The following is a 57,671-nucleotide window of genomic DNA, read 5'->3' on the forward strand; positions in this document are numbered from 1 at the left end:
GGTTGTCAGGTTTCCCGTATTGCTCAATGCCACAAACCCAGGTAGCATGGTTATTTGGTGTTGGTTGGATAAAAAGTATGCCTCGCAATTGGCATTGGTTTTTTTGAAATCCACGTTGGCCTTGCCAAAGTTGTTATCGGTGATGATCAGTTCCCTGCTGTCCTTGAACGCTACGTCCAATCCTTCGGATTTTAAAAACTCACTAATAATGAAGGATGACAGCAATTCGCCATAGCTTACAATCTTATCGGAGAGTTTTGGGGTAAGTTCTCCGATTAAAAAAGCGCCTTCCAGCAAGGTTTCCAGTATGTTGAGTTCACTCTTTACTTTGCTGAGCGCGGCACTTTGGCTTTTAACGGGAATCAATTCCCTGATGGCGGAAATATGCCTGTCCTCAACTTCCTTGAGACTGTTTTTATAACTTAAATCTTGTTCCGACGCCAAACGGGAAGCATTGAGCAGTAGGTCGGTAACACCTCCAAATGCCGATACCACAACGGCAATTTGCTCGTTGTTTTGGTTGCTGAGGATGGATTTGACCTTATTTATATTTTCTGGATTGGCAACGGAAGTGCCTCCAAACTTTAAGACTTTCATGATGAAATGTTGTTGAAAAAAATTGAAAATAGATTAAAAAACGGACGGAATTATATATAGCAGACTTACCCCAAAGGGGTGGTGGTAGTAATAGTGAAAATAGATGAAAAGGTTTCCATCAAATTAAGGTTAATATCCGTTTGTTTTAACTCCATTGCTCGTTAATGAGGTGATAAATGTAGTACTTTTGAATACTTCATCAAATCGTTGGTGTTGTTTTTTACGAAATCTTTACAAATAGTCATTTTTTTTTGCTGAATGAAAATTTTTACCGCCCATCAAATCTATGAAGCTGATAAATCCACAATCAAAAAAGAACAGATAAAGAGTGATGAACTTATGGAAAGGGCAGCAACCCAGCTGTTTGAGTGGATACATTCCCGTTTACGCGGAACCCAGGTCAATATTCAACTGTTCTGTGGCATTGGAAACAATGGGGGAGATGGTATGGTACTGGCCAGAAAACTGCAGGAGCATGGTTATTCCATTAAGGTGTATGTGGTAAACTATAGTGATAAACGTTCAAAGGATTTTCTGTTGAACTTGGAACGGTTAAAGGAGAATAAAGTTTGGCCGGATTTTATCAATAAAGAAAGCGACTTGCCCCAAATATCGCCCAATGATATTGTGGTGGATGCCATTTTTGGTATTGGATTGAATCGAGCGCCAGATGCTTGGGTCGGAAATTTGATTCAGCATATTAACGGCTCACGAGCTTTTGTGTTATCTGTGGATGTGCCCTCAGGATTGCCTGTGGATAGAAATCCTTGGAATAAGGAGTATGTGATACAGTCCAGTTATGTGTTGAGCTTTCAACTACCCAAATTGGTCTTCTTTTTGCCGGAAACAGGTGTTTATGTGAACCAATGGGAGATAGTGGATATTGGTTTGAATCCTGATTTTATTGCTAAAACGGATGCCGATTTTGAACTTATAGGCAGACCGGAAGTACTGCCTATGTATCGGCCACGACTTAAGTTCTCGCATAAAGGAACTTATGGCCATTCCGTTATTATTGGTGGTAGTTATGGAAAGATTGGTGCTGTACAATTGGCCACTAATGCCTGTTTGAGTGTTGGAAGTGGACTGGTTACCGCTTTTGTTCCCAAATGTGGGTATGATTCTTTGCAAACCGCAGTTCCCGAAGTAATGGTGTTGACTGGATCTCGGGAGAAGGGTATTTCGGAAATAGAGATTCCTTTTGAACCAACAGTAGTGGGAATCGGGGTAGGAATCGGGCTGGATGGAGATACTGTTTCGGCCTTTGGCAATTTTTTGAAAAAGGTCAATTCTCCCATGGTCATTGATGCCGATGGGTTGAATATTTTATCCCAAAACCCTGAAATGTTGACCGATGTTCCCGGATTATCCGTGCTGACTCCACACCCAAAGGAGCTGCAACGTTTGATAGGTAATTGGACTTCGGATTTTGATAAGCTGGAAAAAGCCAAGGCATTTGCATCCAAATATAATATTGTACTTGTGATCAAAGGAGCACATACGATTACTATATATAAAGGTAAGGGCTATGTAAATACTACAGGAAACCCTGGTATGGCAACAGCGGGCAGTGGCGATGTTTTAACAGGGATGATTGCTGGGCTTATGGCGCAGGGATATCCATCTGTAGAAGCAGCAATATTTGGTGTGTACTTGCACGGTTTGGCAGGAGATTTAGGCGTATCTTCTAAAGGTTATGAAGCGTTGAAAGCATCAAGCCTAATAGAGAATATAGGGAGTGCATATTCAGAACTGTTCCGTCAACCGGAAATGGAACAGAAGGATAATACCCAGTAGTTAGGCACTGTTTCTTCCTTTTTTTGGTTTTATTCTTTTTTGCACCCAATCCAAAGCGTTGTCAAACTCTATAAAAAATTCCATAGGTTTTTTATAGAACATCTTTTCAATATTGAAATTGTGCATGTCTATTTCCTTTTTGGAAACAATGGCGAAGGCCTTTAAGTTGTCCAGGCCTCTGAGGTAATTGTATACAGTAGGGTCTATCGCATAGGAATTCTTTCTAAGGCTGATATAGCCAAAGTCTTTGTCTCTAAAGTGTATTTCCGAAATTCCAATGATTTGATAGGTCCTTTCTAATGTTATAGTGGCACCTTCATCAAAAGAAGCGACCATGTAATCGTCAAAAACCTGTACGGTACCGACTTCCAGCTGGTACTCGCGCACCACTATGGTCTTCTTATTAGAAGTTATTTTCATCCCCAATGTAATTATAGTGTCTCGCTCACGAAATTATACGGGAAAGTGAATCAAAGGAAAAATAATAGATTAAACGCTAAAATATCTTATGTATGGTAATTATAGGGTATAAAAAAAGCTGACCGAAGTCAGCTTTTAAAAACAAATTATTTTAAAAAAATTACTTTTCAGCTTCGGGTGATTTTTCAGCTTTTTTTATTTTGATGGTGAGTTCTTCTTTTTTCTCATCCAAGTCCATAAAAATACTGTCGCCCTCTTCCAATTTGGAGTTTACGATTTCCTCGGCCAGTGTATCTTCTATATATTTTTGGATAGCTCTTTTAAGAGGTCGTGCCCCATATTGCTTATCGAAACCTTTATCGGCAATGTAATCTTTTGCTTTATCAGAAAGATTTAAGTCGTACCCGATGTCCTTGATCCTCTCGTACAATTTGTTCAATTCGATATCGATGATTTTGTGGATGTCCTCTCTTTCCAGTGCATTGAATACCACTACATCGTCTATCCTGTTTAAAAATTCTGGAGCAAACGCCTTTTTCAATGCATTTTCGATGACACTTTTTTGATGTGTATCGGCCTGTGCTTTTTTGGCTGCCGTACCAAAACCTACGCCTTGTCCAAAATCTTTCAATTGTCTTGCACCGATATTGGAGGTCATGATGATTATGGTGTTCCTAAAATCGATTTTACGCCCAAGGCTATCGGTAAGGAATCCATCATCCAGCACCTGTAACAACATATTGAATACATCTGGATGCGCTTTTTCCACTTCGTCCAACAATATTACGGAATATGGTTTACGGCGTACTTTTTCGGTCAACTGCCCGCCTTCTTCATAACCCACATATCCGGGAGGTGCACCTACCAATCTCGAAATGGCGAATTTTTCCATGTATTCGCTCATATCTATGCGGATAAGGGCATCTTCGGAATCAAAAAGTTCCTTAGCCAATATTTTGGCCAATTGGGTCTTACCGACTCCGGTTTGTCCCAAGAATATAAATGAACCAATAGGTTTGTTTGGATCCTTGAGTCCGGCACGGTTTCGTTGTATGGCCCTTGCCACTTTGGACACGGCTTCATCTTGACCAATTACAAAACCTTTAATGAGGTTTGGCAGCTCGGCCAATTTATTGCTTTCGGTCTGTGCTATTCTGTTTACGGGAATGCCGCTCATCATGGAAACTACATCGGCAACATTATCTTCGCTAACGGTTTCCCTGTGCAGTTTGCTTTCTTCTTCCCAGCGTTCTTGAGCGGATGCCAAATCCTTTTCCAGACGTTTTTCGTCGTCCCTAAGTTTGGCGGCCTCTTCGTATTTCTGCTTTTTAACAACGCTGTTCTTTAGTTCTCGAACATCTTCCAGCTGGCTTTCCAGCTCCAAAATTTGTTTGGGAACGTCCATGTTGACGATGTGTACCCTAGACCCTGCTTCGTCCAGTGCATCAATGGCCTTGTCGGGAAGGAAGCGGTCCGTCATGTAACGGTTGGTCAACTTTACACATGCTAAAATAGCTTCGTCGGTATAGTTTACGTTATGATGCTCTTCGTACTTTCCTTTGATGTTCATTAAAATTTCGATGGTTTCTTCCACGGTGGTAGGTTCTACCATTACCTTTTGGAAGCGACGCTCCAAGGCACCATCTTTTTCTATGTATTGTCTGTACTCATCAAGCGTTGTTGCACCGATACATTGAATTTCTCCTCTAGCCAGCGCAGGTTTGAACATATTGGAAGCATCCAAACTGCCCGTAGCTCCACCGGCACCAACAATAGTGTGTATCTCATCAATGAACAAGATGATATCGTCATTCTTCTCCAACTCGTTCATTACGGCCTTCATCCGCTCCTCAAATTGGCCACGGTATTTTGTACCTGCGACCAAAGAGGCCAAATCTAAGGTTACCACGCGTTTGTTGTAAAGAATACGTGATACCTTCTTATTGATGATACGCAGCGCCAATCCTTCGGCGATGGCACTTTTACCTACACCGGGCTCACCAATAAGCAGTGGATTGTTCTTTTTTCTACGGCTCAATATTTGGGAAACACGCTCAATTTCCTTTTCTCTGCCCACTACGGGGTCCAATTTGTTGTCTTCGGCCAGTTTGGTCAGGTCGCGTCCAAAATTGTCCAAAACAGGTGTTTTGGACTTTTTGCTTCCTTTTTGGGAAGCACTGGAACCGAAAGAGCTTTCTTTGCTATCTCCCATATCATCTGTGTCCCCGGGGAAGGATTCCGCTTGCGGGGTATCTATATAATCGTCATCACTAGTGATCATGGATTTAAACTGTTCTTTGACATTGTCGTAATCCACTTTCAGTTTGTGCAATAGTTTAGTTGTTGGATCATTCTCGTTCCTCAAAATACAGAGCAGCAAATGTGCTGTGTTGATGGAAGAACTTTGGAAGAGCTTTGCTTCCAAAAAAGTAGTCTTCAGGGCCCGTTCTGCTTGGCGGGTCAAATGAAGATTCTTTTTGTCCTTCTGTATTGTTCCTGTATTCGGATTTGCGGGACTCAGGATTTCCACCTTTCTACGCAGGTGGTCCAAATCCACATCGAGTGCATCCAATATATTTATGGCTTTGCCATTTCCGTCTCTTAAAAGACCTAGCATAAGGTGTTCCGTGCCAATAAAATCATGGCCCAGTCTCAGGGCTTCTTCCTTGCTGTATGCTATAACGTCCTTTACGCGGGGGGAAAAATTATCGTCCATACGTTTCTTTTTCAGCAATTAAAATTAATAAAAGTATTGTTACGGTGGTCAAATACCGTACCCTTATTCGATAAAGTAGTGGTAAATGTCGGAATAATTGCCATTTTTTACTGATTTAACAAAGGTTTATTATCACATTTATAATTATGTCCGCACTGTTGATAATTTTTTTAATAAAGTAATCGCAAAGCGTTATAAAAGCTGCTATTTTCTGTATATTGCCATGATAATTTAACCACAAAAATCAATAATAAATAAGCATGGCGGAAGGAGAAAAGTTAATTCCTATTAATATAGAGGATGAGATGAAATCTGCCTACATTGATTATTCAATGTCGGTCATTGTGTCACGTGCCCTGCCAGATGTTCGTGATGGTTTAAAGCCTGTACATAGAAGAGTGCTCTACGGAATGCACGATTTGGGAGTAAGGTCCAATAGTTCGCATAAAAAGTCTGCCCGTATTGTTGGGGAGGTTTTGGGTAAATATCACCCACATGGCGATTCTTCAGTTTATGATACCATGGTACGTATGGCCCAGGAATGGAGCCTTAGGTACATGTTGGTCGATGGCCAGGGTAACTTTGGTTCCGTTGATGGGGACAGCCCTGCGGCCATGCGATATACCGAGGCCAAAATGCGCAAGATCGCAGAGGAGATGTTGGCCGATATCGATAAGGACACCGTGGATCATCAGCTCAATTTTGATGATACCATAATGGAACCTACCGTATTGCCCACCCGTATTCCCAACTTGTTGGTGAACGGGGCTTCTGGTATTGCAGTTGGTATGGCCACAAATATGCCACCGCACAATTTGTCGGAAGTGGTGGACGGTACTATAGCTTATATAGATAACCACGATATTGAAATAGATGAGCTCATTACGCACATTAAAGCTCCCGATTTTCCAACTGGGGGGCTCATTTATGGGTACGACGGCGTAAAGGAAGCTTTCCACACAGGTAGAGGACGTGTGGTAATGCGGGCCAAGGCGACCATCGAAGAAGTTCAAGGGAAAGAAAGTATAGTTGTTACCGAAATCCCTTATCAGGTCAACAAGGCGGATATGATCAAAAAGACCGCCGATTTGGTCAATGAAAAGAAAATAGAGGGAATATCCAACATTAGGGATGAGTCCGATAGAAACGGAATGCGTATCGTATATATTTTGAAACGAGATGCCATTCCGAACATCGTACTTAATATGTTGTACAAGTACACGGCGCTTCAATCATCTTTTAGTGTCAACAATATTGCACTGGTAAAAGGTAGACCGGAGCTTTTGAACCTAAAGGAGATCATCCATCACTTTGTGGAGCACAGACACGAGGTTGTGGTTCGAAGAACAAGATTTGAGCTGAAAAAAGCCGAAGACCGTGCGCACATATTGGAAGGACTTATTATTGCTTCTGATAATATTGACGAGGTAATTGCCATTATTAGGGGATCTTCCAATGTTGAAGAAGCACGGAATAGTTTGATCGAGCGTTTTAAATTGACCGAGGTTCAGGCCAAGGCCATTGTGGAAATGCGCTTGCGTCAGCTTACCGGTCTGGAGCAAGATAAATTGCGTGAAGAACATGCGGAACTTTTAAACACCATTGAGGATTTAAAAGATATTCTTGAAAAGAAAGAACGCAGAATGCAGATCATCAAAGATGAGCTTCTTGAAGTTAAGGAGAAGTATGGTGATGAAAGAAGGTCCGAAATCAACTACGCCGGAGGGGATCTGAGCATCGAGGATATGATTCCGGACGAGCAGGTCGTCATTACCATTTCCCATGCTGGCTATGTCAAAAGAACACCACTTACAGAGTATAAGACCCAAAATAGGGGAGGAGTTGGCCAAAAGGCATCCTCTACCCGAAACGAGGATTTCTTGGAACATTTGTTTGTGGGCACCAACCACCAGTACATGTTGTTCTTTACCCAAAAGGGAAAATGTTTCTGGATGCGCGTCTACGAAATTCCTGAGGGCAGTAGGACATCCAAAGGAAGGGCCATTCAAAACTTGATCAATATAGAGCAAGATGACAAGGTAAAGGCCTTTATCTGTACCCAAGACCTCAAGGACGAGGAATACGTGAACAGTCACTTTGTGATTATGGCCACCAAAAAAGGTACCGTTAAAAAGACTTCCTTGGAACAATATTCCAGACCGCGTCAAAATGGTATCAATGCCATCACCATTCGCGAGGATGATGAACTATTGGAAGCTAAACTGACAACGGGTACCAGCCAAATATTCCTAGGTCTTAAATCAGGAAAAGCTATTCGTTTTGAAGAATCCAAGACAAGACCGATGGGTAGAAATGCATCTGGTGTACGAGGTATCAGATTGGCTGATGATAACGATGAGGTTGTAGGAATGGTGTCTGTCCACAATTTTGAGGACGATATTCTGGTAGTTTCGGAAAGAGGCTATGGAAAACGTTCCAATATAGAAGACTACAGGATTACCAACAGGGGTGGAAAAGGTGTCAAAACCATTTCCATTACAAAGAAAACAGGGGATCTTGTCGCTATCAAAAATGTTACGGACACGGATGATTTGATGATTATTAACAAATCCGGAATTGCCATCCGAATGGGTGTCGAGGACCTTAGGGTTATGGGAAGGGCAACACAAGGGGTTCGCTTGATCAATCTTAAGGATAGTGACTCCATTGCGGCTGTTGCCAAAGTAATGAAAGAAGATGATCCCGTAGAGGAAGTCGATATCATGGATATTGAAGTCAAAGGGGAGGATGGCACGGCTATTGATGATAATACCGACGAAAAAGAATAAGCAATAATCGATTAACACTAAATAATTACAATTTTTTAACATGAGAACAAGAATATTAATACTATTGGCCATAGGAATATCCACAATGGGGTTTGCCCAAAAGGATGAGATGAAGGCTGCGGAAAAGGCACTTAAAGATGGTGATGCCGCAGCGGCAAAAGCTGCGTTGACCAGTGCTGCTTCCACTATTGATTCGGCCAAGGAGAAAGACCAGGCCGAGTACTATGCGCTTTTAGGAAATGCAAACTACGAATTGGCCAAAAAAGGAGATGTAGCTTCTTTTCAGTCTGCTTTGGATGCATACAACAAGGTAATCGCGGTAGAAGAAGCCAGCGGCAAATCTAAATACACCCCTGTTGCCCAAGAGAAAATGGGACAAATGACCGCTGATTTGGTCAATTCCGCAGTTGAGGACAACAACAACAAAAAGTTTAGTGAAGCTGCTGAGAAGTTGTATATGAGCTACAAGCTAAGCCCAAAAGATACGGTATACCTTTATTACGCAGCAAGTAGTGCGGTAAACGGACAAGACTACGAAGAGGCCTTAAAATATTACAAGGAGCTTAAAGATGTAGGTTACAATGGAGAATCTGTAACCTATACTGCGGTTAATGTAGAGACAGGAGAGACAGAAAGTATGGACAAGGCCACTCGTGATCTTTATGTAAAAGCGGGAACGCACAAGGATCCAAAGGAAGAGGTGAGCCCATCTAAAAAACCGGAAATCGTAAAGAATATTGCACTGATTTATCAGCAAATGGGAGAGAATGAAAAAGCTATCGAAGCTTATGCCGATGCAAGGGCTGAAAACCCGGACGATGTAAATTTGGTTTTGGGAGAAGCGAACTTGTACTATGCCATCGGTGACAAAGAAAAATTCAAGGAATTAATGGGACAGGCTTCTGCTATGGCTCCGGACAATGCCGATTTGCTTTACAATATTGGTGTTATCAACATGGAGCAAGGAAACTTGGAAGATGCAAGGGATGCTTATAAAAAAGCGTTGGCGATTGATCCAGGTTATATCAATGCCTTGTTGAACCTATCTACAACGTATGTGAATGAAGGTAACGGTCTTATTGATGAAATGAACGAATTGGGAACTTCAAAAGAGGATATTGCCAAGTACGATGAGCTTAAGGAGAAAAAAGACAGCCTTTTTAGAGAAGGGGCTGCAGTTTTGGAAGATGCACTCCAGTCCAATCCGGACAACGAAAGCATCTTGACCCAGTTGAAAAATATCTATGGAGCTTTGGGTGATAACGAAAACTTCATGAGAATCAAAAAACTTTTGGGAGAGTAATCACAATTCTTCCTAAAAAAGAGAGCCCCGTTTATTCGGGGCTTTTATTTTTATATCACTTTTTTAATGACCCTAAGTTGATGGGTATACCGTTTTTCTTCTGAATTGAAGATGCCGGTATGGTCTATCCTATCTATCCGAACGAGACCATTTACGTGTATGATATAGTTGTCTTTTAAAATAATACCGACATGGTCTATGATACCTTCGTTGTCATCAAAAAAGGCCAAGTCGCCAGGTTCGCTCTCTTCAATAAAGCTCAGGGCTTCACCTTGCTTGGATTGCCCTTCTGCCGTTCGTTCCAAAGAATACCCATTTATTTTATAGACCATTTGGGCAAACCCGGAACAATCGATTCCAAACGGAGTTTTTCCGCCTGCAAGAAAAGGGGCTTTTAAATACATAATGGCCGTATCAACCAAACTATCCTTCGGGTTTTTACCGCTATGGATACTGCCCTCAAAAGTGTGGTTCAATAATTCCGGAGCGTTGATCATAGATCCTATGAGGATAGGCAATAGCATACCATCATTGGTGTAGATATGGGATATAACATCGGAACATATCTTTTTTGGTTCCAGCGCTTCTAGGTTATTATATACTTCCTCGGCAATAAGTTTGAGTTGGTTGTTGGGTATCCAACCCTCAAAATTGTCATAAGCTGCCCGAATTCTGCTCCATTTTTTTCTGCTCTCCAAAACCTTGAAATGCTCGCCATATAATAATTGGGATGACATTTCGGCACAATCGTCCGGGTTTGTTCTAATGGGAACAATACTTAGAGGACAAATTCCATATTGCATTTACTGTACAGATTGAATCCCTCATTGAGGGTTTTATTCCCCGACGTTCTTTGTCGAAATGAATTAATTATTTTCGTTTGAATACCTCATGGGACCGCCCCGAGGTAGTTGGGTCACTAATTTCTTTCCAAAACAATCGATGAAGCTCCACCGCCACCGTTGCAAATGGCAGCAGCTCCCAGTTTGGCATTGTTTTGTTCCAATATATTCAACAATGTTATGGTAATTCTTGCTCCCGAGCAACCCAAAGGATGTCCCAGCGATACCGCCCCACCGTTTACATTTACATTGGAATCATTCAGTCCAAGGATTTTCATGTTGGCCAATCCAACCACCGCAAACGCTTCATTGAACTCAAAATAATCAATATCCTCAATGGAGACCCCCGCACGATCCAGAGCCTTGGGTAAGGCCTTTGCAGGTGCGGTTGTAAACCACTCGGGTTCATGGGCGGCATCAGCATACCCTTTAATGGTGGCCAAAGGTGTTAAACCAAGTTCCTTGGCCTTTTCTTCACTCATCAAAACAACCGCGGCAGCACCATCGTTAATTGTTGATGCATTGGCTGCGGTAACTGTTCCATCTTTGGTAAAAGCAGGCCTTAGCGACGGTACTTTTTCCAATTTCACATTTTTGAATTCTTCGTCTTCACTTACAACAATAGGTTCTCCTCTTCGTTGAGGCACTTCAACGGGAACCACTTCGTTATCGAACTTTCCGCTTTTCCAAGCTTCGGCCGATCGCTTGTAGGATTGTATGGCATAGGTGTCTTGGTCTTCTCGACTAAATTTATATTCCGTCGCACAGGCATCGGCACAAACGCCCATGGCATTTTGGTCGTAGGCATCTACAAGGCCATCCTTCTGCATTCCGTCCATTAGGGTTGCTGGACCAAACTTGGTTCCTTTTCTCATGTAAGCATAGTGGGGTATAAGGCTCATGTTCTCCATGCCTCCGGCCACGACAATGGAATTTTCGCCCAAAGCAATGGACTGAGCGCCTTGCATAATGGCTTTCATACCCGAAGAGCATACTTTATTTACGGTTGTGCAGGGCACGGTATTGGGGATGCCGGCAAAAATAGCAGCTTGTCTGGCAGGTGCCTGTCCGGTACCTGCTTGTACCACGTTACCCATCAAAACTTCTTCAACAAGTTCGGGTTTTAGACCTATTTTGTCCAAAGCCCCTTTTATGGCCACAGCTCCCAATTTTGGGGCAGGAACGCTGGATAGTGCTCCCATAAAACTTCCAATTGGGGTCCTTGCAGCGGAAACGATTACTACTTTTTTCATATGTGCATTTTTACTCTTGCGAAAATACTAAATTTAAATGCAAACCGATAAGGAGCTCGGGCAACGGACTTCTTATATATATTTTCTATTTTTGAAGCTAACAGTTTTAGGGAATGGGAAAAACTTTGGATAATGTATATAAACACCAATCGCTGGTCTACAAATATTTCCTGTATGTAGTTTCGATTGCCCTGATTGTATTCTTTTTCCCAAAAGGGGGGAAATTTAAGTACGAGTTTCAAAAGGGCAAACCGTGGCAATATGAAAACCTGTATGCCCCTATTGATTTTTCCATAAAAAAGACCCAAAAGGAGATAGAAGAGGAAAAATCCTCGATCAGGGCCAATAAAACCGACTATTACACCTATAATGCTTCTGTGGTTTCTGATGTTAGAGCAGAAGTTGCTGCAGAGTTGAATACACTTTTTCAATCGGGCAACTTTTCTTCACAACAACGACAGTCTTTGAGGAGTCTTTTTGAAGAAGTTCTTGAAGACATTTATACTGATGGAATTTTTCAAACTTTACCGGAATCCGAATCCACTGTAGTGGTAAAAAATAATGAAGCACAACCTGTTTCTCCAAGTGATTATTTAGTTCTTGAGCAAGCTAAAAGAGAAATATCGAGCCGTTTTTCAGGGGCCAACATGGTTGGGGCTCCTCGTTTGACCGGAATATTAAGAAATAGTCTAAAAGCAAATCTTTTTTATGATGAAGCCCTAACTGAAAGTGCTTTAAGTGATGAGCTTTCAAAGATTTCGTACACTCGTGGCGAAGTGGACCAAGGAAAATTGATCATTGCCAAAGGGGAAATTGTGGAGTCGGAGGACTTTAAAATATTGAACTCCCTTAAAGATGAGTATGAGTCGAAGCTCTGGATGGGAAGCAATTATTATTTTATTTTACTTGGGTATACCGTATTGGTAGCGTTGGTGCTCATTATGTTGTTCCTGTTTTTAAAACGATACAGGAACGAGATTTTCCAGAACAATAACAAGGTGACTTTTATTTTCTTCAACATTTTGTTGATGGTACTTGCCACCACATTGATGACGAAGCACTACGAGAACTATATCTATATGGTTCCCCTGTGTATTTTACCATTGGTGTTGAAAAACTTTTTTGATGCCAGGTTAGGGCTGTTCGTTCATGTGTTGACTGTTTTGATTCTCGGTTTTGTTGTACCCAACAGTTTTGAATATATCTTTTTACAGACGATTGCTGGTATTGTTACCATTTTAACGGCCTCAGAGCTATATAAAAGAGCCAATCTGTTTATATCGGTAGGTCAGATTACCTTGATCTACATAGTTGGTTATTTTGCCTTCCATGCCATTCATGAAGGTAATTTGCAAAATATTGAATGGATATTGTTTGGTGTTTTTGTGCTGAATGGTCTTTTGACGCTTTTTGCCCAACCGCTGATCTATATGTTCGAGAAAGTGTTCGGACTTGTATCCGATGTGTCGTTGTTGGAACTTTCCGACACCAATTCTAAATTGCTCAAGGAATTATCGGACAAAGCGCCAGGCACCTTTCATCATTCTTTACAAGTAGCGAATCTTGCAGAGGCCGCGGCCAACGAAATAGGTGCCAATGCCATGTTGGTTAGGGTAGGGGCGCTTTACCACGATATTGGTAAGATGGAGCGTCCGACCTATTTTACCGAAAATCAGATTACCAACGTTAATCCGCATGATGATTTACCGCCCAAGGAGAGTGCCAAGATTATTGTAGACCATGTAATCAATGGGATAGAAATAGCCCGAAAAAGCAATCTGCCAGACCGTGTTATTGATTTCATCAGAACCCACCATGGAACAACTGTGGTCTACTATTTCTATAAAAAACAACAAGAATTGGATCAAGAGGTGGATGAGGAAGATTTTAAATACCCTGGACCAATACCTTTCTCCAAGGAAACTGCAATTTTAATGATGTCGGATGCTGTAGAAGCTGCCTCTAAAAGTTTGAAGGACCCCACCTTTACCATTATTGATGAATTTGTAGAGAAAATAGTGAAGGGACAGATGCAGGCCAACCAGTACTTGAATGCCAATATTACCCTCAAGGAAATTGAAATGGTAAAGAAGGTGCTCAAACAAAAGCTTACAAACATCTATCATTTAAGGGTGGAATATCCTGAATAGCAGAGAGCTGATAAAAGTTCCATTAAAAAAATGGAAAAATAGTTGCGATCTTACATCTGAAAAGGTACATTTGCATCCGCATTTTCAGAGTGCACGTTCATAATAAATTAATTGGAGAGGTGCCGGAGTGGTAACGGAGCAGATTGCTAATCTGTCAGCGCGTAAGTGCTGCCCGGGTTCGAGTCCCGGTCTCTCCGCTTTTTCCAACACACCTCGGGGTGTAGCACCTCGACATTGCTCGGTATAAACTCCGCCCGAGCGGGCTACTTCAAAAAGTGGTTTGTAATTTGGAGTTTGAAAAATTGAAATTTTCAGTCATCACGACTGTCTTCGGGGTGTAGCGTAGCCCGGTTATCGCGCCTGCTTTGGGAGCAGGAGGTCGCAGGTTCGAATCCTGCCACCCCGACAGAAATGGTTTAATTGACAACAATTAAAACCATAATTAATTGAAAGCCAGAAAATTAATATTTTCTGGCTTTTTTTGTTTTGGTCTGAAATCAAGGGTGAGGATGTCCTATATGATGTCCTATTTTTGTCGGGGAAAATTTATTAACTTGTACTTCCCGATTTGATTTTTCGTGTGATTTGACTTTCGCTCAACGGATTGTTCCACTTAAGGCGAAAACACATGAACAGCTCTAATTCATTCAGTATCAGCTTTTGGCTAAAAAAAACGGCCAAAAAAAAAGATGGGCGGATTCCCATTTATGCCCGGATAAGATTTGAGGGCCGTTATTCCGACCTCAGTGTCCACAGATCGACTTTTGAAGAACGATGGTGTCCTATTTTGGGCAAAATCGATCATCGTGCCAATGAAGCGAACAGTATCAACCGATATCTAGACGATGTCCACGCCAAACTCTTGGAGTGCCATCGCCAGTTAATAGCGGAGGGAGCGGTGATCAATGCGAAGATCATCAAATTGCGCTACCTTGGAAAGGACAGGGTGGTCAGGACATTAAAGGACATCATCGAATTCCACCGTGACCATGAAATGCCAAAATTGGCAATGGGCACGATCAAGAACTACTCGGCCACGGAAACCTATCTCTTACGGTTTGTCAAAAAAAAGTTCAACTCGCAAGACATAAAACTGTCCTTTATAGATTATGCCTTTTTGGTCGAGTTCGAGAGCTTCCTTAGAAATGGTACCCCGATTAACAAGGCACAGCCTTTGACCAACAATGGTATTATGAAACATATGGAACGCTTCAAGAAATTGGTGGGCACTGCCTTTAAGTTTGGGGCTATCCCTCAAAACCCCTTCAACTTTTACCATATGAAGTTCGAAGAGTACGAAAGTGATTTTTTGGAGGAAGAGGAAATACAAAGATTGTTTTCAATGCACATTGACGAAGGCGGCATCGCCATTGTAAGGGATATTTTTCTTTTTGCGTGTTATACAGGCCTAAGCTATATTGAGGTCAAGCTCTTAAAGAGAGGTGATATTGTAACAGGAATAGATGGAGAAGAGTGGATCAATGTCAAACGGAAGAAGACCAAGACACCTGTGAGGGTTCCCCTGCTGTATCATGCCAAGGCCATATTGGACAAGTATTCCGATCATCCCAATGTCGATAATGACCATACGTTATTGCCTGTATTTTCCAATCAAAAGGTAAACAAATACCTAAAGGTGATTGCCACCAAGGCACAAATCGATAAGCACCTGACCTTTCATGTGGCCAGGCACACTTTTGCGACCACTATCACCCTGATGAACAATGTGCCCTTGGAAACGGTATCCAAGCTATTGGGGCACACCAAACTATCGACCACCCAAAAATATGCAAGGGTGGTGGAGAAAAAAATCAGCAAGGATATGGCCCAGTTGAAAGCGGTTCTCGAAAAAAGTCCCGAAAAGGAAGTAGTGAATGGCCAGAAACCTGAGGCCAACCTGCGAATCATAAGATAAAATTTAATAGCTTAACCAATATCATCGAAAGCTAAGCCCGCAAAAGTTTGTCGGACAAGGGACGGCATAAAGCCGCTCCTTTGTCCCTTTTTATTCCGTTTCCTTGCCGCTCCAAAATTTTGTCTACCACTTGTTCCATGCTCAAATATTGTTTAATTAAAAATTCATTTAACATGGAAACAAAAACAAAAGAGACCGGAACCAAGAAAACGGTAACAAGGCAAAAAGCATCCAACAAGGATGTCAAGGACCAATTGACCAAGGAAGCCACGTCAAGCATCAATGGGGCCGAAAAGCCCAAAGAAGGTAAGGCACCGGTGGTGGTTCCCAAAATCAGCATCGACAGCCGGATCCAGAAGTTTGAAAAGTTGAGAGGCTTGGCGACCAACAGGGAACGCCTGAACCAGACCCTTGGAGAACTCACCAAGTTCAACTACAACCAGGACGGTTCCAGTTCGTTTTACATCAGGGATTCCCATGGTCTGGAGTTCAAGACCACCAACAGCAATCTCATCAATTTGGTTACCACCCAATTACAGAAGACTTTGGAACAACGAAAGTCGGAGTTTGAGCAGGAGATTCTTGCATTCGAACTGTAATAGGTCCAAAAACCTTAAAGCCCATCCGATTATTCGGATGGGCTATTTTTTTTGGTACAATTGATTTAATGATATAGTCCAGCAATAAGGTGATGTTTTTTTTTGAATTACAAATATGATTGCTTTCACGAAACACTTCTCAAAACCATTATTTGCAATACAGTTGCACCTAAATCTTTTTATCTTTGCCTCGTGAAATTTTTGGCAATCATATTATCCTTTTACTTTTTGGCGCTTAATACTGTGCCTTGTGGTGATACAGCGAATGGTTCCAATGATTCCCAAGTTGTTACGGTAATCGATATTGATACAGACCATGACCAAGATTGTGGGCTGTGTTCACCATTCTGCCAATGTCATTGTTGCCATGTCCACACCATAGATTTCGGACTTGTCACATTCGAACCGCTTCAGCCTGAAATCCCACACGAATTCTTTGCCCATTTTGATGACCTCGGCAAGGATATCCCACATTCTATTTTACAGCCCCCTCGGGCATGATCCAGTTTTTGTAGGATAAAACTATCCTGTTTTGATGTGTCTTTTTCATGGATACGTTCATATCGTGCGTTGCTTTTTGTCAATGTACCCGACGAGAATTTAAACTGAATCAATACCCTTATACATGATCAACAGAATCATTGATTTTTCAATCAATAATAAATTTATTATTGGTCTGCTCACCCTCGCATTGATCGGTGCGGGCGTTTATAGCATGACCCGAGTTCCGATCGATGCCGTGCCGGATATCACCAATAATCAAGTGCAGGTCATTACACAGTCGCCCAATCTGGGAACGGAGGATATAGAGCAATTTGTTACCTATCCCGTTGAGGTTGCCATGAGCAATCTGCCCAACGTCAAGGAAATCCGTTCTGTTTCCCGTTTTGGACTTTCCGTTGTTACCATTGTATTTGATGACGATGTGGGCACCTATTTACCCAGACAGCTCGTCGCCGAAAAACTGCCCGAGGTTCAGGAACAGATCCCTTCGGGCTTTGGCAAACCCGTTATGGGACCGATTTCAACGGGATTGGGCGAAATCTACCAATATATCCTTGAAGTCGATGATGGACATCAAGGCGAATATTCGTCAACGGAACTGCGAACGATCCAGGACTGGATTGTACGGAGACAGATGGCCATGGTCCCCGGGGTGGTCGAGGTAAACGCCTTTGGTGGCAATAAGAAGCAATACGAAGTGGCGGTTGATCCGGACGAACTCCGTGCCATTGGCATTACCATTACTGAAGTGTTCTCGGCCCTCGAAAACAACAATCAGAATACCGGTGGTGCCTATATCGAGCGTAACCACCAAGCCAACTTTATCCGAGGCGAGGGGCTGGCCAGGACCATTTCGGATATCGAAAACATGGTGGTCAAGACCGTTAATGGCATTCCCATCAAAGTGAAGGATATAGGAATGGTAAGTATGGGGAGTGCGGTACGCTACGGTGCGCTCACCAAAGATGGAAAGGGCGAAGCCGTGGGCGGAATGATCTTGATGCTCAAAGGGGCTAATTCCAACGAGGTGATCGAAAACGTGACCCAACGGGTGGAACAGATACAACAGTCCCTTCCTGAAGGTGTTTCCATTAAGCCTTTCCTTGACCGTAGTGAATTGATTGCCGAGACAACAGGTACTGTAACGGGGAACCTTCTGGAAGGTGGCCTTATCGTGATCTTCGTGTTGGTCTTGTTGTTGGGGAATTGGCGTGGAGGACTTATTGTGGCTTCGACCATACCCTTATCCTTATTGTTTGCCTTCATCCTGATGAATGTTTTTGACGTATGGGCAAACTTGATGAGCTTGGGGGCAATCGATTTTGGAATCATTGTAGATGGTGCGGTGATCATCGTAGAGGGTACCGTTTTCTTAATGTACTCCTATGTGGTCAAAAAGAAAGCCGTAAGCAAAGAAAAACGGGACGACATCGCCGCTAAGGCCTCCAAAAAAATGATGAATGCCGCCTTCTTTGGCCAGCTGATCATTTTGATCGTATTCCTGCCCATTTTGGCTTTGGAGGGTGTTGAAGGGAAAATGTTCCAGCCCATGGCCCTGACCTTCATTTTTGCGATGATCGGGGCAATGCTATTGTGCCTTACCTATGTGCCGATGGTTTCGGCCTTGTTCCTACGACCGCCAAAATCCGAAAAACAATCCTATGGCGATAGGTTCGTGCATTGGATCGAGCGGAAATATGAACCACTGTTGACCAAGTCACTTTCCAAGGCCAAAGTGGTCGTAAGCATTGCCATTGCCCTTTTTGCGGTTGCCATTTTCGTCTTTACGAGAATGGGCGGCGAGTTTATACCACAATTGGACGAAGGCGATATTGCCTTCCACGCTATCCTGAAACCCGGCAGTTCCCTGTCGGAAACCATCGAAACCACCACAAAGATTGAGCGCATCGTGAAGGCCGAATTTCCAGAGGCGGAAACCGTTCTCAGTCGTATCGGTGTCGCCGATGTACCTACCGACCCGATGCCCATGGATATCGCCGATGTATTCGTCATCCTCAAACCAACGGATGAATGGACATCTGCGGATAGCAAGGACGAACTGGTGGAAAAAATGAAGGAGGCCATCAGTATCGTTCCAGGTGTGAACTTTGAATTTACCCAGCCTATCGAAATGCGCTTCAACGAACTGCTTACGGGGGTCCGAGAGGATGTGGCCATTAAATTGTTCGGGGAAGACCTTGACGTATTGGCAAGCAAGGCCGAGGAAATGGGGGAAATCATTGCCACCGTTCCCGGTGTGGCCGATATGAAAGTAGAGGCCACGGACGGCCTGCCCCAAATCACCATCGACTACAACCGCGATAAATTGGCACAGTACGGTCTTAAGATCAACCAACTCAATAAAGTGGTACAGGCAGCCTTTGCGGGTGGAAAGGCTGGCGTGATCTTCGAGGGCGAAAAAAGGTTTGACCTAGTGGTAAGGCTTCAAAAGGAAAACAGGCAAAGCATCGAGGACATCCAAAACCTGTTCATCAACCTGCCCAATGGCTCCCAAATCCCATTACGGGAAATTGCCGATGTAAGTTATGAACCCGGTCCGATGCAGATAAGCCGTGACAATACAAATAGACGGACCTATGTAGGTATCAATATTCGCGACCGTGATGTAAAATCGGTGGTAGAGGATATCCAGGCAAAATTGGACGCCCAGTTCGACCTGCCCGCAGGATATTACATTCGGTATGGTGGAGCTTTCGAAAATCTGGAACGCGCCAGCAATAGATTGCAAACTGTTGTCCCTATTGCCTTGTTCCTGATTTTCATATTGATCTATTTTGCGCTAAAGTCCTTTCCACAGACCTTGATGATCTATCTCGCCATCCCAATGGCCACCATTGGTGGTGTATTCGCCCTGTGGTTAAGGGATATGCCCTTCAGTATTTCCGCAGGCGTCGGCTTTATCGTGTTGTTTGGTGTGGCCGTTCTGAACGGGCTGGTCATGATCAGTGGTCTGAATGAACTGAAAGAAGAAGGGGTAACCGATCTTAAAGATAGAATTATAGAAGGCACCAAGCGAAGGATACGTCCCATTATGCTGACGGCCTTTACCGATATTTTAGGTTTCCTGCCCATGGCCATTTCCGCATCGGCAGGGGCAGAAGTACAACGCCCTTTGGCCACCGTTGTCATTGGCGGCTTGCTAACTTCGACCCTCTTGACGCTCTTTATCCTTCCCATCTTTTACCAATGGGTCGAGGGACGTTCGGAACGGAAGAGGCCCAACCCAAAATGGATTACCCCTACGGTCATGATCTGTCTTTTGTTCACTACCGTTTGCGCAAAAGCACAAGAAGTTCAACCGCAAGATTCTCTGCCTACTATTTCATTGGAAGATGCCGTGGAAATTTCCAAGAAAAACTATCCGTTGTTGAAAACAAAACAATGGGAAGTCCAAAAACAAACCGCCCTTAAAGGAACGGCCTACGACCTTGGCAATACCCAAGTCTTCACAGGTGGCGAAGAAATTGTGGATGGAAAAGGAATTTATACCTTGGTAGGGGTTGGACAACAGAATATCGACCTTTTGGGCATCAGTGCAAAAAAGCGTTTGCAGAAACAACGCATCGCTTTGGCCGAGACAGCTCTTGACCTTTCCGGACTGCAAGTAGAACAGGAAGTGAAAAAAGCGTGGTCGGAAGCCTATCGACAACGACAGAAATTTGAACTGTACCATGAACTGGATTCCATTTATTCACAGTTTAAAAAAGCAATAGAGCTCAACTTCAAGGTGGAAGCCATTTCCAGATTGGAATATTCATCGGCTACAAATCAGGCCTTGCAAATCAGCAATAAACTGCAACAGGCGGAAAGCGATTATGCCATCGCCCTGCAAAAGCTCAATCTATGGTTGGTTTCGGATATCTTCTATTCAGTGCCAGCAAAACTTAATGAAAGCGCGGTAACGGTTTTGGAATTGGATGGGGATTTGGGAAAACATCCAGAGCTGGAACTTTCACAAAGGCGCATCGAGGAGGCCGGGGCCACCTATGATGCGGCACGTGCCGATCTCCTGCCTAAGTTCAACCTTCAGGGCGGACTGCAACAGATCAATGGCGATAGCGGGTTCTACAACTATCAAGCCGGTATTTCGGTTCCTTTGTTTTCGGGTACCGAGCGCAGTCGGGCCAAGGCCGCTAAAATTGAAAGTGAAATCGCAAAGACCAATGCGGATTATGCCAAACGCCAGCTGCAATCCGAATATCGGCAGGCCGTGCAAGCCTATCTGAAATGGAGGGCATCGTGGCAATTTTATAGGGACAAGGCCTTGCCACTTGCCCAAGAGCAGCGCAAGGGTGCATTGTTGGCCTACAGGGAAGGTGCGGTGGACTATGCAGCGTTCACACAAATTGTTCGGGATGCCATAAACACGGAAATGGATGCCCTTGACGCCCTTGACAACTATCTAGAATCAGTATTTGAACTACAATATTTTAAACAATAGACAAATGAACAATCTTTTTAAATATAGCCTTATTGGGCTCGTGACGATGCTCTTGGCACTTACTTCCTGTGGGAATTCCAGAGCCGATACCGAGGAGGCAATGCAAAAAAATCCTGAAGTGGGCGAAATGCAGAAAGAAGGTGAAGTCAAGGAAGCCATGCTAACGGAAGCGCAATACCGCAACCTTAACATGAAAATTGATACACTTGCCCAACGTGTCATGAAGCAGTATGTGGAGGCCAATGGGCAACTGGAGGTCCCACCACAGAACGAAGCGACCATTACTACCGTCGTAGGTGCCAATGTGGTGTCCATAGAGGTCATTGAAGGCGACAAAGTAAGCAAAGGACAAACGGTTGCCTATCTGTCCCACCCCAACATCATCCAGAAACAGACCGATTACCTGAACGCCTACAGCAACAGCCAGTTTCTTATGAAGGAATTTGAAAGACAAAAAACCTTGTATGATGCGGGGGTGGGCAGTGGGGCGAATTTTCAAAAGGCCGAAGCGGAATACCGGGCATCCCAAAGCCTGGCAAAGGGATTGGAAGCACAGTTGCTACAATTGAACATTGCCGCATCCGGGGTGAGAAACGGGACTATTTATCAACAGGTTCCATTGCGAAGTCCCATTGAGGGATTTGTCCAAAAAGTAGCGATCAAGACCGGGCAGTACGTAGAACCGCAGACCGACCTATTTGAAATCGTTGATACCCATCACGTCCATGCCGATTTAATGGTGTTTGAAAAGGATGTGTACAAAGTAAATGTAGGGCAGCAAGTATCCTTTAATGTTCAATCCATTCCCGGGAAGGAACTTACCGCGAAAATTTATTCCGTTGGGAAAACTTTCGAGCAAAATCCCAAAGCGATACACGTCCATGCTGAAATCGAGAACAAGGAAGGGCAGCTGATCCCCGGGATGTATGTTGAAGGACGTATAGAAATCCAAAATTTCGAAACCATTGCGGTCCCTGAAAGTGCAATCAGTTCGAACGAAGGAAAAAAATATATTTTTAGGGCGGACCGGGAAGGCAATGACTGGAGCTTTAAACCCGTAGAAATTACCACAGGCCCCCATGAGGGGGATTGGGTCGCCATCAGTTTTGTAGACTCCGTTGGACCAAACACTACATTTGCATACAACAATGCCTACTATTTGATGGCCCAAATGAAAAAAGGGGATGCGGGCCATAGCCATTGATAAAATAACATTACGATGACAGAAATTGAAAAAACATTGGAAAACAAAGGTGTCCGCCCCACGGCGATGCGTATCTTGATCTATAAATATATGGCTGAAAAGGAAGTGGCCATTGCCCTGACCGATATAGAGAACGCTTTCTCGAAAGCCGACAGAACCACCTTGTACCGGACCCTGAAAACCTTTGAGGAAAAACGCATTGTGCACCAAATAGATGATGGCACCAATATTTCAAAATATGCCCTGTGCGAGCCAGGTTGCAATTGTGAAATGGAACAAGATCTGCACCTGCACTTTCATTGCGGTAACTGTGATGAAACGGTGTGTCTCACTGAGCATAAGATCCCCCATATCAATCTGCCCGATGGGTATGTGGCCGAAAATGCCAATTTGGTCATTAAGGGAATCTGCGACAAGTGCAGCGGACAATAAATGCACTTCCGTTGCACCAAACATATAACGACCTTTCGATCATTATGAAAAAGAAAAAAGTAAAACTACGTGACCTGGGTTCAAAAGAACACCAGGGCGAAAACGGACACGAAAGTGGCCATAACCCTAGCGGTCCTAAAGGTGTATCTAAATTCAAGCCTTATTTACCGGCCATTTTCAGCTTTATAATGCTCATTATCGGCATTGCTGTGGACTATTTTGATACTTTGCCTTTTTTCAAGGGTTGGATAAGGGTAGCATGGTACACCCTTGCTTATTTACCTGTTGGTTTTCCTGTCATCAAGGAGGGTTGGAACAGTATCAAACATGGTGATTTCTTTACTGAATTTTTCCTGATGTCCATTGCCACTTTGGGGGCCTTTGCCATAGGCGAATACCCTGAAGGCGTAGCCGTAATGCTATTCTATGCCGTGGGCGAACTGTTTCAAAGTGCAGCTGTAAACCGGGCAAAGGGGAACATCAAGGCCCTTTTGGATGCACGACCGGACGAAGCTCTGGTATTTCGCAAAGGGGGCTTTGTTGCCGTAAATCCCGAAACCGTCGAAGTTGGCGAAAAGATTCAGGTGCGCGTGGGCGAGAAAATTCCCTTGGACGGTATTCTGTTATCCGAAAGAGCTTCCCTCAATACGGCTGCCATCACTGGCGAAAGTAAACCTGATACCATAAACAAGGATGAAAAGGTCTTTGCCGGAAGTATTAACCTCGACAGTGTTGTCGAAGTGGAAACGACTAAGGAATTCAAGGACAGTTCCATTGCCCGGATTTTGGATATGGTGCAAAACGCGACAGCCCGGAAATCAAAGACCGAACTTTTCATTAGAAAATTTGCAAGGATCTATACGCCCATTGTGGTCTTTCTTGCTATCGGATTAACGTTCCTTCCCTACTTTTTTGTGGATGGTTACGTATTTAGGGATTGGCTTTACCGAGCCTTGATATTCCTTGTAGTTTCCTGTCCCTGTGCCTTGGTCATTTCCATTCCGCTCGGTTATTTTGGTGGTCTGGGTGCGGCATCCCGAAACGGGATCCTTTTCAAGGGCGCATCTTTTTTGGATGCAATGACCAAAGTGAACACGGTCGTAATGGACAAAACAGGGACCGTTACCAAAGGGGTTTTTAAAATCAAGGACATCAGGTCCACCCAATTTGAGGAGGCCGAGTTTATGAATTATTTGATGGCCATGGAAGAACAATCCACCCATCCCATAGCCAAGGCGGTTTTGGAATACAAGGCTGAGGGTACGGGTTTAGGGGCAACCGATGTATCGGAAGTTGCCGGAAAGGGGTTAAAAGGAACGGTCAACGGGAAAACGGTACTGGTGGGCAACAAAGCCTTGATGACCGCAAACCACATAGAGGTCCCTTTGAAAACCGATGCCATTGTGGAATCCATTGTCATGGTTGCCATTGACGGAAAATTTGCAGGCTATGTGACCATTGCGGATGAACTCAAGGAAGATGCACATCAAGCCATCAAGCAAATCAGGGGTGCCGGGATTTCGAAAATCATCATGCTCTCTGGTGATAAAGATTCCATAACGCAACAAGTTGCGAAAGAACTGAACATGGATTGGGCCAAGGGCGGCTTATTGCCCGAGGATAAGCTCAGCGAAGTGGAAGAACTTAAAAAACAACCCGGCACCAAAGTGGCCTTTATGGGGGATGGCATCAATGATGCACCCGTTCTGGCCGCCAGTGATGTGGGTATTGCCATGGGGGGTTTGGGCAGTGATGTGGCCATTGAAACTGCTGATGTCATCATCCAAACCGACCACCCGAGTAAGATGGCACGAGCGGTAAAAATCGGGCTCTCCACCCGTAGGATCGTATGGCAGAACATTGGTTTGGCATTTGGGGTGAAGCTAATCGTCCTTATTCTGGGCGCGGGTGGTTTGGCTACAATGTGGGAAGCGGTGTTTGCCGATGTGGGCGTGGCGCTTTTGGCAATATTGAATGCAATACGGTTACAGAAAATGAAATGGGAATAGGTCATTTAGTCAAGGGACCTTTTTAAATACAGTCCATTTTACTAAAAGAATGAAACCAAAAAAAGAGATACTCAAAAAGGTCAAATAAAAGACTTATTCCGCAACACTTTCAATTTTTAGCGGTTGGCTTTAAGGTGCAATGTTTGGGCCCTTTATTTTTTCAATTTCTCGGCGCATAGTAAATTATGCAGACACCCAATAAAGCAATCAAAGCACCGACAATATCGTACTTGTCCGGGGTGTAATTATCAAACTTCATTGACCATAGGATCGACATCACAATGAATATTCCTCCGTAAGTTGCATAGACCCTTGCAAAATTGGATGTCTGCCACGTTGCCACAACACCATAAAAAGCAAGTGCAAGTCCCCCCAAAAGCCCGAACCACCAAGGTTTATCCTCTCGCAACCATAGCCAAATGAGATAACCGCCCCCTATTTCGCAAAGCCCTGCAAGAATGAAAACAGGGATCGATCTAATCACTTCCATTACAGTCCGAGTTCTGATTGGACAAAGTCTTTGGCACCTTCCGGTCCAGTCAGTTCCAACCAAGCTTCGCTTTTGTCCCCACTGATGGAAAGGCCAAAAATGAAAAAAGTACAGCACGCCCTTTCTGTTTTAATGAACTCGGAGAGTTGGTCAAGTACCTTGTCGGTACCCGGAAACTGGAAAGCGTAGCCATCTTCCAATTCTTTTTTAATGAGCACTTGTTCCTTCAAGTCCTTCAGTACGGTTTCCTTTCGTTGAAGGAGTTCGGGTGTGGTCAGTTTACAGGAAAGATCGTTCGTTCTGTTCTTTGCTTTGATTTTTTTCATGTCGATTGATTTATTTTCCCTGTCGGCAATTGCCGATGGATTTAGGGCCGATGTTTTTTCTGTATTGTTGCAACCTACCAAAGTCAGGGTCGCTGAAAGCAGTAGCAAGGGTATTCGTTTCATTCCTATTTTTTTTAAGTTATCTTTTCAAAGATAGACCGTGGAGAATGGTCAACGATCAAACGAAATGTGAATTTTATCTTTAGAATAATATGCAAATTGGCCAGTTGTCCAAGAAAACAGGGTGGAAAAGACGAATGGACAGAACCTCCAAAAACGGATTTTTTCAGCCACAGCCAATTTTGTCTCAGAAGTTTGTTTTTCAAATAATTGCCAACGTTTTTGCTATGCTCAATTTTTTCTGGCAATGGTGGTGGTATACTTTGTCCGTCTTTTCCAGTTAACTACAACAATCTCCTTTCTGTTGAACGGGTGGACAAGCTACCGTGCCATAGGAGCAGAACACACAACAATCGCCCTCTTTTGGCCTTAAAACTTCCTTGCAATTTTCACAATCGTAAAAGAACTGGCAAGCCGTGGTCGGCATCAGTTCTTTTTTGCGGTGTCCGCATTTGGGACACGTAATGGTAGATGCTAACACAGTTTCCATTATTCGATGATCTTATATCCGGTTTTTTCAATGGCAGATGCTATTTCATTGGCACTTACTTTACTGTTATCAAACTTTACAACAGCCCGGGATGTCCCATAATTTGCATCTACTTCCAAAATGCCCTCTAGTTTGTTGACCTCGTTTTCAATATGGGCTTCGCAACCCGCACATGTCATTCCCTCTATGGAATAGGTCAATTCACTTACGTTACTTTCAGACACATAGACTATTTGCCTCTCAGCATTTGAGTCAGGGTAAAATATTTTAGAATAGTAGGGAAATGCCAACATTGTACCTGCAAAAATGGTAATCAAAAACAGGAAAGTCTTGGATTGTATAAACTTAGGTTTGTCATCCTCACAAGCGCAATCAATATCCTGTGGACGTGGTTTTAATTTTTGATACCACGCAAATCCAAGAATCAAAACGGTCACACCCATTAAAATAGGTCTGTACGGCTCTATCCAAGAAAATGTGGAAGCAATTCCAGTAGTGCCGGAAAGCAGAGCCAAGACAGGGGTGATACAGCACAGTGAGGCCACGAAAGCTGAAAATAATCCAGTAAATGCCGTTCGGTTGGATGTCCTCGTTTTTTTCATGTTATGCAATTTTTCTTTCAGAGGCCACATTGCTCAAAATAGCAGCCAAGAACGCTTCGTTCTCCTTGGAAATACGATATAATATCGTTTGTCCTGCTCTACGGGCAGAAATGACATTTGCATCCTTCATCTTACGTAAATGTTGGGAAATAGCCGGTACGCTCATTGCTAAAATATCGGCAAAATCACAGGGGCACAGTTCTGTTTCCCGTTGCAACAAATACAATATTTTAAAACGAACCTCATTGCCGGCCAGTGCCATAACTTTGCTTATTGCCTCGATAGAAGTTGTAACGGCGCTCAAATCTTCCTTGCATCGCAATATTTGAACATGATCGGCCTCTGCCCGGATACAACTATTTTGAATATCCATATGAACGATTTTCAACTAAATTACAATTCTATAATAATATAAGCAAATACTTAAATATGTAATTTCTATCCACGACCGTTTTTCTTAAGGATGGAATCCAAACGAATGATCTTCTATTGGAGTTTTTGTTCTTTTCCTTAGTATTCTGGTTGGATAAGCTTTTTTGGATTATCAATGATCCTTGATTTTAAAGCCTAAGATATATATGCTCAACCCACCACTTGATTCACTTTGCTGGGATAAATCGAAAACATCGGAACAAACTTTTATACTCGGGTCTTTACCCAAGTGGTTCAGATCATATGGTTTTCCACTTTGAATGACACCATGGCCCAACACCCCGACCAATCCTTTGCACCAAGGTAAACGTCGCATCCTGTCACCGGACAAGGGACGGCATAAAGCCGCCAATCGCTTTTTATTCCGTTTCCTTGCCGCTCCACAGCCTGCCTCCCGTTTGGATTTCCATGCAAATATTGTTTAACCTTAAATCCAATGATTATGTATTTAGACAGATTGCAACAGGACGAGGTCTTCGTACCGACCCAGGTAAGACCGTTAAATGAACTGACCCCAATGCCCTCCCGTAAAGGGCTGGAACGCGCCATTGTCAGCAATGGCAAGATTGTCAATATTGTGTCCAAGAGCTATGGGCACATCCCCAACGAGCTTTTCTTCAAAAAAGCGGAACAGATGCTCATCGATTCGGGTCTTGACTACCACCGCCAAACCATCAACCGCTCAGACCGTACCTTCTGCATGGACTTTATCCTTTCCGACAGCTCCCAGTTCTCGGTGGGCAATGGAGAGGATACCATTCTGCCCATGCTGCGGTTTACCAACTCCTACGATGGGAGCGAGCGCACCTCGGGACATTTTGGGTTCTACCGCCAAGTATGCTCCAATGGCCTGCACGTGGCACAGGCAGAGATTGCCTTTTCCATCAAGCACAGCACCAACGGCGCCCACTTGATCATGCCCGAGATGGAGGGGCTGTTCAAAAAGTTCATGGACAACGAGTTCTATACCATCTCCGACAGGTTCAGCCAAATGATGGCCGTCGAACTGGTGGACACCAAGACCTTCGTAAGGGAAGTGCTGGAACGTACCAAACTGTTCCGTTATGAGTGCAGCGACAAGAACGCAAACCCGTCCAAAAAGGCCCGTGAGGTCATCGACATATTGGACAATGAGGCCGTATTGTTGGGCACTGCCCCAAACCTCTGGTTGGGCTACAATGCCTTCAATGCCGTATTGCACGGTACCCTGAAACGAAGCTTTTCACGTCAAGAGCGTCTGGACAAACAACTCTTCCAGACCGTCCTTGACATGGCCTAAGTGTCCCGGTCGGTCATCAAGAGGGCACAACCCATGAAGGGATCGCCATTGCCAATACATCGACTCCCGGTACCTGAAGTATCGGGAGTTTTTTTGTTCGGTCATCAAAGCATTTAAATACTATCAGGAATCGGTCAAACAAGGAAGCCCAACGTCCAGTGCTTTTTCACGTCATCCCCGGCAAACCCTTCTTGGGGCTTTGCTCGTGGATTCCTAAAGCCCTGTCGTTGGTCTGGTGATTTTAAGGGGTTCATAATAAAAGAAGCCTTTGGTTGTTTTTCGGGGCATCGAAAAACAGGGCAGTGCCCAAGGACTTCCAATCAGGACGCCATCCCCTTAGCTCGCTTAACTTTCCGTACGCTCGCACGGGTCTGGGTCGGAAGGAATTCCTAGGGCCCTTATGGAACCCGTCAAGGCCAAGCGGGTTTTGCTCACAAATAGGGTTTCCACTTCCTAGTTTTTAGCCCTTCGGTAAAAACCACGTCGCAGAGCCTCCCGATTTCCTCCCAAAAGCCTTGACTGAACCCCCTTCTTTTATTGTGCTGCGCACCCAAGAAGCAAACAAACACCCCTTAAAATCCGCACACAATTGCATGGAGATACGGGGAAATCAGTAACCCGTCTGCCAAGAGGGCAGGCATTTAAAACCTTTTATTATGAGCAGTTTAAGAAACAAAGTACAGTTGATCGGTAACGTGGGGCAAGACCCAGTGATCACCAACTTGGAAAATGACAAAAAAGTTGCCCGTTTGTCCTTGGCGACCAATGAGCATTACAGGAACAAAAAGGGCGAAAAGGTCACCAATACCGAATGGCACAACGTGACCGCCTGGGGCAAGACCGCCGACATTATCGAAAAGTTTGTAAGCAAGGGCAAGGAACTTGCCATTGAGGGAAAGCTGACCTCCCGTTCCTACGAGGATAAGGAGGGCAACAAACGCTATGTGACCGAAGTGGTGGCCAATGAGATCTTATTGTTGGGCGGTAACGACCAGTAACCAAATGAGGGTGCAACGGGGAAGGTTGCACCCTCTTGGAATATTCAATCACATGCTAACTATAAAGAACAGATTTATGGAACACAAAGTCAATGAAATACAGGTAAGTTACCGTGAAAAACTGAGTACGGTAAATGCCACTTCGATTACCGGTTCACAGGCGGTGGCGCAATTGCTCTTCAAAAACTGGAACAAAAAGACCATTGGGATGCACGAGACCTTTAAGGTACTACTGTTGAACAATGCCAACAAGGTCAAGGGCATCTATCCTTTGTCGCATGGGGGCATAACGGGTACATTGGTGGACGTGCGGATATTGTTCGCCATAGTGGTCAAGACCCTTTCGGTAAACATCATTTTATGCCACAACCACCCTTCGGGCACATTGAAGCCGAGCGAAGCGGACAGGAAGATTACCCAAAAAATCAAGAGGGCAGCGGAACTCTTTGACGTGCGGGTACTTGACCATATCATTATCACACCCAATAATGAATACTACAGCTTTGCCGACAATGGAGACCTTTAAAGTATGCACCATGAATGACAAAGAAACCGAAGCAACGGAATTTGAAAATGACTTGGAAGGAATCCAAGACCCAAAGGACTATCCCGATGGGTTCAATCCCGACCTATATGATTTATAGAAACCACAACAGCCAAAACCCATGGAAATGATACACATCAATTTCAACGACCTTGATGACAGCGCACAACAACGGTTGATCGCATTGTCCAAAAGGGACGTAGAGGCAAAATTTGGGAAACAGTTGCGCAGCTATGCCAAGACCCAATTCAGCAACTACGACAAGCTATTGGAACAGGAAGCCATCCGCAACCTTTACAATTATAGGTACAGTTTCAAGATTTGAAGTGTACCGATCGGCCAAGACCCCAAGCCCATGGGGTCTTTTTTTTCGCAGTTTGGTTTTCGTGCGTATCGAACCCACAAAAACCAATACGGGATGTGCCACTTTATAAAGGACAGTCCAGCCCCGAACAACACCTATCCCTTATTTGACCGCAAGAAAGCCCTTCAAAAATATTCCCATCAAAAGCGTTCGGCATAAAGCCGTTCGCATGCTCACTTTTTATTCCGCTTCCTTTTGAGCTGAAATTTTTGGGAAGGGCGGGGATGCCATCAAATAATCGATAATTTAAAATCAATTCTTATGAAAACAACAGTAAAAAAGTCGTTGGAAATCCCGGCACGGAAACACCAAAAGGAAACCATCGAGAAAGAAGCACCTGCTGAAAAATCCTTCTTGCTGGTAATCAATCTTTGGATTTTCAGGTTTGAGTACCGCAGGGAGCAATTGCCCACAGATGCATAGATCACCAATTGACAATAAAGGCTCTTGAAAAAGAGCCTTGTTTTATTGTCGTGCCGTCCCCAATCTGACGTCCAATTTTTTCCAAAACGCCCGTTCCATACAATTTGGTGCAAAACCGAACCAATTGGCAGCAATCCACGTTTTTTGTTTCACCCAAAACCCGATATATTTATGGTGTACGGCATTCGATTTAGGTTTGACTTTCCCAAAGTCCGTACAATCAATTGCACTGAGAACATGCAACCAGCTTTTTTAAAGACGGTTGTGCGATACGATTTTGTCCCTGCGGGACAAATCGGAGAAGCAAGAGGGTAGCACGCTAACGCGTCCTACCGATCATGATTGCTCCGCAAGGCCCCTGTTTATGGGGTTTCGGGTGTTATTGAAAAAACAGGGTGTTCGATTTTTGGTGAAAAAACACGCTCAGCCCAGTAAAACCAGCAAATTTTTGGTGAAAAAATGGATAAAGGATATGAAAAAGAACGATTTGCAGCCATGAAGGTCAAAATTTCCGTGGCCATAAAATTCAGGAGCTTTTCCAAGCGTCAAGGGAAATCACATTCCATGACCCTCTTGGCCATGGTCGAGTTTTTTGAGCACAACGGGATCTCCCCGGACGAACGGATGCACGAGACCATCGCCAGTCTCAAATATTTGATCAAACGCCGCTTCAATGCCATGGTCGCCATCATGCGCAGCATCGAAAAGGAACAGACCCTGCCCACCGTTAGCATGATCCAAGCGCTCTTTGAACAGGAACTGGAATCCAATGATGAGGAATGGGACAGCGATTTTGACTTTATCGAACAGCAATTGACCGAGGCCAAGCCACCCAAGGAGACTGAAGCTTTTGATGGAGAGGTCACCGTGCCCAAGATTCGTTATGACCGACTGGAGGAACAAATGGAGGAGCTCAAGGAGGATTTTAAATACGTGTTGGACCATGTATCGGTGTTCCATAACCGCTTTGGGAAGGACCATCTCAAATTGGATTTGAACCCCGAGGCCATCGAAAAATACCGTACAAAACTTAAAAAGCAATAATTATGTACATCGCCATCACACGCCAACAACTGGGAGACAATTTTCGGGGGAGTGCCCGGGATTTTGTCAAGTACCTGGAAAAGGAGAACGAAGGGAAGGCACCGGAACTACAGGAAGGGTATTTCAATCAGGAAGAGAACAACATCGATGCGGAGCGGGTCATTGCCGAGATCGATGCCAATACGGCCAAGCTCAAAAAGCGGGAGCCCAAGTTCTATTCCCTGGTGGTCAGTCCGTCCCAAAGGGAACTCCAGCATATTGGAAACGATCCCGAAAAGCTACGGCAATACACCAGGGAGGTCATGCAGGCCTATGCGGCCTCCTTTTACAGGGACCGCGAGGTGACCGTCAAGGACATCCTCTATTTTGCCAAACTGGAGCGGGAACGCACCTATTCCGAAAAGGATCGCGAGGTCAAGGAAAACCAGGCCCATGCCAGCAAGATATTGGAACTGCAACACCGGGTCAGGGCCATCCAAGTAGGGCGGGAGCAAGGGGATATTCCCAAGCTCCAGGAAAAAATAAATGCACTAGAAGGAGAGGCCCCACACCAACTCAACGGAAAGCGTATCGTTCCGGGGATGGCCAAGGAAGGCCACCAGAGCCATATCCATATTATCGTGAGCCGCATGGACAGGACCAATAACCATAGCCTCTCCCCGGGGTCCAAGTTCCGAACTTCCGAGACCACGCTCCATGGGCAAACCGTCAAACAGGGATTTGATAGGGACAAATTCTTTAGGGCAGCGGAAAAGACTTTTGACCAACAATTCAATTACCGAAGGAACTTTGTGGAGACCTACCATGCCCGTAACCTGTTGGATAAGGATCCCAAACGGTTCTTTTCCGCATTATTGGGATTGCCAACGAATGAACGGCAAGCGGCCAAGCAGTTGCTCTTCAAGGCGGGCATCAAGGTACCGACCATACCGGTCAACAAGGCCCAATTGGCCTATAAGGCGATGATGCAGCTCAAAAAAGGGATCGGAAAGGCCTTGGAATCGGGGTCGATTGGAATTTAAAAAATATGCTATGGAAAATTTAGGATGGATGGAATGGATAATCGGTTTGATTGTTGGGGGAGCGGTCTCATTTGTGGCCAATCGGTATCTCAAATACGGTTTTCTGTATTATCTCAGCATCCTGCTTATGGTGGCAATTGCCATTGGAGGGATATTCGGCTGGGACCTACTTTTGAAACAGTCGATGGGCCTATGGCTCCCTTTGTTTTTTATGCATACCGTGATCTATGGCCTGGTGGACTACCATAAGGATACGGGCAAACCATCAAAGGTGTTCGAGGTCAAGTTGAAGGTAAGAGGAAGGCCCTTGGTGCTGGGCAACATCCGTCGTGGCGTGTCCGTGATGGCCTCAGCAGGGAGCGGGAAGACCGAAAGTGTCATCTATGGCTTCTTGGAGCATTTTAAAAAAGAAGGCTTCTCGGGGGTCATCCACGATTACAAGGATTTTGAGATCACGGAAATGGCCTGTCCTCTTTGGAAAGATCAAAAGGTGCCCCTAAAGATTGTGTCCTTTGGGCCGATATACCATCGCGTGAATCCCATCGCACCCCGTTACCTTCCCGATGAGGAAAGTGTCCATGAGGTGTCCCGGGTATTGTTGGAAAACCTGATGGAACATCGGGACTCCGATGAGAACAGTACCTCCCGTTTTTTTAAGGATGCTGCTGAGGGCTTGATCAGCGGAATGATATGGCGGCTCAAGACCGAATACCCCGACTTCTGTACGCTGCCCCATGTAATGGCCCTCTACCAGCAGTTGGGTACCAAGAGCTTAATCAAGTTTCTGAAGGGGAACCTTACCTCACGCGCCATGGCCGATGCCTTTATCAGTGGGGTAGGGTCGGAGCGACAGACCGCTGGGGTGATGAGTACCTTGGCCAATGCCATCAAAAAGATCAGTACCCGCAAGATTTTTATGGTATTGTCCGCCGATGAGATTCCATTGGATATCAATAATGAAAAGCATCCTTCGGTCATTGCCCTGGTGAACAATCCACAAAAGGATGCTTCCCTATCTCCTGTGATCGCCACCATTATGCATACCATCTCCAAACAGATGTCAAGACGAAACCGCAAACCTTCCTTTATGTTGTTGGAAGAGGCTTCGACCTTACGGCTATTGAACATGCACCGTATCCCGGCTACCCTTCGGAGCTACGATATTGTGAGCGTATATGTGCTACAGGACAAGGTTCAGAACGATATGATGTACGGGGAGAAGGCCAGCAAGGCCATTTTGTCCAATCTGTCCTATCAGTTCTTTGGGAAAGTGAACGACCCGGATACGGCCCGCTATTATGAGCGGTTCTTTGAACTGGTCAAGATGCCCACCCGGAGTGTGAGCAAGAGTTCGGGTCTGAATCTGGAGCGACGCATTACAGAAGGGGAGAAAGAAGTGTCCAAACGTAGGGCCGAGGTGTTCTTCCGGTTGAAGCAGGGGGAGTTTGTGGTGTTTGCAGATGGGAAGGACCGGAAGGTACAGTTCCGAAGGCCCGAAATTCCCAAAGGGTTGCCCAAGCCCTTTGAAATCAAGGAAGGGGATTTGGAGCGGCACTATTTGAAGGTGCACCGGGAGGTAAGGTCAATTTATAGCCAATCTAGCATTGTCAATGATTAAATGGAATAGAAAGCTCCTCTTAGATTTTTGATTATGAGTTGGTCTATTCACTCATAGTTTTGATTGTTTGCGTAGTCCTTCAACCGCGCGGTGGATATCTTGTTTAGCCTCTTTATTACTCCATTCCTTCCAAAATTTGATTGTCGCACTATCAGGTTTAATGGTTGGTTCTGAGATGAGTACTCTTGTTGGGAGCAAGGAAGCATCTCCAACAATTAGCGCTTCACCAATATCTAAAATTGGCAATACTTCCGTTAGTCCAGATAAATTATCAGGTAAAAGTCTTTTTACAACAGCTTGGTCTTCTGCATTTGATAGACGCAATGATATGAAATTGTTGCACTGACTTAAAACAGTTCTATTTACTTCGGCAGGTCTTTGACTTATTACAGCTAAGCTAACACCATATTTTCTACCTTCTTTGGCAATTCTTTCAAAGCTTTTTAAAGAAAGTTCAGAAGCACTATCCTGATTAGTTCTTTCAGGAATGTAGAGATGTGCTTCATCACAAAACAGACAAATTGGATGTTGCATTTCTTTGGTTGTCCATTGTTGTACTGAAAAAATAATTCTTGCAACTAATCCTATTACTAAAGGCAAGACATCTGACGGGACTTCGGAAAAATCAATTACTTTCACTCCTGATTTATTTCCGTTGATTTCTGTTCCTTCCATCAATGAACTACAAAATTTATTCATCCAATCTATATGTAATTCATCATCTGAAACTTGAAATAGGAACCCCAAACGCTTGTCTTGACTTTTAGCTTCTAATCTTTGAACAAATCTTGTGAGTTTTCCGAAAAAAGGCCCTTGTTTTTCACTTCTTGCACCAGCAACCATTTCTTCGTCAAGCCTTTTAAGTTCATTAAGGACATTTTCAATTCTATATGGAACTGGACTATCAATTGTGATGCTGTCCTTAAAACTAGTGTCCTTTATATCATCAAGGTATTTTTGTTTCTCGGTAAATACGGTTTTTGAAAAAAGCATTGCTTGATTAGGGGCATTGCTGTCGCTTCTATCAAGCAGCATAGCGAGCATTTCTTCGTATGTTAAAAGCCAATATGGAATCATAAGAACACCTTTCTCAAGGTTTCGGGTTTTTCCTAAATCGGAAGGATTAGCAACTTTTAAATGTTGAATGCCATCAGCCTTAAAGTGCTCGCCACTGTATTCTCCGTGTATGTCAAATAGGATTCCATTTGCCATAGGAAGTTTTGCTATTTGTTCGATTGTTCGAGCAACACACCAAGATTTTCCCGAACCTGTGCTCCCAACAATTACCGCATGACGTTGAAATAGTTTATCTCCATCCAAATAGGCATCAGCATTTTCATCAATGGAATATTTTCCAATTGATAAAGGGATTTCATAGTTTTCTTTAGATGAAATAGTTTGCATGAACTTGGTAATATTTTCTCCATCTATTGGAAAACATTTTGCTTCTATTTCGGGAACTGTATCAAGTGTTCTTTTGAATACGTTTTCTTTTTCTCCATGCTTATTCAATAGCGTACCTATTAAGTTCACTTTTAGAATATTTTCAGTGAAAAGGAAATTATTTAATCCTAAATCATCACCTGTTGGCTGCTCATTATCTGAAGCCTTTCTTGTTATTCGGTTGATTATTCCTATTAGGTGCTGTCCAGCCTTTGAACTTTGAATCGCTACTAAGTGATTTACTTGGAGTTTTCTCAGTTTTTCAAGTTCATCAACTTTAATAATTAGTGTTGCCGTGTCAACACTGAAAACCGTTCCGATAGAAGAATTATCTTTAAAAGTGAATATTGCCATAGTTCGTCATTCGATTAGTTTGAGATATTCAGCTAAGTTCCAATAGCCCACATTTTCCATTATATGTTCTCCCTGACTTGATGAATAAATTTTTGTGTTTGAACCTTCATTTTCCTCCATCAAGATGTAATTTTTACATCCACCACCTATTATTGCTTCTTTTGTTTTTGGAGTTAATTCCTTTGTAATTACAATTATGGGTTTTGTCTTAATTTGCTGGATAAGTTTTGGTTGGACATGGACATCATTAAAACCGTAACCAATGCACATGTAGCCATTTGCATTTTGAATTTCATTATCTGCTTGTGCGAATATAGTTCTGTAAGGTTCATTGTGTGTTTCTGCATATTTACTGAGACCAGGAGTTACAATTAAAGGCTTGTAATTTTGTGGAATCTCTTGGCGTAAAGGCAAGTGAACATTTTCTTTTTCAATTGTTTCAAACCAATCTAAAGAACCATGAACTTTCCAAATATTTGCTTGTCCGCTATATCCCTTGATGGTCGCTAAAGCATTAGTTTGGATGTTATCAGAAAAATGTCCGATATAGTTTTGGGCATAGCCTGTACATATAAATGCTTCTGCTGTGCTTGCACTATATTCAGCAATACGATCATAATTAGTAGTAACTACGGAAATTTTTCTGTTAGTTGTTGAAAGCAAATATTTCATGAGTTCAACTAATGGAAATTCTTCTCCTTTTATTACAAATTGTTCGTATGCCTTTAAGTCATCTTCCGAAATTAAATTCCAAGTTGCTTTAATGATTGCATTTAAAACGTTAGTGTTGAGTTGTATTCCCAATAAGGTTTTTTCTAAATCTCTGTTTTCGTCCAGACTTTTTTTAAATGTTTCAAGCTGGGAGTTGTCAATGTCATTATCAAACGATAACGAATTTTTTAGATGCTCTCCAAGCTTCCACATTGAAGGCAGGCCAAAAGGAATAGACGCACCACTTCCTAAAATGATAAGAGGAACTTTATTTGTCCAATCTTGTAGCTGTTTTAATAGTGCCTCAAAGTCCATCTTATTTCCCTCTGTTCAATCTACGTTTTGATAATTTCCTCCAAATGCTGTCTGCTAATTCAATTTCTGAATCGGTAAAACCAAAGTTCTCTTTTAGAATCTTTTGATTCGTGATTTTCAGGATTTCGGAAATGTCTTTTTTAGCCCGAATCATTTTGTCGATTTCAGGTAATAAGTCAGCGTTATTTGAATTGTAAGGAAGTAGTATTTCTTCCACTTCATTTGGCATTAGTTCCAACACGCCACCGCCATGACTTCTACCGCATATTTCTGAAAATGCCAAAGACAAAGAATTGTAATAACTTGCTGTTAACGCTTTTATCTCTGCATTCGGTTTCACCATTACACGGTGCATAGTGTCTGTTGTATATGCTTCCGCTTCATTGATAATGAGTTTGGGATAAAGATTATTTCTGCGAATGAAAAGTGCATCCGAAATTCTCAAAGAAGGCACAATTTGCCATTCGTCACGGATTCTACATTTGTAGCCTTCGTTTATCTTTTGTTCTTCGCCCCAAGCTATATAATCTCTTGCCCCCAAAGAACCGTTTAAATCATTCTTTTTAGGGAAAGTCAGCAAATGTGTTCGAGCTTCCATTGCACGATTTTTTTGCCAATCCTTTTGCGTAAAAATGGCACTCGGCACTTGCACGCTTCTACCGACTAAAGGCTTAGCGTACTTTTCTAAATCGTAAAATTGAACCGTTGAAAGCGGAACGGTAAAAAATGGATTTGAACCTGTTGTAATGCCCACTTCAACTTTTGCATATTTACCAAGTTTCTGGATTTGTTGGTTTTCTTGAAGTCGTTCTAAAAAGTCGATTTCCTTTTGGTCAAGAAAATAGAATGTCCATTTATTTGATTTGAAATCAATTCTCTTTTTAGGGCTTTTCAAACGTGAAACGTCCAGATTTTGAAGCTCTTCGGCATCACGTAGTTCCAAATGCTCAATTAAGTGCGTTTTAGAATTGTTCTTTTCACAAAGCAATAAAACCACTTCTTGTTGAATGTCAGGAAAAACCAATTTTTCGAAAGAAACGATATTGATTTTGTTGTAAAACTTAGCGAGAAATTCACGTAAAGTTTGAGCGTAAGAAACTTGTAAAATCTCAGCAGGAAGCACAAAACCAATTTTTCCCTGTTCCTTTAGAAGAAGGGACGAACCAACCACAAATGAAACCCAGGCATTGGTCAGTTTTGAATATTTCAAATTGGCTTTATCGAAAATTTCAGCAGCAAACTTTTGTTGTTGCTTATCGAAATACTGGTAACGGATATAAGGAGGATTTCCAATAATAAGATCAAAACGCTTTTTGGTGTTGATGCAGAAATCGTGAAAATCGGAATGAATCACTTTCGAATCAGCCAATCCAATATTTCTTGATTTTTCGGCTTCAACTTCATCAAATTCAATGGCTGTTACCGAATTGTATTTATAACCGCCTTTTTGAATCTCTTCCAAGAATACACCATCACCGCAACTTGGCTCCAGTATTTCCAGTTCTTTATTGCCATTGAAAGCCCATTTTAAAATAAAGGCTGCAATGGGATTAGGAGTGTAAAATCCACCCCTTAACTTTTCTTCGGATGCGTTTTTAATGAGCTGCATACAATTCAGAAATTAAAGGGATTAGATTATCAACTTCTCCCAGATTATACAATGCTTTTAATATGTCGTTTAATTCGGTTTTCTTGTTACCGAACTGACGTTTAAGCGGAATTAGCTCCCTTTGGTTTCCTGCATTTTGGTCTATTTGACCCTGCAACTGAATTAATGCTTCTTGAAGTGAAGCGATTTTATCGTGTAACTCTTTTTCCGTTTCATTTTCAAAATCAATTACTCGAATAGGGAGTTTCTTCAAAACCTTTGTTCCACGAGCAATGTAGCCACCTCTGAAAACTTCTCCGTTAAGTGCTGAGAACCATTCCAAATATTTTGAGTTCAGCAAAGCTTGAATGTAATAGATGGAATAGGAGAAATCTTCGGGCAGAGTTATCATACAATATCCTGCTGTTCCACCTGATGAAATCAAAGTTCCATAATAATCAATGGCGTACTTGTTTCCTTGGGATAAAACACCAACTATGATTTTTGCAGGTACATCACATTTGTCCAGACTTTGGTGTCGTCCATATCTGTACCATTCATTTTCTGTTTCAGGTGTCGGCTTAATATCCCTTTTTGGATTATTTAGAGCTTCTTTATAGTGGTTCAAGTAAGCAAAAGCATTCGGATAATCCGATTCCAATTGTTCAATTTCTACAAACTGAATGCCTTCATCTGTTTTCAGATAAGGATAGATAACAAAAGCATTGGGCGAAAAAGGGCGATAAGTGTTTAGGTTATCCGAACCACTGGACGTTTTGAAATAAGGTCGGGTTAATTCCTTCTCTATTTTCCAATCAGTACCGTCCTTTTGAAAATAGTAAAATTGTTCGTCCTCATTTGTTGCTGTATGGATGTAAATATTGTTGGCACTGGTTTGTATGCCGTTATAAATGTTTTCTGAACCAATTAATAATTCTAATGTTTGAGATTGGCTTTCAATGGATTCAAAAATTGGTTTTAAGTTTCCCGGAACCAATGTCCAACCATCATCATCCAATTTTTCAAATTCTACAGAATCGTAATTGTGAGAAGCAATATTTCTTGTTTTCCAATCCTTTAAAGATTGAACTTCCAAATAATTCAGGTGTTCCTGCTCTGTTTTTTTTAGGATTAATAAGCAAGTGTAAGTTGTTTTATCTTGAAAGATTTGATTTGCTCCAAAGGAGATAATTTGCTCAACTTCTTTTTTGGAAGCTAAGAACTCTCGTAATTTTTTCCCTGCTCCAACTTTTGTGAACTTGCTTGGAACAATGTATCCAAAAAGTCCATTCGGTTTGAGCAAATTCAATCCTCTTTCAATAAACAGGAAATATTTGTCGAACTGCTTGTAAGCAGATTGGTAATGTGTTTTGTACAATGGCAATTCCAAAGGCGTGAATTGCTTCATGTGTTCGGTTGCCATATAAGGCGGATTGCCAACAATTACGTCAAATTTGGTCGCACCAAAATCATAAGGATTAATATCCCGTTGGTTTTCGGCTGATGTTTTTTCGGAATCTAAAAGGCTGTTTCCAAAGTGGATGTTCGCATCCATATTTGGAAGGGCGGGAGTTGGAATGGTGTTGTTGTCTTCGTTTTCCAATAATTTCAACAGTAAGCCGAATTTGCAAGCTTCAACCGCATTGTAATCTTTGTCAACTCCGAAAATGCAATTGGTTAAAAGTTGTCGTTTGGTTTCAAATTTGAGTTTGTATGTGCTGATTGCTGTTTGTATCAGTTCAGCAGGATTGTTTTTCAAATAATAATCGACCAATGTATCATGCAACAATTGGTACGTTTCAAGCAAAAAAGCCCCCGAACCACAAGCAATATCAGCAAATGATGATTGCAGTATTTCAGTGTCGGTTTTTCCTTCACAGTGTTTTGCAATGGTTTCTCTGAGAATGTCCTGAATGATAAATGTTGGTGTGGTTACAATGTCCCTGTCAATGTGTTCGGGTTTCTTTTCAAGTGTTATTCCTTCGTTAGTGATTTTGAGTTGTTCTCCAAGGAAGATTTCATAGATGTTCCCGAGAATATCCGAAGCGAAAACCACAAACGAGTATGTGCTTTCAGGAAAATAAAGTTGTTTAATGATTATCCAAAAGGCCGAACTATTATTGGTTATAATTTCTTCGGTTAACGCATGATTGAAAAGTCCTGCATTGTATTTTCTATCGGCTTCTCTGAATTTTTGAATAAGTGCGTTGAAATCTTCATTGTCAGCGAAATTCAGAAGCGTTTTATAAACTTCAATGTTCCTGTCTTCGCATACCCGAAGAAAAATGATACTGTTGATGTAGCTTTGAACAATGTCGTTTAATTGAGCTTCATCCAACTGGTTTTGGTGGGAGTGGATTTCTTTTCCGAGAATTAAACGCCATTCATTAATTTGTTTCAGAAATAAATCATCAACACTGGAAAGTTTGAGTTGGCTTTCAATTTCTTTCCAGATTTCGTCAAATTCACCTGTGTAAACAACCTCGTGGCTAAGCTGTTTTTGAATTTCTTCAAATGCTTTTTCGTATTCCGTGTAGTGGTAAAGTTTTATTCGTGCTTTCGTTGCAGAATCGTCTTTGTCCACTTTTTGAGAGCAGTCATAAATGGCCAAGTGTTCAAAGTTGGAAAGAACGGATATTTTGAGTTTGGCCGTAAAACCATATCTGCGAACCTGTTTCGCAGGTTCGGTATCAGAATCTATTTTTACGTGAGGCTTCTTGGCTTCTAAGAAAAATTTTCGTTCAGAAAAAAGTCTGAAAGTATAGTCAGGTTTTTTCGTGTTACTATTCGCATCTTCTCGAAGAGCTTCTTCAACCAAGACTTCTCTTTCATTGGTCGGTTTTCCGTGATTGTTTTTGATGTCCCAACCCAACATTTCAAATAATGGGTCTAAGAAATCGGTACGCAACTGCGTTTCGTTGTAGTCTGCTTTCAAATAAGCAGTTCTGTTTGCATGATATTTTTGAACAAGGTCTTTAATCGTCATGGTTATAAGTCAAGCGAACCTTGTTGAAGATTCTTGTTTTTTAAGTATTTGATTTTTTCTTCGGCAACTTTTAGAATTTGGTCTGGATTTTCTTCTTGCATCAAGTCGTAAGCAACTTTGTCACTCATCAGGATAAGCCCTAAGTCTTCTTCACTTTCGTTGAATAAATCCGCTAAAAGCGGTAGCATTTCCTTGTTGGCAGAACGTTCTCCACGTTCAATTTTACTGAGTGTGGATGGGTCAATGTCCAATGCCGCTGCAACTTTTCTAAGTGGAAGTTTTTGGTTTTCCCTTAATGCTCTTATATGTTCCCCAAACGATTCTTTTGTTGTCATTTCTTTTTCTGTTCTTGAAAATTATTTCAGGACAATGGTTGTCCAAATCTAAGTAATTTAATTGATTTTTAATCTATTTAGGTTTGAAATCAAGCTTACGAAATAACAATGCCTGGGGTATGAATTTAACCCAATCATCTCTAAATTATGTTTGCTACGAAAATGTAATAGCAGTATGGGCGCAGTCCCATCAACCAACCAATAAGGTTGAGGGGGGGTAGCGGGACTAAAAGGTAGAAATTTTATAGAATTGAGTCTGGGAAATGATTTCGACCCGATTTTATTTTTGTTCTTTACTCAATAACTTAAATAAATCTTGAATTCTTCTTTTTAGAGAATTATAGAAATTAGTCTTGTCTTGAGTAAGCTTGTCTTCAAATCGCATAGCTTCCTCGACGATAGATAATAGGGAATCCACACCTTTTATTTTTAAAATGTCACACAGGTTGACGTCCAATTGTTTGCAGAGCATGTAAATTTTTTCCCAACTGGTTTTTCCCTCAGCTCTTTCAATTCTGCCTATCAATGTTGGATTTGAATCTATTTGGTGTCCTAATTCAAGCTGGGAAAGCCCTTTTCTTAACCTAGCTAACCTTAAGATACAGCCAACTTGAATGTTGATTAATTCAATTTCTGTGCTGCTGTACTTTCTCATTTAGTAAAATTTGAGAAAAACGAGACATTTATTCGATACAAATTTGTATCGAATAAGGTAATTTGGTATATTGCCCAAGAAATACATAATTTGCGATTCTTCGTTTAGAACATATTTGAAGCTTTCGCTTAGAGTCTTGGTTTGAAAACTGGTAATTTTTATGCAACAAGACAATAAGCAGATGGCTCACGACCCGGGCGTGGGCTCTCTTATTGTTGCAAGGTATACCAGTGCCCCAAACCGATAAGTTGAGTTCCACGCCCAACTTTTTCTTAGCGTTTGGTTTCTTTGGTCCTTTCGGGGCATCGCCCAACCATTTGGGTTATGGGAAACTTATGGCAATTTTTTTGTTTGGGGTTCACAGCGTGTTGTTGTCCTGTTTTTGGGGCAGCGCATTCGGTGTTCGATATCCTGTTTAAAAAGAAGCCAAAGAACCCCATCTAATCCTTGGGCCACGATTGTGGGATACACGTTACACTTTTTTCCGGCACACGATATCCTTTAGTCCCACAATCAATACACACACTTTTTGGGCAACCGGCCCGATCACGAAACCATGGCCTTTATTGGTTTAGGAATCCTATTTCTGGGTATGCATTTACCCGGGCAGGATGGCCTTTGTCCGAACCTTGATGTCCTTGTTGGAAGTTACGGCTTTTCCGTGACTTATGGGGCAGTGTATAGAATAACTAACACTTTAATTAAAAGAACTCAATTTATGCAACTCATAACAATACGCATGCGCAGGGGAATCCTGCCTGTGCTCCTATATGCCTTTCTAATGCCTCTTTTTTCATTTAGTCTGCAAGCGGGCACTTTCTTGGAACCACCACAGGCCACCGTTTCCGGCACCGTGACCGATACGTCTGGGAATCCCCTGGCCGGGGTGAACCTTGTGGTGGAATCCAAGAATATCGGGACCATGTCCGCTCTGGATGGTTCCTTTACCATTAATGCAGGCCCTGATGATGTGCTCATCTTTTCCATGGTCGGTTTCAAGACGCTTACCGTGCCCATTGCGGGTAGGGAAGAGGTCTTTGTTTCCATGGAAGAGGATGTAACGGTATTGGGCGAGGTCGTGCTCAATGCGGGCTATTATACCGTATCCGAGAAGGAACGCACGGGAAGTATCGAGAAGGTGTCCAGTGTAGAGATTGAAAAACAGCCCATTTCCAATCCCTTGGCTGCTTTGCAGGGACGAATGCCCGGGGTGGAAGTCGTACAGACCTCTGGTATTGCAGGGTCCGGTTTTTCCATTCAGATACGGGGAAGGAACAGTGTACGGGATCTGGGCAATGAGCCCTTGTACATTGTTGACGGTGTCCCGTACGATTCCTCTTCCCTAGGGGAGGAAGCAGCCTCCGGAATTCTGCTGGGACGGGGATTTAGTCCCTTGAACACACTCAACCCCATGGATATAGAAAGTATCGAAGTCCTAAAGGATGCGGATGCGACCGCTATTTATGGGTCTCGGGGCGCCAATGGGGTGGTATTGATCACCACTAAGAAAACAGGATTTAGCGGAACCCGGGTGAGCATCGGTCTGGAAAGTGGACTTGGGCGGGCCTCCCGGACCATGGACGTATTGAATGCCTCCGAATATCGGTTGATGCGGACGGAAGCCTATGCCAATGATGGTATCGATCCCTTGCCCTTTAATGCCTACGATATCAATGGGACATGGGACCCGGACAGACGAACAGATTGGCAGCGAGAACTGTTCGGGAACACCTCCTATGTCAATAATCTGCAAGCGTCGATCACTGGAGGGGAAGGGCGTACCCGTTTTATGCTCAGTGGTAATTATCATGGTCAGACCAGTGTCTTTAAGGGAGATTACCGAAACGAAAAGATTTCAGGGCTCGGTAAAGTAAGCTTCACCTCCAAGGACGATAGGCTTTCTTTACAATGGTCCAATAATTTTACGTGGAACAATAATGACCTGCCCGCGAATGATATTACCTTTTTGGCCATTAGCCTTGCACCCAATGCACCTGAGCTATATAATTCGGATGGCAGCTTGAACTGGGAAAACTCCACTTGGAACAATCCCCTTTCCCGGCAACAGGGAAAATTTCGCTACAATGCGACGACCATGGTCAGCAATGCATCATTGGATTATACATTGTGGGATGGGTTCAAGGCAAGGGTCAATCTGGGATATACCGAGAGCCATTTGAAGGAAATCCGCACCAACCCATCCACCATCTTTGATCCGGCCTTTGGTATTGGCAGTGAGTCTTCTTCCGCGATCCACAATACCGGGAAGAGGACCTCATGGATCGTGGAGCCCCAATTGGAATATGGGCTGTCATTGGGAAATACAAGCGTTACGGTCTTGACCGGACTTTCCTTTCAAGATCGTAGAACGGCACGTTTGTCACAGTTGGCCCTTGGTTTCTCCAACAACAGGTTTATTGAGAACATATCGGCGGCCAGTACCACCATCGGATTGGCCGATGTAAACCAACAGTATAGGTACCAGGCTGTTTTCGGTCGGGTCAATGTGAACCACAATGGAAAGTATGTGCTCAACCTCACCGGAAGAAGGGACGGTTCCAGTCGATTCGGCCCTGAGAAGCGATTTTCAAATTTTGGGGCCATTGGTGCCGCATGGATTTTTTCAGAGGAGCCTTTACTCAAGGAGCATGTTCCGTGGCTCAGTTTTGGAAAGCTTCGGGCCAGTTTGGGAACCTCCGGAAACGATCAAATAGGGGACTACCAATACTTGGACACCTATTCTTTTGGAATAGACCAATACCAGAACAGCGTTGGGATCTTCCCCACTAGGCTTTTCAATCCCAATTTTAGTTGGGAATCCAATGAAAAACGGGAAGTGGCCCTTGAATTGGGGATGTTGGGAGATCGGATCCGTCTGAATGCGGCCCACTATCGCAATACGTCCTCCAACCAATTGGTCGGCATCCCCCTTCCGGCAACCACGGGTTTCTCCAGTGTCAATGACAACTTGAATGCCACGGTTTTGAACGAGGGCTGGGAATTTGGCCTGAACGCCATGATTGCCCGTAGTGAAAGGTTTAGCTGGGAAACATCCCTTAACCTGACCATCCCCAAGACCCGATTGGAGTCTTTTCCCAATTTGGAAGGATCGACCTTTGCCAATCGTTTGAAAGTAGGGGAACCACTAAACATCGCCAAGGTATACCAAGTCAATGGCGTTGACCCGGAAACGGGATTGTATGTGTTCGAAGACTTTAACAATGACGGGGCCATCACCAGTGTGGATGATCGGGAAGCCATTGCACGTTTGGACCCCAAATACTTTGGCGGTTTCACCAGTCAATGGACCTATGGCAAATTGACCGTCGATGCCCTGTTCCAGTTTTCCAAACAACTGGGACGGAATTTTTGGTCCACGGGAGGTGTGGCCCCGGGAGGATTGGCCAATCAGCCCAAGGAGGTGCTGGATCGATGGACGCCATCCGAACCGGATGCCGATATACAACGATTTACGGCGGGCCAGTCCCCAGAGGCCAGACAGAGCTATCGGAACTATGTTTCCAGTGATGCAGGTATTTCAGACGCCTCCTTTCTTAGGTTAAAGACCGTGTCGCTGTCCTATAACCTGGTGGCCAAGAAGGATAATGGTCTGGGATGTATGCTTTTTCTCAGGGGGCAGAACCTTTGGACATGGACCAACTATCTGGGATTGGACCCAGAGACACAGAACAGTGCAACAGTGCCCCCGCTGCGCATGGTCACCTTAGGAACACGTTTCACTTTTTAATCACACAACTATGACATCTACAAATAAAACAATACGAGGTATTATACATACAATCCATCGGTCTTCACTTTTCGTGCTGATGATGGGGCTCTTTTTAGGGTCTTGCGAGGAATTCGTGGACATAGCTCCCCCGACCAATGAACTCACGGGAAGCGTTGTCTTCGAAAAAGCGGCCACCGTGGATGCTGCTTTTGCACATATCCACTCCCAACTAAGGGAGGATGTGTTCACTACAGGGACCGTATCGGGACTATCCTATCTAATGGGACATTACACGGATGAACTGACCCTGTACAGCAACGTATTGCCCGAAGTACAGGAATTTGCCAATGGCCGTCTAACGCCTTCCAATGGGAGTGTTGAACGGCTTTGGGACGGGGCCTATGAACTGATCTATGCAACGAACAGTATTTTGGAGGGAGTCCAAAACTCCACGGAACTGGCACAGGAGGATGTCCATCGGTTTCTGGGCGAAGCCTATTTTTTGAGGGCGTTCCTACATTTCCATCTCATGGAACTGTTCGGCCCCGTACCCTTTATCGATTCGACCAATTTTGACATCAACAGTAAAGTAGGCCGTATGGATTTGGAGCCACTTTCCATCTTAATCTTGGAGGATTTGAGATTGGCAAAGGAATTATTGGCCCAAGTGGAAGCAGCGGACAATTACAGACCGAATTATTGGACGGTCACTGCGTTTTTGGCCCGCTTTTACCTGTATCGGGAAGAATGGTCGAATGCCCTTACGGAGGTCCTGGAGGTGGGTAAGGACGGTCCGTTCGGGCTGGAAAAGGATTTGCTAGAGGTTTTTAAAAAGGACAGCCCTGAAACCCTTTGGCAGTTGGATTCGGGCCTGCCGGGCAACAATACCAAAGAGGGGTCGACATTTGTCTTTTCGGAAGGTCCACCTCCGAACTCGGCCCTTAACAACGACTTTATCAACCGGTTCGAAGCTGGGGATGGCCGTTTGCAGGCCTGGGTGGGCCAAGTCGTAGGTGACAGTGAAACCTGGTACTATACCAATAAATACAAGTTGAACGCCCCAAGCCCCAGTACGGAGGAATGCTCCATTTTATTCCGGTTGTCCGAGCTGTATTTGATTGGCGCGGAGGCCTATGCACGTTTGGGCCAGGATACTGAGGCCCTGATTTATCTGAACCGGGTCCGACAACGGGCATTGCTTGACCCGATTTCGGGACTGTCCGGAACAGCACTTTTGGATGTGATTTATAAAGAAAGGGCAGTGGAACTGTTTTCGGAGCAGGGACATCGGTTTTTCGATCTGAAACGGACCGCTAGGGCCGATGCCATTTTAGGTGCCATCAAACCGGAATGGAAGCCTTTTGCCATCAACTTGCCCATTCCCCAATCCGACCTTTTGTTGAACCCAAACCTGGCCCCTCAAAATGAAGGTTATTAAGATTATGTTTTGGATTAGCTCCATTGCCTCGGGAAGGAAACGCACTGTCCATAGGGCTCTTGCCCTAAGTGCGCTACTTCTTTGGGTGGCCTGCCCTCTTTGGGGGCAGGCCAATAATGGTATAGGGGCCTATCTGGAGGACAATCGGCTTTTGTTGGTACTGGATAGGGCCATAATGGAAGAACCAATGCTGTTTGTAAGGCATCATAAAGGGCAATTGACGGTACGATGGTCACAAGTCGGCGAACAGGTGGTACTGACCCAACACCGGGTGCGTTCTGCCCTTGGCGAATGGATTCCCATTGATGCCGACTACAAGATCGAAGAACGGGTGCTGGGAAAGTTCAAGGTCATCAAGGAAAAAAGCAATGAGGTTACCTTGACCATTGATGCTACCGAACTCGTACTGGCGAACGATATCAAGTGGTTTGCCTACGATTCCCCTGAGCGCATTGACCTTCGAAAGTCATACATTTATAAGGTGGAGAAATTGGATGGGGAGACCATCATCCGAACGAAACGGACAAAGAATTCCGGCACTTCGTTCAGGACCATTGATGTGGATTTCAGTTTTTATCAGTTGCCCGATCGGCCCATGCGACCAAGGTTGTTCGATCACCGGATGGGATACTATTTGGAGGATGTATGGGATGCACAAAGAACGGATAATTATAAGGCGGCCATCATGCGTTGGCGCATGGAGAAAAAGGACCCAAGGTCGGCGTTGAGTGAACCTGTGGCCCCGATCACCTTTTATTTTCACCCTGATGTTCCCGATGTCTGGAAACCCTATATCCGGGCGGGAATATTGGCATGGTCGGCCCCTTTTGAAGCAGCTGGGTTCAAGAATGCCATTGAGGTACGGGACTTGCCGGAAGGAGTGCCAAGTGGTCACAGCGTGACCTATTCCATGATCCGATGGGAGAATTTTTCAGGGGTTCGTGGATCGGAAAAGGAAAGCGGGTCAACGGCGAAAATGATCGTGGACCAACGAAGGGGAGAAATCCTTAAGGCGGATATTCTGATCAGTTCCTCCGTGCGCAGTCTCGTTGAGGAATATGTGGTGCGCTGTGCGCCCATGGATGCAAGGGCACAACGATATCCCGTGCCCAAATCCTTGGTAGGGGAGCTTTTTCAATATGTGACATCCCATGAAACCGGCCATGCCTTGGGGCTTATGGATGGCAATTACGGGGAATATGCCTACCCCATGGAGAAAATACGGGATGTGCAATGGCTCCGGAAAATGGGGCATACGCCAAGCATTATGAACTATGCAAGGCATAACTATATTGCACAGCCCGAGGATAGCATTCCTGCATCATTATTGCTACAAAAGGTAGGGCCAATGGACCTTTTCCAAATTAAATGGGGCTATAGCAACTTCCCTAGGGCTACCTCCCCACTTGAAGAGCGACCTATTTTAGATAGCATTATCCTTGCCTATGATAGTATTCCATGGTATCGGTTCAATGCCGATTGGTATGGTAGGATAGGACCGGGGAACACCCATGAGGCAGTGGATAATCGTGACCCCATATCAAGTACGGAACTAGGGCTTAGGAATATGGAAAAAGTGATGGGGCTATTGCCAAAGTTGAACCGTGATCAACCGGATGATGCCCTTTTGAAACGGCTTTATAAGAAAACCTTGGAGCTCTGGTTCCATGAAATGCGTCATGTACTTTCCCTAGTGGGCGGTTATACGATCCATTATAGATCAGGTACTCAGTCCGATGCCGTATATACGCCCATTTCCATGGAGGAACAGCGCAAAGCCCTTAGGTTTTTGCTCCAAAATGCCTTTGAGGTACCCCAATGGTTGGAACATCCCAGTTTTCAATATCGGCTTGATGAAATAAGCGGTTCCGATATGTTATTGGTCTATCAATTACAATTATTGTCGGAACTGTTGGGCGTATCCCGAATGGGGAGGTTGGAGCACATGGAGGGGAATCACCACTATGAAGCAGTACTATGGGAAATGATCGGTATGTTACAGGAAGGCTTGTTCCAAGAATTGGAAGATCCCAGGGCTGACATTTCGCCAAGACGTCAAGCATTGCAGAGGGCCTATATTGAAACCATGTCGTCCCATGTGCGCTCTGAATCACCTTCAAGTAGGCTTTCCACGGAACAATTGCAACGTTTTCCGAGCCAATATGTCAAAAGTGAATGTCGTTTTGGTTTAAGGCAACTTCAAAAAAAAATGGAAATGGTAGTAGCAGAGTTGGAAGATGGACAGCAAAAGGAGCATTTACGGGCATGCTTGAACATGATCAATACCTGTTTATGATGATCAAAGCAAATAAAAGGGAGCTTTTTTTGGCTCCCTTTTTCAAAGGCCTATTGCCTTTTCAATTGAACGGTACAACTGGTACCTGCCCTATAAACGTCCTCCAAACCGAATTGGCAGACGTTCTGCCCTGTAATGGAGCAATCGTCAACCGAAATGGGTTGGCAGGGTTCGTTGGGGTCTGGATAGTATTCCCCAAGTATCATGTTCTCATCAAGGACTGCATTGTCCTTCATGGTAAAGGCACTTGCGGCCACTGCGAATACAATGGCGAATGCCGGAATCAAAAATTTGAATTTTCTCATCGTGTTACATTTAAATGATGATCTACTCTGTTATCGGGTTTTCGATCTTCTCCCGCTATCGGCCGATAGGTTTTGGAGGGTCCTCCAATTTTATGTAGTAAGTCAGTTGACCCATATTAGTGTCGTAATTCATAAACGGATAATCGGTTCCCTACAAGTGCATAGAGCAAATTGTCAACAACTTTGATTTCCCGTATCTTTTCCCGTTCTGTTTTGTGTATGTATGTGCTGAACTCATAGGTGCCTTTTTTCCAGTCGTATACATCCAGTATACTGGCTTGGTTCAGTATATCCATGTTCTCATACTTGCCCAATCGGTTGGAAATGATATAGGCACGGGAACCCTCCAGGGATGAACTGTTGTTGATGATCACAGGAGGGGCCAGCATTTCCGATATTTGTCCTTCCTTCAATGAAGTCACTTCGATTTGTGCGGTGGTGACGGTATCCAGCGTGTTTTGTCGCTTTATGATATTGAGATGGGAATCAAGTACAATGAATTCGTTTCGGTAATAATAAGAATAGAGAAGCAAGCTATGGTCGGGGGTACTTGTCATGGCACCATCCACATCAAAAACCCCGTCGATCTGTTTTTCCAAAATTTCTGGTTTAAGGTTGGCCAGTGCATTTGTGTCGAAATGAAATGAACCAAGGGTGATGGCCTGGGAATTGGTATCAAATGTCCTACATACCAGATCGGTCTTACCAACGGGTATGGCTTTATCGAAAAAGACGGGACTCATTATCGAGTCCTGTATGCTCCAATCCCCTAGATCTCCCCTCAAGACAATGGGAACAGTTCCATCAAATAAGAAAAAATAGGGTTGTAGTACGCTGATTTGAACATTCCGAAATTGTAATCCACTATTGTTTACATATAATCTGATATGTGATGTGTCCAGCGATTTTAAGTCGATTTGGAGTACATGAAACGGGGCTGTTCCATTGCCCAAATACATATTGTTATTGTCGTAACCGGCTATATAATATGAATTAAATCCTAGATCAAGGTCAAATTTTTTGGTAATGGCATGTGGAGGGATTCTTCGGGTAAAAGCATTGTTGCGGTGCACTTGACGCTCCGAGGAGAGGAAAAGAACAATGACCAACCCCATGCCCAGACTTGAGGTCCCTAAAATTTTCATTGCTGTTTTTCCTTTTTTCATGATACACTTGTTTTGAGGGTTGGATGTGCTTCCAATAGTATAATTCCGATGATGGCCAGGGCAACAAAAAATAGGTTGAACACAATATGTTCCGTCCAGCCCAAGTCCTCCAGCACGCCTCCACAGGAACAAGGGATATAGTCACTGAAATTCAACACCAATAGGATATAGGTGGTGAACATCACCATCAGGACAAGACTGCCATAGAAGGCCACCAATCTTGTTCCATTGAACAATAACAGTAAGGCCAAGAGGTATTCCACACCGGGAACCATCCAGGCCACCCCATCCACATAGGCCGTCAGAACCGGGGACTGCCCCAATTGCACTTTGAACTGCCCGAAATCCCAAAGTTTGCTGGTCGCCGCATAGATGAACAGCACGACAAACAGGAGGCTGATGGTCTCGACAATGCGATGACTATGTTTTTGACCCCATTTCATTTTATTTGTAACCATTTGATTTACAATGTAAAATTAAGGGGTCTGAAGGATCTCTAAGGGATTATTTAGGCTCTGAAAAGGATTATTTTGACAGTCTTCTCAACACAGAGGGACTATATCCGTACCTTTTTCTGAATTCCCGGGCAAAGTGGTTGCCCTTTTTGAAACCTACGGTCCTGGCTATGGCAAGGATGGTCTTGTTGGAGTGCTCTATCAGGATATGGGCCTTTCTGAGTCGTTCATGTTTTTGATATTGAAAGGCCGTCATTCCGAAAAACTCTTTGAATCCCTTTTTGAACTTGTACTCGTTGGTGTTGCAAATATGGGCAAGCTCTTTGATCGAGGGCAGTGGCGTATCGAGGTTATCCATGATATATTGTTTGCCCTTCCTTAGGTTCTCCATGTCCATGGCGTGAAGGATATGGGTCTGTGTTTTTTGTGGTTTTGGCAAAAGGCCATGGGACTGTAATTGCTTTTTCAGTTTCTTTTGAAGGAATCCCTGATCCGTCTCCTCTTTCTTGACCAGATCAAAGGATATAACCTTAAAAGTTCCCTTTTTGCCTTCATGTTCCGGGAAATAAATGACCTTGCAATGGGCGGGGAGCTGGAGCCCCGATTGTTCGGTAAAGGTCAACCGTAGGGTCAGTTCCCAAACCCGATCTTTTGAGGAGGAATTCAGCAGTTTTTTCCATCCCTTTTGGGAGTCCTTGGCCAAGAGCTGCACAAAGGGACGCCCGATCAAGGCCCCTTCCTTATGGTTCAATAATGTTTCGACTGTAGGGTTTATCCTGACGATATGACCTTTGGTGTCCAGTTCAAAGAACAATTGAACTACCATATCGTAGGAATTGGGAAGTTTGATAAAGCCCTGGTGCAGAAAGGCGTCCCTGAGTTCCTCGGTGGTCGAGTTGACCAAAAAAGTCAGGGCCTCCAGTGCATCGTTTTTGTCCGTCCGTTCGATCTGGTAGGAGAAGTTTCCATTGGCAATATGTACCAATTGGGTGTAGATATCCTCCAATCGCTTTTTGTTTTCCAGGCTGTCCATAATCGTTTCCTTGTCTTACATCTGTAAAATGATCGGAAACGGTATACACCTACCTATCGATGCTGCATCAGGTACTTGCGGGCCGTTTCCATGTCGGGGAACACTTTGATGGGCGCCGAACGCAGTCGGGTCGAAATATATTTGGAGAACACCCGCTCTAGGGGCGTGGCCGCTACCAGGACCAGTTCCTCGACCAGTTCGGCACCTTCTCCAGATAAAAAGTGCCAGGCTTCCTTCTCGATATGCCTGACCCCATTGATGTTGCAAAGGATGCGGTAGGGCTTTCCCTGTTGCAGGAGCATGCGACGGGCCACCGTTTTTTTGGCTCCAGAAAGGTCAATGGAGATGCCCTCTTTCCAAACAAAAAAGAGGATATCATTTTCCAACCACATGGTGGTCCATTCGGTTTCCACAATTCTTTTCATCCGTTGCGATTTCAAAAAGGGCGGTTAAAATAAAAAATTTTTGAAAATATTTTTAACAAGAAAAATCTGCTTTTTTAACAAAATGGGCTCTAAAACGTAAAAAAACCTATCTGTAAGGGATTTTTTTGGCCTCAGCATGTCCTTGATGTACAAAACATTATGGATTTTGTTTAGTTTGAAACCGTGCGATTTGATACCAATTCGTTCAGCAGTTCAAATTTGTACAACTGATTTGGTACCGATTGGATTGATTTGAAGGATATCCAGCAGAAAAGTTCCCTGAATACGAAATTGATGTAAAGTGCCCTCCCCTTGATGATATGGCTAAGGGAGGGAACACCATAAGTTTTTGGAGACTACTAAAGATTACCTATAATGAAATATCAAAAACTGCTATCGGAATTTGAGGGCCAGTTGGAGGCCTTGGAAAGTGGGGACGGTGATATCCTTTACAAAGCGGAGAAGGGCATAGCACTGGTGGAGAAGTGCATCCATAAACTGCAAAAACAGATTGTGGGGAAGAGCTTTGAGACGCAGGCCGACGAGATTTATTTTTTTAAGCATGTAAAGCCCCAGATCTTTAGCAAGCTCATTTATTACATCAGGCTCTTTAGCATTGAGAGCAAACGGCCACGGGGTAAGGATGTGGCCCAAGTAAAATACCTACAGCAACAGATCGATAAACTGCAAACCTTCTTCAACGACAACTTGGAATTCTATAATTATTACCGACGTGGGGCGATGTCCATGGACGAGCAGTATTTTGTCAGGGGCAACCGGGACCTGCGCATGCCCTTGGAATCCTTCCACTTTTTGATCGATGACCAGTTCTCCACCTGTCAGGACGGAACGGTGGCCACCATTATGGCCTATGACATGCTCATCGTATACCTGAGAAAGGAAGTGGACGACCTCAATAACAATATGGAACCTACAAAGAACACAGCAATGGAAAAACCATCAAAACTTTTTTGGACGGGGAGCAAGACTGATCTCATCGAGCTCCTTTATGCGCTACATACCAGTAAATCTATCAACGGCGGTACCGTGGACATCAAGGAAATGGCCTCCCATTTCGAATACTTCTACAATGTTGACCTGGGCAATTACTACCACACCTTTATCGATATCCGTTCCCGCAAAAGCAGTAGGACACGGTTCTTGGACCGGCTTATTGAGATGCTCAACCAGCGGATGGAATCCCTGGAAGAATAGCACCCGGATTTTTCCCAAGTTGGTACCAACTTGGGAATTTTGGTTTTCGGGGGTTTTGGTGCCCCTTTTTTGCGATTTTGAAGCTTTTTTGGACCTCCCAAAAATCCAAATGGGACTAAATCGATACAAATTTTAGGATAAAAAAATCGTTCCCAAGTTGGTACCAACTTGGGAGTTTTTTCCAAAATGCTTTTCGAGTTTTGTCCATGAAAGTCAAATCGATGGAAGGGCCATCAAATGAAATGATAGTAATGCGGTGGTCCTTCTTTTTAAAAACTCAGAAACTATGGGAGCGACCATAATTACTACAGAAGACCTGATGGAGTTCAAAATGGAACTACTGGAGGACATCAAGGATTTATTGGAAAACCAAAACAAGCAAACGAACAAAAAATGGCTCAAATCCAATGAGGTCCGAGAACTACTGGGTATTTCTCCTGGTACATTACAAAACCTTCGTATCAACGGTACCTTGCCCTTTTCAAAAATAGGCGGGGTGTTGTACTATGATTACCAAGAGATCATTGAGGTTTTGGAAAAGCATAAGGTCCATAACCGTATCTAGTTTTGGAAGACGTCAATTACATCAAGCATCTCAATGGGGTATTTGAACAATTCTCCAAGGACAGCCGGCTGAATCCCACCCATATTAGTCTTTATATAGCCTTGTTCCAATTCTGGAACACCAACTACTTTAAATCGGAATTCTTTATCAACCGGGATGAAGTCATGCAGTGTGCCAAGATCGGTTCCAAATCCACCTATCATCGATGCATCAAGGAACTTGACCATTGGAGCTATATCGTCTATACCCCGTCCCACAATCCTTTTAAGGGGAGTAGAATCAAGATGTTCGATTTTGGGACAAGTGCTGGACAAGCAGTGGACCCAAGCCGTACCGATATCGGGACAAGCAGTGGACAAGCAGTGGTACCTATAAACAAACACATACAAACCTTGAAAAACCAAAAAAACAATAACAAACCACGAAATTTCAAAAAATTGGATTTTGATGGTTTGGAAAACAGAAACAAACAGAAGACCACTGTCCCATATCAGGACAACCTAAAAACCAAGAAACAAAAAAATTACAACGAACCCCTGTGAGATACCATGCTCCACATATCATCACTGAAGGAGCCATCCAATATCCGTTGGGCACCCTGAATGGCAGAGAAATTCAATATGATTTTGAAAAAATCCTCATCTATCTCGACGCCAAGGGAAAGCTCCTGTTCGGCAAAAAGTTCAAAATACACCGAGAAGACCGGGAAATTCTGTACAAGCTTTGCCTTTATTTTATCCAAGACAAGGCCCGTTGTACCCAAATGGGGATTGACATCAATAAAGGACTCTTACTCTCTGGACCGGTAGGTTGTGGCAAGACCAGTCTCATGAAACTGATGAAACATATCGTCCCCCACCAAAGGCCATATGAGGTCGTCCCTTGCCGGAACATCGTGTTTGGGTTTAACCATATCGGCTATAAAACCATTGAGGATTTTGGCAATTCCCAGTTCTTCTGTTTTGATGACCTAGGAGTAGAGCCTATTGGGCGATACTTTGGGAAGGACTGCAATGTAATTGGTGAAATTATGCTATCCCGACACGAGCTTTTCATCAATCATAAGCGAAAGACCCATGCTACCACCAACCTCAATGCAGCGGAGTTGGAAGAACGCTATGGTAACCGGGTTCGTTCTCGAATGCGGGAGCTGTTTAATTTGGTAGCCTTCGACAAAGGGAGCAAGGATAAGCGAATGTGATATGAAATACGCGGTTTTAGACCTTCCTTTGACAAAATACTTGAGCTTAATCGATGCACAGCAGGGATTGGTTCTGTAACTAAATATTTTTTCAATCATGATAACGATTTGTTAACGCGTGATCGATAAAACTACATTCAGAATTCTATTTTTGAAGCAAGTTGTGGTGTTAGGCATTCGTCGACTCTCCACGAGCTGTAATAATTCATCAATCAAGGCTAGCCTTATAATCAAAAAACAACATGATATGAAAGAACTGGATGAACATGCCCATCGGGACAAGGTAGGGAAAACAAAGACATTAATTGTTTTTATAGTAACCATTGTTTTGGGGTATCTGCTTTTTATAATTCCCGATGTATTTTTTGGAGTTACCAAAATGAATGGGGGTAAAATCGGTATAAACTTGCTTTTTATGGGCCTTTTCCAATTGATATCCATTATGGTCCTGCTCTATGCTTCCCTCAAAATCCTTAAGAAGAAGTTCAGTGCTATTGGCCTTAGGTTCGAAAATTTCGGAAAGGACATTCTATTGGGCCTTCTGTCTGGCGGCTTATGGACCTTTCTTCAATTTGTTTTTATCATTCCCAATACGGGGGGTATCAACAGGATGGACATTAAAGGAATGTTGGAAATGTATGACGGCAGTTTAGTGGGGACTTTATCTTTTGTTGCGCTGGGAGTTATCGGCGGCGGTATTACCGAAGAGCT

Annotated in this window: 48 protein-coding genes and 2 tRNA genes (2 of these 50 cut by a window edge); 29 read left to right on the plus strand and 21 right to left on the minus strand. The window is 43.6% G+C overall.

Annotated features, from left to right (window positions below):
• Positions 1-597: the start of a bifunctional aspartate kinase/homoserine dehydrogenase I gene (gene thrA / locus MURRU_RS12140; RefSeq protein WP_014033766.1), read on the minus strand. It extends 1,848 nt beyond the left edge of the window; only the first 597 of its 2,445 coding nucleotides appear in the window; it begins with the start codon at positions 595-597; its stop codon lies beyond the left edge, outside the window.
• Between the two features lie 258 nt (positions 598-855).
• On the opposite strand from thrA, the gene MURRU_RS12145 reads away from it, so the two are divergent.
• On the plus strand, positions 856-2,394 hold the full coding sequence (locus MURRU_RS12145; RefSeq protein WP_014033767.1) for a bifunctional ADP-dependent NAD(P)H-hydrate dehydratase/NAD(P)H-hydrate epimerase: 1,539 nt from the start codon (positions 856-858) through the stop codon (positions 2,392-2,394).
• Here the strand turns inward: MURRU_RS12145 and MURRU_RS12150 are convergent, their stop codons facing one another.
• A complete protein-coding gene (locus MURRU_RS12150) occupies positions 2,395-2,814 on the minus strand; it encodes a hypothetical protein (RefSeq protein WP_014033768.1) in 420 nt (139 codons plus the stop codon).
• A gap of 160 nt (positions 2,815-2,974) precedes the next feature.
• The gene (locus MURRU_RS12155; RefSeq protein ID WP_014033769.1) at positions 2,975-5,530 is read right to left on the minus strand and encodes an ATP-dependent Clp protease ATP-binding subunit; all 2,556 of its coding nucleotides are present in this window, start codon (positions 5,528-5,530) and stop codon (positions 2,975-2,977) included.
• Positions 5,531-5,790: 260 nt separating this feature from the next.
• Here MURRU_RS12155 and gyrA point away from each other — a divergent pair, with 260 nt between their 5' ends.
• Both gyrA and MURRU_RS12165 read left to right on the plus strand, forming a co-directional pair.
• A complete protein-coding gene (gyrA, locus tag MURRU_RS12160; protein WP_014033770.1) occupies positions 5,791-8,319 on the plus strand; it encodes a DNA gyrase subunit A in 2,529 nt (842 codons plus the stop codon).
• A 40-nt stretch (positions 8,320-8,359) separates the two neighbouring features.
• Entirely contained in the window at positions 8,360-9,622 is a 1,263-nt protein-coding gene (locus MURRU_RS12165) for a tetratricopeptide repeat protein (RefSeq protein WP_014033771.1), read from the plus strand.
• A gap of 50 nt (positions 9,623-9,672) precedes the next feature.
• Here the strand turns inward: MURRU_RS12165 and MURRU_RS12170 are convergent, their stop codons facing one another.
• Both MURRU_RS12170 and MURRU_RS12175 read right to left on the minus strand, forming a co-directional pair.
• Positions 9,673-10,425, minus strand: coding sequence for a C40 family peptidase (locus MURRU_RS12170; protein ID WP_014033772.1), 753 nt, complete (start codon positions 10,423-10,425; stop codon positions 9,673-9,675).
• Positions 10,426-10,541: 116 nt separating this feature from the next.
• A complete protein-coding gene (locus MURRU_RS12175) occupies positions 10,542-11,717 on the minus strand; it encodes an acetyl-CoA C-acyltransferase (RefSeq protein ID WP_014033773.1) in 1,176 nt (391 codons plus the stop codon).
• A gap of 113 nt (positions 11,718-11,830) precedes the next feature.
• Here MURRU_RS12175 and MURRU_RS12180 point away from each other — a divergent pair, with 113 nt between their 5' ends.
• The 10 genes from MURRU_RS12180 to MURRU_RS12220 all read left to right on the plus strand — a co-directional run bounded on the left by MURRU_RS12180 (position 11,831) and on the right by MURRU_RS12220 (position 24,992).
• Positions 11,831-13,867 carry an HD family phosphohydrolase gene (locus MURRU_RS12180; RefSeq protein ID WP_014033774.1) on the plus strand — a complete coding sequence of 679 codons (2,037 nt, stop codon included), beginning with the start codon at positions 11,831-11,833 and terminating at the stop codon, positions 13,865-13,867.
• A 113-nt stretch (positions 13,868-13,980) separates the two neighbouring features.
• Positions 13,981-14,064, plus strand: a tRNA-Ser gene (locus MURRU_RS12185).
• 134 nt (positions 14,065-14,198) lie between these two features.
• Positions 14,199-14,273, plus strand: a tRNA-Pro gene (locus tag MURRU_RS12190).
• Between the two features lie 222 nt (positions 14,274-14,495).
• Entirely contained in the window at positions 14,496-15,782 is a 1,287-nt protein-coding gene (locus MURRU_RS12195) for a site-specific integrase (RefSeq protein WP_014033775.1), read from the plus strand.
• A gap of 173 nt (positions 15,783-15,955) precedes the next feature.
• Positions 15,956-16,381, plus strand: coding sequence for a hypothetical protein (locus MURRU_RS12200; RefSeq protein WP_014033776.1), 426 nt, complete (start codon positions 15,956-15,958; stop codon positions 16,379-16,381).
• A 243-nt stretch (positions 16,382-16,624) separates the two neighbouring features.
• Positions 16,625-16,882 (plus strand): DUF6660 family protein, encoded by a 258-nt coding sequence (locus MURRU_RS18225; protein WP_417870668.1) that lies wholly within the window; start codon positions 16,625-16,627, stop codon positions 16,880-16,882.
• Positions 16,883-17,006: 124 nt separating this feature from the next.
• A complete protein-coding gene (locus MURRU_RS12205; RefSeq protein ID WP_014033778.1) occupies positions 17,007-21,347 on the plus strand; it encodes a CusA/CzcA family heavy metal efflux RND transporter in 4,341 nt (1,446 codons plus the stop codon).
• Between the two features lie 4 nt (positions 21,348-21,351).
• Positions 21,352-22,551, plus strand: coding sequence for an efflux RND transporter periplasmic adaptor subunit (locus MURRU_RS12210; RefSeq protein WP_014033779.1), 1,200 nt, complete (start codon positions 21,352-21,354; stop codon positions 22,549-22,551).
• A 15-nt stretch (positions 22,552-22,566) separates the two neighbouring features.
• The gene (locus MURRU_RS12215) at positions 22,567-22,983 is read left to right on the plus strand and encodes a Fur family transcriptional regulator (protein ID WP_014033780.1); all 417 of its coding nucleotides are present in this window, start codon (positions 22,567-22,569) and stop codon (positions 22,981-22,983) included.
• Positions 22,984-23,027: 44 nt separating this feature from the next.
• Positions 23,028-24,992 (plus strand): heavy metal translocating P-type ATPase, encoded by a 1,965-nt coding sequence (locus MURRU_RS12220; RefSeq protein ID WP_041801506.1) that lies wholly within the window; start codon positions 23,028-23,030, stop codon positions 24,990-24,992.
• 160 nt (positions 24,993-25,152) lie between these two features.
• Here the strand turns inward: MURRU_RS12220 and MURRU_RS12225 are convergent, their stop codons facing one another.
• The 5 genes from MURRU_RS12225 to MURRU_RS12245 form a co-directional block, all read right to left on the minus strand.
• Entirely contained in the window at positions 25,153-25,482 is a 330-nt protein-coding gene (locus MURRU_RS12225; RefSeq protein WP_014033782.1) for a YnfA family protein, read from the minus strand.
• Positions 25,482-25,931, minus strand: coding sequence for a hypothetical protein (locus MURRU_RS12230; protein WP_014033783.1), 450 nt, complete (start codon positions 25,929-25,931; stop codon positions 25,482-25,484). The genes MURRU_RS12225 and MURRU_RS12230 overlap by 1 nt, the downstream gene beginning before the upstream one ends.
• A gap of 277 nt (positions 25,932-26,208) precedes the next feature.
• Complete coding sequence (locus MURRU_RS18100) at positions 26,209-26,418, minus strand: GDCCVxC domain-containing (seleno)protein (protein ID WP_014033785.1); 210 nt, start codon at positions 26,416-26,418, stop codon at positions 26,209-26,211.
• Positions 26,418-27,020 (minus strand): mercuric transport protein MerTP, encoded by a 603-nt coding sequence (gene merTP, locus MURRU_RS12240; RefSeq protein ID WP_014033786.1) that lies wholly within the window; start codon positions 27,018-27,020, stop codon positions 26,418-26,420. Before merTP ends, MURRU_RS18100 begins: the two co-directional genes overlap by 1 nt.
• A gap of 1 nt (position 27,021) precedes the next feature.
• Positions 27,022-27,393 carry an ArsR/SmtB family transcription factor gene (locus MURRU_RS12245; protein WP_014033787.1) on the minus strand — a complete coding sequence of 124 codons (372 nt, stop codon included), beginning with the start codon at positions 27,391-27,393 and terminating at the stop codon, positions 27,022-27,024.
• Positions 27,394-27,894: 501 nt separating this feature from the next.
• On the opposite strand from MURRU_RS12245, the gene MURRU_RS12255 reads away from it, so the two are divergent.
• The 8 genes from MURRU_RS12255 (at position 27,895) to MURRU_RS12290 (ending at position 34,744) form a co-directional block, all read left to right on the plus strand.
• Positions 27,895-28,731 carry a DUF932 domain-containing protein gene (locus MURRU_RS12255; RefSeq protein ID WP_014033788.1) on the plus strand — a complete coding sequence of 279 codons (837 nt, stop codon included), beginning with the start codon at positions 27,895-27,897 and terminating at the stop codon, positions 28,729-28,731.
• 656 nt (positions 28,732-29,387) lie between these two features.
• Positions 29,388-29,729 (plus strand): single-stranded DNA-binding protein, encoded by a 342-nt coding sequence (locus MURRU_RS12260; protein WP_014033789.1) that lies wholly within the window; start codon positions 29,388-29,390, stop codon positions 29,727-29,729.
• 76 nt (positions 29,730-29,805) lie between these two features.
• Positions 29,806-30,255, plus strand: a complete 450-nt coding sequence (locus MURRU_RS12265) for a JAB domain-containing protein (protein WP_014033790.1) — start codon at positions 29,806-29,808, stop codon at positions 30,253-30,255.
• Between the two features lie 145 nt (positions 30,256-30,400).
• Entirely contained in the window at positions 30,401-30,598 is a 198-nt protein-coding gene (locus MURRU_RS12270) for a hypothetical protein (protein WP_041801981.1), read from the plus strand.
• A 300-nt stretch (positions 30,599-30,898) separates the two neighbouring features.
• Complete coding sequence (locus tag MURRU_RS17955; RefSeq protein WP_014033793.1) at positions 30,899-31,060, plus strand: hypothetical protein; 162 nt, start codon at positions 30,899-30,901, stop codon at positions 31,058-31,060.
• 459 nt (positions 31,061-31,519) lie between these two features.
• A complete protein-coding gene (locus MURRU_RS17640) occupies positions 31,520-32,104 on the plus strand; it encodes a BfmA/BtgA family mobilization protein (protein ID WP_014033794.1) in 585 nt (194 codons plus the stop codon).
• Between the two features lie 2 nt (positions 32,105-32,106).
• Positions 32,107-33,126 (plus strand): MobB family relaxase, encoded by a 1,020-nt coding sequence (gene mobB, locus MURRU_RS12285; protein ID WP_014033795.1) that lies wholly within the window; start codon positions 32,107-32,109, stop codon positions 33,124-33,126.
• Between the two features lie 10 nt (positions 33,127-33,136).
• Positions 33,137-34,744 (plus strand): type IV secretory system conjugative DNA transfer family protein, encoded by a 1,608-nt coding sequence (locus MURRU_RS12290; protein WP_014033796.1) that lies wholly within the window; start codon positions 33,137-33,139, stop codon positions 34,742-34,744.
• Positions 34,745-34,795: 51 nt separating this feature from the next.
• Here MURRU_RS12290 and MURRU_RS12295 read toward each other — a convergent pair whose 3' ends face one another.
• The 6 genes from MURRU_RS12295 to MURRU_RS12320 all read right to left on the minus strand — a co-directional run bounded on the left by MURRU_RS12295 (position 34,796) and on the right by MURRU_RS12320 (position 43,131).
• Positions 34,796-36,541 (minus strand): ATP-binding protein, encoded by a 1,746-nt coding sequence (locus tag MURRU_RS12295; RefSeq protein WP_014033797.1) that lies wholly within the window; start codon positions 36,539-36,541, stop codon positions 34,796-34,798.
• A 6-nt stretch (positions 36,542-36,547) separates the two neighbouring features.
• Entirely contained in the window at positions 36,548-37,567 is a 1,020-nt protein-coding gene (locus MURRU_RS12300) for an SIR2 family protein (RefSeq protein WP_014033798.1), read from the minus strand.
• Between the two features lies 1 nt (position 37,568).
• Positions 37,569-39,176, minus strand: a complete 1,608-nt coding sequence (locus tag MURRU_RS12305) for an Eco57I restriction-modification methylase domain-containing protein (RefSeq protein ID WP_014033799.1) — start codon at positions 39,174-39,176, stop codon at positions 37,569-37,571.
• Positions 39,163-42,141: an Eco57I restriction-modification methylase domain-containing protein gene (locus MURRU_RS12310; RefSeq protein ID WP_014033800.1), complete on the minus strand. Its 2,979-nt coding sequence runs from the start codon at positions 42,139-42,141 to the stop codon at positions 39,163-39,165. The genes MURRU_RS12305 and MURRU_RS12310 overlap by 14 nt, the downstream gene beginning before the upstream one ends.
• A gap of 2 nt (positions 42,142-42,143) precedes the next feature.
• Positions 42,144-42,476, minus strand: a complete 333-nt coding sequence (locus MURRU_RS12315; RefSeq protein WP_014033801.1) for a helix-turn-helix domain-containing protein — start codon at positions 42,474-42,476, stop codon at positions 42,144-42,146.
• A gap of 280 nt (positions 42,477-42,756) precedes the next feature.
• Complete coding sequence (locus tag MURRU_RS12320; RefSeq protein WP_014033802.1) at positions 42,757-43,131, minus strand: helix-turn-helix transcriptional regulator; 375 nt, start codon at positions 43,129-43,131, stop codon at positions 42,757-42,759.
• A 718-nt stretch (positions 43,132-43,849) separates the two neighbouring features.
• Here MURRU_RS12320 and MURRU_RS12330 point away from each other — a divergent pair.
• From MURRU_RS12330 to MURRU_RS12340, 3 genes are read left to right on the plus strand one after another with little or no spacing between them, the layout of a single operon-like run.
• Positions 43,850-46,879 (plus strand): SusC/RagA family TonB-linked outer membrane protein, encoded by a 3,030-nt coding sequence (locus tag MURRU_RS12330; protein WP_014033803.1) that lies wholly within the window; start codon positions 43,850-43,852, stop codon positions 46,877-46,879.
• 10 nt (positions 46,880-46,889) lie between these two features.
• Complete coding sequence (locus MURRU_RS12335; RefSeq protein ID WP_014033804.1) at positions 46,890-48,299, plus strand: RagB/SusD family nutrient uptake outer membrane protein; 1,410 nt, start codon at positions 46,890-46,892, stop codon at positions 48,297-48,299.
• Positions 48,286-50,595, plus strand: a complete 2,310-nt coding sequence (locus MURRU_RS12340; RefSeq protein ID WP_014033805.1) for a zinc-dependent metalloprotease — start codon at positions 48,286-48,288, stop codon at positions 50,593-50,595. The genes MURRU_RS12335 and MURRU_RS12340 overlap by 14 nt, the downstream gene beginning before the upstream one ends.
• Positions 50,596-50,645: 50 nt before the next feature.
• Here the strand turns inward: MURRU_RS12340 and MURRU_RS12345 are convergent, their stop codons facing one another.
• The 5 genes from MURRU_RS12345 to MURRU_RS12365 form a co-directional block, all read right to left on the minus strand.
• Positions 50,646-50,900: a DUF6520 family protein gene (locus tag MURRU_RS12345; RefSeq protein ID WP_014033806.1), complete on the minus strand. Its 255-nt coding sequence runs from the start codon at positions 50,898-50,900 to the stop codon at positions 50,646-50,648.
• A gap of 116 nt (positions 50,901-51,016) precedes the next feature.
• Positions 51,017-52,066 carry a hypothetical protein gene (locus MURRU_RS12350; RefSeq protein ID WP_041801512.1) on the minus strand — a complete coding sequence of 350 codons (1,050 nt, stop codon included), beginning with the start codon at positions 52,064-52,066 and terminating at the stop codon, positions 51,017-51,019.
• Positions 52,063-52,524, minus strand: coding sequence for a MauE/DoxX family redox-associated membrane protein (locus MURRU_RS12355; RefSeq protein ID WP_014033808.1), 462 nt, complete (start codon positions 52,522-52,524; stop codon positions 52,063-52,065). Before MURRU_RS12355 ends, MURRU_RS12350 begins: the two co-directional genes overlap by 4 nt.
• A gap of 67 nt (positions 52,525-52,591) precedes the next feature.
• A complete protein-coding gene (locus tag MURRU_RS12360) occupies positions 52,592-53,554 on the minus strand; it encodes a helix-turn-helix domain-containing protein (protein ID WP_014033809.1) in 963 nt (320 codons plus the stop codon).
• Positions 53,555-53,607: 53 nt separating this feature from the next.
• Positions 53,608-53,979: a DUF7793 family protein gene (locus tag MURRU_RS12365; RefSeq protein WP_014033810.1), complete on the minus strand. Its 372-nt coding sequence runs from the start codon at positions 53,977-53,979 to the stop codon at positions 53,608-53,610.
• 375 nt (positions 53,980-54,354) lie between these two features.
• Between MURRU_RS12365 and MURRU_RS12370 the strand changes: the two genes are divergently transcribed.
• The 5 genes from MURRU_RS12370 to MURRU_RS12390 form a co-directional block, all read left to right on the plus strand.
• Positions 54,355-55,194: an RteC domain-containing protein gene (locus tag MURRU_RS12370; protein WP_014033811.1), complete on the plus strand. Its 840-nt coding sequence runs from the start codon at positions 54,355-54,357 to the stop codon at positions 55,192-55,194.
• A 286-nt stretch (positions 55,195-55,480) separates the two neighbouring features.
• On the plus strand, positions 55,481-55,759 hold the full coding sequence (locus tag MURRU_RS12375) for a helix-turn-helix domain-containing protein (RefSeq protein ID WP_014033812.1): 279 nt from the start codon (positions 55,481-55,483) through the stop codon (positions 55,757-55,759).
• 2 nt (positions 55,760-55,761) lie between these two features.
• Positions 55,762-56,301 (plus strand): hypothetical protein, encoded by a 540-nt coding sequence (locus MURRU_RS12380; RefSeq protein ID WP_014033813.1) that lies wholly within the window; start codon positions 55,762-55,764, stop codon positions 56,299-56,301.
• The gene (locus MURRU_RS12385; RefSeq protein ID WP_014033814.1) at positions 56,298-56,960 is read left to right on the plus strand and encodes a P-loop NTPase family protein; all 663 of its coding nucleotides are present in this window, start codon (positions 56,298-56,300) and stop codon (positions 56,958-56,960) included. Before MURRU_RS12380 ends, MURRU_RS12385 begins: the two co-directional genes overlap by 4 nt.
• Positions 56,961-57,207: 247 nt before the next feature.
• A protein-coding gene (locus tag MURRU_RS12390; protein WP_014033815.1) for a CPBP family intramembrane glutamic endopeptidase crosses the window boundary here: on the plus strand, positions 57,208-57,671 show its 5' portion. It continues 268 nt past the right edge of the window; only the first 464 of its 732 coding nucleotides appear in the window; it begins with the start codon at positions 57,208-57,210; the stop codon falls past the right edge of the window.

It is taken from the genome of Allomuricauda ruestringensis DSM 13258 (genome assembly GCF_000224085.1).
GTDB lineage: Bacteria > Bacteroidota > Bacteroidia > Flavobacteriales > Flavobacteriaceae > Flagellimonas > Flagellimonas ruestringensis.

What these genes read in the sequence shown, in the direction of transcription:
- MURRU_RS12145 (WP_014033767.1), top strand. Translation starts at nt 856, where the DNA reads ATGAAAATTTTTACCGCCCATCAAATCTATGAAGCTGATAAATCCACA.
- MURRU_RS12150 (WP_014033768.1), bottom strand. Translation starts at nt 2,814, where the DNA reads ATGAAAATAACTTCTAATAAGAAGACCATAGTGGTGCGCGAGTACCAG.
- MURRU_RS12155 (WP_014033769.1), bottom strand. Translation starts at nt 5,530, where the DNA reads ATGGACGATAATTTTTCCCCCCGCGTAAAGGACGTTATAGCATACAGC.
- gyrA (WP_014033770.1), top strand. Translation starts at nt 5,791, where the DNA reads ATGGCGGAAGGAGAAAAGTTAATTCCTATTAATATAGAGGATGAGATG.
- MURRU_RS12165 (WP_014033771.1), top strand. Translation starts at nt 8,360, where the DNA reads ATGAGAACAAGAATATTAATACTATTGGCCATAGGAATATCCACAATG.
- MURRU_RS12170 (WP_014033772.1), bottom strand. Translation starts at nt 10,425, where the DNA reads ATGCAATATGGAATTTGTCCTCTAAGTATTGTTCCCATTAGAACAAAC.
- MURRU_RS12175 (WP_014033773.1), bottom strand. Translation starts at nt 11,717, where the DNA reads ATGAAAAAAGTAGTAATCGTTTCCGCTGCAAGGACCCCAATTGGAAGT.
- MURRU_RS12180 (WP_014033774.1), top strand. Translation starts at nt 11,831, where the DNA reads ATGGGAAAAACTTTGGATAATGTATATAAACACCAATCGCTGGTCTAC.
- MURRU_RS12195 (WP_014033775.1), top strand. Translation starts at nt 14,496, where the DNA reads ATGAACAGCTCTAATTCATTCAGTATCAGCTTTTGGCTAAAAAAAACG.
- MURRU_RS12200 (WP_014033776.1), top strand. Translation starts at nt 15,956, where the DNA reads ATGGAAACAAAAACAAAAGAGACCGGAACCAAGAAAACGGTAACAAGG.
- MURRU_RS12205 (WP_014033778.1), top strand. Translation starts at nt 17,007, where the DNA reads ATGATCAACAGAATCATTGATTTTTCAATCAATAATAAATTTATTATT.
- MURRU_RS12210 (WP_014033779.1), top strand. Translation starts at nt 21,352, where the DNA reads ATGAACAATCTTTTTAAATATAGCCTTATTGGGCTCGTGACGATGCTC.
- MURRU_RS12215 (WP_014033780.1), top strand. Translation starts at nt 22,567, where the DNA reads ATGACAGAAATTGAAAAAACATTGGAAAACAAAGGTGTCCGCCCCACG.
- MURRU_RS12220 (WP_041801506.1), top strand. Translation starts at nt 23,028, where the DNA reads ATGAAAAAGAAAAAAGTAAAACTACGTGACCTGGGTTCAAAAGAACAC.
- MURRU_RS12225 (WP_014033782.1), bottom strand. Translation starts at nt 25,482, where the DNA reads ATGGAAGTGATTAGATCGATCCCTGTTTTCATTCTTGCAGGGCTTTGC.
- MURRU_RS12230 (WP_014033783.1), bottom strand. Translation starts at nt 25,931, where the DNA reads ATGAAACGAATACCCTTGCTACTGCTTTCAGCGACCCTGACTTTGGTA.
- MURRU_RS18100 (WP_014033785.1), bottom strand. Translation starts at nt 26,418, where the DNA reads ATGGAAACTGTGTTAGCATCTACCATTACGTGTCCCAAATGCGGACAC.
- merTP (WP_014033786.1), bottom strand. Translation starts at nt 27,020, where the DNA reads ATGAAAAAAACGAGGACATCCAACCGAACGGCATTTACTGGATTATTT.
- MURRU_RS12245 (WP_014033787.1), bottom strand. Translation starts at nt 27,393, where the DNA reads ATGGATATTCAAAATAGTTGTATCCGGGCAGAGGCCGATCATGTTCAA.
- MURRU_RS12255 (WP_014033788.1), top strand. Translation starts at nt 27,895, where the DNA reads ATGTATTTAGACAGATTGCAACAGGACGAGGTCTTCGTACCGACCCAG.
- MURRU_RS12260 (WP_014033789.1), top strand. Translation starts at nt 29,388, where the DNA reads ATGAGCAGTTTAAGAAACAAAGTACAGTTGATCGGTAACGTGGGGCAA.
- MURRU_RS12265 (WP_014033790.1), top strand. Translation starts at nt 29,806, where the DNA reads ATGGAACACAAAGTCAATGAAATACAGGTAAGTTACCGTGAAAAACTG.
- MURRU_RS12270 (WP_041801981.1), top strand. Translation starts at nt 30,401, where the DNA reads ATGATACACATCAATTTCAACGACCTTGATGACAGCGCACAACAACGG.
- MURRU_RS17955 (WP_014033793.1), top strand. Translation starts at nt 30,899, where the DNA reads ATGAAAACAACAGTAAAAAAGTCGTTGGAAATCCCGGCACGGAAACAC.
- MURRU_RS17640 (WP_014033794.1), top strand. Translation starts at nt 31,520, where the DNA reads ATGGATAAAGGATATGAAAAAGAACGATTTGCAGCCATGAAGGTCAAA.
- mobB (WP_014033795.1), top strand. Translation starts at nt 32,107, where the DNA reads ATGTACATCGCCATCACACGCCAACAACTGGGAGACAATTTTCGGGGG.
- MURRU_RS12290 (WP_014033796.1), top strand. Translation starts at nt 33,137, where the DNA reads ATGGAAAATTTAGGATGGATGGAATGGATAATCGGTTTGATTGTTGGG.
- MURRU_RS12295 (WP_014033797.1), bottom strand. Translation starts at nt 36,541, where the DNA reads ATGGCAATATTCACTTTTAAAGATAATTCTTCTATCGGAACGGTTTTC.
- MURRU_RS12300 (WP_014033798.1), bottom strand. Translation starts at nt 37,567, where the DNA reads ATGGACTTTGAGGCACTATTAAAACAGCTACAAGATTGGACAAATAAA.
- MURRU_RS12305 (WP_014033799.1), bottom strand. Translation starts at nt 39,176, where the DNA reads ATGCAGCTCATTAAAAACGCATCCGAAGAAAAGTTAAGGGGTGGATTT.
- MURRU_RS12310 (WP_014033800.1), bottom strand. Translation starts at nt 42,141, where the DNA reads ATGACGATTAAAGACCTTGTTCAAAAATATCATGCAAACAGAACTGCT.
- MURRU_RS12315 (WP_014033801.1), bottom strand. Translation starts at nt 42,476, where the DNA reads ATGACAACAAAAGAATCGTTTGGGGAACATATAAGAGCATTAAGGGAA.
- MURRU_RS12320 (WP_014033802.1), bottom strand. Translation starts at nt 43,131, where the DNA reads ATGAGAAAGTACAGCAGCACAGAAATTGAATTAATCAACATTCAAGTT.
- MURRU_RS12330 (WP_014033803.1), top strand. Translation starts at nt 43,850, where the DNA reads ATGCAACTCATAACAATACGCATGCGCAGGGGAATCCTGCCTGTGCTC.
- MURRU_RS12335 (WP_014033804.1), top strand. Translation starts at nt 46,890, where the DNA reads ATGACATCTACAAATAAAACAATACGAGGTATTATACATACAATCCAT.
- MURRU_RS12340 (WP_014033805.1), top strand. Translation starts at nt 48,286, where the DNA reads ATGAAGGTTATTAAGATTATGTTTTGGATTAGCTCCATTGCCTCGGGA.
- MURRU_RS12345 (WP_014033806.1), bottom strand. Translation starts at nt 50,900, where the DNA reads ATGAGAAAATTCAAATTTTTGATTCCGGCATTCGCCATTGTATTCGCA.
- MURRU_RS12350 (WP_041801512.1), bottom strand. Translation starts at nt 52,066, where the DNA reads ATGAAAAAAGGAAAAACAGCAATGAAAATTTTAGGGACCTCAAGTCTG.
- MURRU_RS12355 (WP_014033808.1), bottom strand. Translation starts at nt 52,524, where the DNA reads ATGGTTACAAATAAAATGAAATGGGGTCAAAAACATAGTCATCGCATT.
- MURRU_RS12360 (WP_014033809.1), bottom strand. Translation starts at nt 53,554, where the DNA reads ATGGACAGCCTGGAAAACAAAAAGCGATTGGAGGATATCTACACCCAA.
- MURRU_RS12365 (WP_014033810.1), bottom strand. Translation starts at nt 53,979, where the DNA reads ATGAAAAGAATTGTGGAAACCGAATGGACCACCATGTGGTTGGAAAAT.
- MURRU_RS12370 (WP_014033811.1), top strand. Translation starts at nt 54,355, where the DNA reads ATGAAATATCAAAAACTGCTATCGGAATTTGAGGGCCAGTTGGAGGCC.
- MURRU_RS12375 (WP_014033812.1), top strand. Translation starts at nt 55,481, where the DNA reads ATGGGAGCGACCATAATTACTACAGAAGACCTGATGGAGTTCAAAATG.